Source organism: Streptomyces sp. 4N124, from assembly GCF_052245395.1.
Taxonomy (GTDB): domain Bacteria; phylum Actinomycetota; class Actinomycetes; order Streptomycetales; family Streptomycetaceae; genus Streptomyces.
Map to the genome: position 1 here is coordinate 170,247 of NZ_JBQQBS010000011.1, position 57,467 is coordinate 227,713.

The following is a 57,467-nucleotide window of genomic DNA, read 5'->3' on the forward strand; positions in this document are numbered from 1 at the left end:
GCGCCGGACGCGGCGGCCGCTCCACCCGCAGCCGTCAGGCTCGCGCCCAGCAGCACGGCGGAGACCAGCGCCCCGCCGGCAGACCGGTGCACTCCCACGCGCCGCAGCGGTCGTCGCATCATCCTCTTGTTCTCCTGTCCCGGACGTCGCATGCGCCGGCCGTGTCCCGACCGTGCCGTGACGAGTCCCGCTCGTCGTACCCCTAAGACGACGCAGTGGGCACGTCGGTTGGTCAACTGGCCGTGTTTTCCGATCAGTTCGGACTCCAGCAGCCCGTCGGCGCCAAGTTGTATTGATCACGAGCGTTGTTGACACCGGCCTGGCTTGATCACGACGACGGCCTCCGTGTGTGGTGGAGGTGTCGAATCTTCCGGCCGGCCCGTCGCGCACGTCGCTGCGGAGATGGGCATCTCCCGTACCACGGCCCACAAGTGGATCCGGCGCCGGCGGTCCGAGGGTGCCGGCGGACTCTCTTCGACCGCTCCAGCCGCCCCACGCACGGCACCACACCAAACCCCTGCCGCGACCGAAGCCGATGTCTGCCGGCTGCGGCAGGAGCGCAAGCTGGGGCCGGCCCGCCTTCATGGGCCGCCTCACCGGTCAGGTCATCCGCCGCTACGAGCGCCACCGCCCCGGGGATCTCGTCCAGGTGGACGTCAAGAAGCTCGACACCGGCCTGGTGCGTCCGAGACCGCCGCTCGGCTGAAGAGCGCCGCTGCAGGTGGACCCCAGGGGTGCAGTAGCGGATCCTCCTCCGGAGTGACGCGGTCTCGCGCCCCGGCCAGGGAGGCTCTGGGCAGGACCAAAGGAAGAGGAAAGGCCGTATGGAAGCGATCAAGTCGCCCGACTGGAACGTCGTGGGAATCCTGGGGGCCGCTCGGGGTGCGCGGGGGGACGCCGAGGGAGCCATCGGCACCGAGCATCTACTGGCCGGCATCACCACGGCCAAGGGGCCGGCGCGCGAAGCACTCGTGGATGAAGGGGCGACCAAGACCGCGCTGTTGGCGGTGTTGCGGGACAGGATGCAGAGGGACGGCGCGTGGAGCGCCGGCGACGACGCGGAGGGAAGCGTCGCCTCGAAGGACGTCCTGGGGGACGACGGTGACCGACGCACCCACTTCACGGGCGCTGCGGCCAGAGCACTGACCGCCGCCATGGGGCACGCGCAGCGGGAAGACGCGACGAATTTCGGCGCCGAGCATCTGCTGAGGGGACTGCTGGAAGAGGACAACCGCGCTGTGGAGCTGCTGGGCGCATGCGGCATCTCAGCGCACGCCGTACGCACCCGCCTCGACGGTGGCTCCGGGAGTCATGGAGATGACCTCAACCCTCTGCTGCACGCCACTCGCGACGTTCTCCTCGGCCGTCGCCACTATCGTCTGAGGCCCTTCTGGATGCGGTGGCTGACCAGACTCAGTGGAATCAACTGGGCGTCGTTGCCCGCCGGTTGGGTCAGACAGGAGACCTACGAGCAGGCACGTCGTCTCGGCAATGGCGTGGTGGGCACCGAGCATGTACTGCTCGCGATCCTGGCCACCCACGAGGTCGCGCTCCGGTACCCGCACCTGTTGGGGGCGGGCGCCCCTGACCAGGACACCCGGTACGCGGGCGGCGAGCGACTGGCACGCCTGGGCATCGACTACGCCTCGGTACACAGTGCGCTGACCGCCGGTGATCGCGTTCGCCTGACAGCCGACGCCCACCCCGTCGAGCAGTACCTCGGCGAGGCCGCGGGCCTGAACCTGGAGAGCACGGCCGATCCGGGCACAGGGCCCCTGGTCGAGGCCCTCCTGAGAGAGGAGACCCGCGCCCGGCAGCTGGTCGACGGGCTGACCAGCACTTCCGGCAACTGAGGGTCGACACGCGACTCCGCTGACCTGCACGGTCTGTGTCAGTTGGGGACAACGCGAAGCTCGGATCCTCGTCTTGGCCGATCGCGCCCAGCAAGGCGCGGGCGCCACCGTCCGCACCCCCTCCTACGACCACTGCGGCCAACTGTCTCGTACCTGCCCCGCGCCCAGATCCGACGGAGCACCCTGATCACCACGATGACGGTGCTCACGTTCACCTGACTGTCGATCACTTCGGCCCGGCTCACCACCGCGTCGACGCGTGGTACCACCGCTCGCGGCGCGCGGTCGCGCCCGCAGCCGGGCCGTTCACGTCGACGCCAGTGCCTCCGTAGGAGGAAGGCGTGCCGCGCGGACCGAGGGATAGACGCCGGCCGCCATGCCGATCAGTACGGCGCCGAGGCAGCCGCCCGTGATCGAGAGCAGGGGGATCACCGTTGGCCAGCCTTGGTAGGACGCGTATCCGATGTTGGCGAGGACGCCGAACAGGGTCCCGGCGATGGCGCCGAGCAGCGACAGTCCTATGGACTCGGTGAGGAACTGGATGCGTATATGACCGCGGGTCGCGCCCAGCGCCCGGCGGAGCCCGATGTCCCTTCGGCGCTCCAGGACCGAGATGACCATGGTGTTGGCCACGCCGATTCCGCCGACCAGCAGGGCGACTCCAGCCAGACCGAGGAAGAGGGAGGAGAAGGTGTTCTGCGTGGCGCGCTTGGCCGCCAGGGCGTCGGAGGGGCGGCTGACCTGGACCTGTCCGGGCTGTTCCGGGAACACGGTGGCGGGGAGTACGTTTCGTACGTCTTCCAGGTGGGCCTCTCGTGCCTTGACGTAGATCACGGTGGGGTTCCCCCCGAAGCGCAGGGTCTTCTTGGCGGCCGGCCATCCCGTCAGGACGGTGTTGTCCAGGTCGTCGGCCAGCGGTATGGAGTGCAGGATGCCGATGACGGTGAACCACGACTTGTTGATCTGTATCTGTGGTGCCGGGTCGTTTTCGGCGATTTCCCCGATGCCGAGCCGGCTGGCGGCCTGGTAGCCCAGTACGGCCGTGGGGAACTGTTCGTCGGCGGCGCTGAAGAATCTTCCCGAGAAGACCTTTGCGCCCACCACGTTCAGCAGGTCGCGTCGGGCCGCGAGCACGCTGAGTCCGGTACCGGAGAAGTCGTCATCACCGATGAGGTCGGAACGCTGGACCACGGCATGGGTGTTGGCCACCGCGCTTGCCTCGGTGACCGGTTCGATGCGGCGCACCATGTCGACCGACTCCTCGGGCAGTTTGACCGGCACGGCCTGTCCCGAAAACGGCTGCACCCGCAGCATGTTGGAGCCCAGCGCCGAGATCTCGTCCATCAGCGCCCGCTGGCTGGAGGCCGGGATCCCGGTCACCACCACCATCGTGGCGACGCCGATCGAGATGCCCAGTGCCGACAGCGCGGCGCGCAGCTTGCGGGTGCGCAGGCCGAGGAGCCCGAGGCCCAACAGGTCGAGAAGGGCGAGACGTACCGGCTTGATCTTTTCTTCGGCACGCCGTGGAGAGCGCCGCAGCTTGGCGCTGGACGGCTTGGCGGGGGCGGTCATGACAGGCTTTCGGTCAGTGCGGTGTCCGCGACCAGGCGACCGTCACGCAGGTGAACCCTGCGTGGCAACTGGTCGGCGATGTCACGGTCGTGAGTGATGAGCGCGATCGTGGTGCCCGCCGCGTTGAGTTCGGTCAGCAGGGCGAGCGCCGCGGCGCCGTTGGCGGTGTCGAGTGCGCCGGTCGGCTCGTCGGCGAGGACCAGAGCCGGCTCATGGACGACCGCGCGGGCTATGGCGACCCGTTGGCGCTCCCCTCCGGAGAGCTGCCCCGGCAGGTGGCCGGCCCGGTGGGCGAGTCCGACCCGGGCCAGGGCCTCTTCGGCCAGTTTCCTCCGGTGTTTCCTGGGCACACCGGCGTACAGCAGGCCGGTCGCCACGTTCTCCGCCGCGGTGAGTCCGTCCGTCAGGTGGAAGTGCTGGAAGACGAAACCCAGGCGCCGCCCGCGCAGGGCGGACAGTTGGCGGTCGGACAACTCCGCCACGTCCTGCCCCTCGATGACCACGCTGCCGCTGGTGGGCGGGGCCAGCGTGCCCATGATGTGGAGCAGCGTGGACTTGCCGGAGCCGGAAGGGCCGAGGATGGCCAGCAGTTCGCCCTGCGCGACGGACAGGGAGACACCGTCGAGGGCTCTCACCTCGGGGGGATAGGTCACGCTCGCCTCGTGCACGCTGATCACCTGGGTCATGCGGTGGTTTCCACCTTCATGCCCTCGCTGATGCCCTGGCCGCTGATCTCGACCAGTCCCTTGGCGAACATGCCCGTGTCGACCGGGACGAGCCGGCCGCCGGAGAGCCGGACCGCGTACCCTCCCTCGCGCAGGGCGAGCAGGGCGCCGACCGGGACGGCGAGTACGTCCTTCTTGGACTCCCCCTGGAACTGGGCCTGTACGGGAGCGGAGTCGATGCCCTTGACGGCCTGTGGGTCGTCCAGCGACACCGTGACGTTGGTCTTGGTCTGCCCGGTGCTGCCCGACTCGTCCTGCTCTCCCTGCACGATGGTGCTGATCGCGGTGACCCGGCCCGCAGCGGTGGACTGGTCGGGCAGCACCACGGTGACCCGCCCGCCCGACTTGATGGACCCGATCTCCAGCGACTCCACCGGCACGGTCACCGACTTGGTGGTGGCGGTCACCGTCATCAGGTCTCCCGACGCCTCGTCCCCGGGCTGGGCGAGAACGTCCGAGACCCGCACCGCCGACTTCGTCACGACCACGTCGGAGAAGTCGAGGATGCCGGTCGGATCGATGCCCACGGCCTTCTGCCAGCGCCCGACCGCGGACATCAGGGACCGGGTGAGCACACCGTCGCCCTGTCTGACCGTGGACTGCGAAGGACTCGGGCTCGCCGCCTGCTCCTGTGACGCATCGGTTCCCTGGCCCGCTCCGCCGTCCGGTGCAGAGGACGAGGACGGGTCGGCCGCAGGCGTGGTCTCCTCCTGGCCAGGGCCCGTTGTCGCGGGCGGGGGGTCGTCCGCGGGGGCCTGCTGCCGGACGACCGTGCCCGGCGCGGGCTGTGCACCGATGTCGTAGCCGAGAGCCCTGAGGTTGTCGGCGACGACCCGTATGTCACGGCCGACGGTGCCGGGGGTGTCGAGCCTGCGGTACAGCGGTGTGCTGCCGTAGAAGACCACGGTGGAACGCTCGTCGACGCGGTACAGCTGCTGGCCGCGTTTGACCGTCGCCCCCCGGCTCGCAAGCCACGTCACCCGTCCTTCGCCGGCACCGCGGATCGTGCGCGCGGAGTCGTAGTCGAGCGTCCCCTCCATCTCCTTGGTGCCCGACAGATCCGTTCTGACCACGGCGATCTGTTTGATCTTCGGGCCGGACTCGGGTTCGGAGCCGTTCCCGCCCCGGCCGGCCCACAGCAGCCCGGCACCCGTTCCTCCTGCGAGCAGCACGGCGACGATGGCGAGATACAGGCCCTTCCTCTTCCGGCGGCCCGCCATCGGCCTGCGGGGGTCTGCCTCTTCCTGGACCGTCACCCGCAGGGCCAAGGTGTCCCCGGCGTCGCGCTCACTCACCACTGAACGCCTCAATCATGCATTCCTGGTCGATCTGGTCGGCATTCCCGGGCGGAGTGACACCCGGCTTGTAGTTCCATCCACCCCCGTCAGGAAGGGGGTTCACCTTGAGCCCTCTGCGATTGTCGCAGGCGATCCATTTGTTGTAATCATCCATGTAGTCGGGGTTTTTCTTCGGGTCCAGCTCCGGGGGCGGCAGCGGCCTCTTTCCGAGACATGCCTTTTCCACTTCCGGACGCTCTTTGGCCACATCCATACCGGGGAACCACAGTGATCCGGGATCGGCTTCCGGCATTTTATTCCCCGGCGACGGCATGGGCACTCCGTGATCCTTGAGGCAGCGCAGATAGCCCTGGTACATGCGCAGCTCCTCGATGTCCGTAGTGTCCAGCCGAATCTGGGGGCGACCGGACTCGGAATCGTCGGCCGCCGGACTCTTCGTAGCCCGGCCTTTTCCGCCTCCACCGGAGTCCGTGACGGAGACGACTCCGTCGTCCTTGCTCTCGGCGTCTGTCCCGGAGGAGCAGCCGGTGACCAGCGTCACCGCCAGCACGGCGCACGAGAGGAAGAGGTTCTGCTTGTTCGACATGTCTGGGAGCGTGACAAGGCTTTGTCAGAAAGGTGTCAACGCTTCCCCCCGCCGGACAACAGCACGTGTTTGTCAGGAAGTTGTCATGGAATGGAACCGGATAAGCCGGGGTTCACCACGCGCTCCGCAGGCCTATCATCGGGCCATGTCCGCATACGTACTTGTGGCCGAAGACGACGAAAAGCAGGCAGAACTGATCCGTCGTTACCTGGTGCACGACGGCCATGCCGTAACCGTGGTGCACGACGGCCCGACAGCCCTCGAGGAAGCCACCCAGCGGCCACCCGACCTGCTCGTCCTCGACTGGATGCTGCCGGGTCTGGACGGGCTGGAGATATGCCGCCGGATACGCGCCACGGGCGATATGCCCATTCTGATGCTCACCGCCCGCTCCACCGAGGATGATCTGCTGCTTGGCCTGGACATCGGGGCGGACGACTACATGACCAAGCCGTTCAGGCCGCGTGAACTGGTGGCCCGCATCCGGACCCTGCTGCGGCGCACCCGGCATCCGGAGGACACGGAGGAAGTGCTCCTCAGGGCCGGCCCGCTGACCGTGGCCCCGGACCGGCACGAGGTGTCCCTCCACGGCCGCCCGGTGAACTGCACTCCCGGCGAGTTCCGCCTGCTCAGCACGTTGGCAGCCGCACCTGACCGGGTCTTCACCAGGGCTCAGCTGCTGGGCTGCATCACCGACCACGGCCGCGCCGTCACCGAACGCACCGTGGACATGCACATAGTGAACCTGCGGAGGAAGATCGAGACCTCGCCGCACAGACCGGAGTTGCTGCTGACCGTCCACGGCGTCGGTTACAAGCTGTCCCGAGGCCGCCGTGGCATCTGAAGTCCCGCTCCGCAACAGCCTGTTGCTCCGGCTGCTGATCACCTCCGTGCTGATTTCCCTGGTGTCCATCGGGGCCACGGCGTGGCTGACGGTACGCGGCACCACCGTCGCCATCGAGCAGGAGCAGGGCCAGGCCCTCGTGGACGACGCCACCATCCAGGACACGCTGGAGGGCTTCGCCGCGACGCACCGGAACTGGAACGGTGTCCAGCGCACCGTCCTTGATCTCTCCCGGTCGACAGGGCGCACCATCATCCTCACCACTCGGGCGCGCCAGGTCATCGCCACGTCGCATCGGCCGGCCGCGGAACAACTGCCCCTCAACGAAAGCGCCGTGATCGATCCGCTGCACGTCGCTCCCTCCACGGATCAGGGTGTCGGCCAGGCGGAGCAGGCCTCCCGCATCGACCCACGCGCCGTCGGCCCCTACCGCCTGCCCGCCGAGGAGCGGGCGAAGCTGCGACAGATCGCCCGCGACGAGGTCAGCTGCCTCTACAGCCGGACGGGCGTACGCGCGCACATCGTCGAGGAGGTCAGTGGCAGACCCGCACTGCGCGCGCTCAGGGCCTCGGAGGACTTCATCCCGGCCTGCGCGACCAAGCTCATGCTCGAACCCACCCCGACCGAGGCCGCGGCCCTCGCCGAACTCACCGGACTCGTCCGCGGCTGCGCCGAGCGCAAGCACGTACGCCTGCCCGAACCGCTGACCATCACGGTGGACTTCCGGGTGGTCGGCGACGACTCCGCGCAGGGTTCCGACGCTGTGGACGACTGTGTGGAGGAAGGCCGACGGGAGCAGTTGGCGGCGCACGTCGCCCCGGCGGCCCTCCTGTTCGTCACCAGCCCGCCCCGCACGGCCACCGCCGTCCTGGACCTGTCACCGGCCGGCACCCTCCGGGTCCTGGCCACCACCGGACTGGTCCTGGCCGCGGCCATCGCCGTCACCGCCGTCATCGCGATCAGGCTGGTACGTCCGCTGCGCGCGCTGACCAACGCCGCCCGCGCCCCCTCCGGCCGGCACCTCCGTATCCCCGTCACCACCAAGGACGAGACCGGCTATCTGGCCGCCGCCCTCAACGATCTGTCGGAACGCCGCGAACGCACCGACGAGCAGCGCCGGGTCATGGTCAGCGACATCGCCCACGAATTGCGCACGCCCCTGACCAATATCCGCGGCTGGCTGGACGCGGCGCAGGACGGCCTGGCCGAGCCCGACACGGCGCTCCTCACCTCACTCCAGGAAGAGGCGGACCTCCTCCAGCACATCGTGGACGACCTCCAGGTGCTCGCCGCCGCCGACGCCGGCACCCTGCGCCTGCGCCCACAGGAGCTCGACCTCCGCGAGCTGATCGAGCAGACCATGAGCGCGCACCAGGCGACCGTACACGCCGGCGGTGTCGAGACCGTCGTCCATGCCCCGGACAGCCTCTCGATCCACGCCGACCCGGTCCGCCTCCGCCAGGTCCTGGGCAACCTTCTGTCCAACGCGATACGCCACACCCCGCCGGACGGCCGCGTCACCCTCAGCGCCCGCCGCGTGGCAGGCGCCGTCGTCATCGAGGTGAAGGACACGGGCAGCGGCATCCGCCAAGAGGACCTGCCCCGGGTGTTCGACCGCTTCTGGCGGGCCGAACAGTCCCGCAGCAGGCGGACGGGAGGCAGCGGGCTGGGGCTGTCCATCGTCAGACAGCTGGTGCGGGCACACGGCGGAGATGTCTCCGTGGCGAGTCGGCCGCACGTGGAGACGGTGTTCCTGGTGCGGTTGCCGTGCTGATCCAGGTATCCAGCGTTGACCATGTTGCGCACCAGTCGCAGAAACGGCCGCGCTGGACGAGTTGCCGGAGAGGCAGCGCCTTGGTCCGTCGTCTCAGCGACAGGAGCCCGAGAGGTTCCCTGTCGCACACTGAGCACTTCAGTTGGCGAGTTGCCAGTTGATCTGGCGGGTTGAGAACGATGGGCGGCCGAGCTCAGGCGTCGGTCAGTCTTCGGGTGTCCCGGCGTTCGCCCACTGGGGTGCGTGGTCCTGGACGAACTCGGCGAATGTGCGAGGCGGGCGACCGGTCAGGTCCAGCACCGCGGTGCTGACCTGGTCGTCCCGTCCGGTTTGGATGCCGGCGTCGACGGCGGCGAGGGCGGTCGCGAAGGCGTCCGGCATGCCGGACGCACGGTAGGCGTCTGCCTGCTCGGCGACCCCGACGGGTACGACCCGGATCGGCCGGCCGGTGTGGATGGTGATGATCTGTGCCGCGTCCTGGTAATTCAGCGCCTTCGGCCCGGTGAGCAGGTAGTCACGCCGGTCGTCGGGGTGGCCGTCGGGTTCGGTCAGTAGTACGGCGGCCACCGCAGCGATGTCTCGAGCGTCGATCCAGCCCACCCGGCCGGTTCCGGCGGCAGTGCGGATCTCGCCGTGTCGCCGGATCCGCTCACCCAGCGGGTGGGGGGCCAGGAAGTTCTGCATGAACCCGGAGGGGCGCAGCACCACCCATCGGCGCCGGGCACGCACGTGCGCGGCCAGTTCCAGCGCACTGGGAGCATCGGGCAGCACGATGGCGGAGCCGAGCAGCACCACCCGGCGCACGCCGAGGCGTTCGGCCTCGGCCAAGAACGGTTCGACCAGTGGCATCGGGTCCGTGGTGTCTACTGGAGGCACCAGGAAGACCCGGTCCATCCCGTGCAGTGCGGCCGGATGGGCGGCCGGGTCGCTCCAGTCGAACCGAACCGCGTCCGGGGCGTCGGCCGGTGGGTTGCGGCTGGCCACCCGGACCGGCACACCGCTTTTGCGGAGCAGTTCGGCCAGGGCGCTTCCCGTCTTCCCGGTGCCGCCGGTGATCAGCACGCCGGTCATCGAGTGGCCTGCGAGCGCAGCGAACCGAGCAGTTCGGGCAGCGTGCCGGCCGCTGAGGCGGCGGCCAGCGGGTTCCAGTAGTCCCGGTAACGGGTGATCAGGCCCTGGTGGGTGGTGAGCACTGTGATGTAGTCCAACTCGTACGGCTCGTCGGTGGCCACCGTGCGACCGTGCGCCGTGAACTCCACCACGATGGTGTCCGGCTGGTCCGTGTGGCGCACGGTGAGGGCCGGGATCGCCTGCACGTCCATCAGGTCCGGGTAGCCGGCCAGATAGTCCCGGACGGCCTCACGTCCGGTCAGCCGTCTCGGCGACGCCCCTTCGGCGAAGGGGAACTCGGCGGTGCCGTACTCCGCCCACAGATCGGCGATGGCATCCATGTCTTTGGCCAGCAGCAGCTCCAGCAGCCGGCGAAAGATCTCTTCGGAAGTGCGTGGTGACACGGTGATTCTCCAGCGTTCAGCAGGACGTGTGACCGCACCAGAGTGGGCGCACGGGGCGGTGCCGTGGAACGCACCAGTGAGCCCCGGACCACTGGTCCGTGGCTAAGCCGAGTGCCGTTGTGCCAACCTGGCCGGGTGAGCAGAGGAGAACTGGCCGACTTCCTGCGCCGTCGGCGGGAGGCGCTGCGCCCGGCCCAGATGCCGGCCACGGCTGTCCACCCACCCGGCCTGCGTGCCCGGCGCACCCCCGGGCTGCGCCGGGAAGAGGTGGCCGCCCTGGCCGGCGTGTCCACGAGCTACTACGAGCGACTGGAGCAGGCCCGCGCGCCGCGTCCGTCGCCGCAGGTGCTGACCGCGCTGGGCACGGTACTGCGCCTCACCGCCACCGAGCGTGAGTACTTGGCACGGCTGGCCGGGCAGCTCCCGCCCGGTACGGACGCCGATCGCGTGCCGGTGCCTGCCGACGCACGCCAACTGCTGCACCGGCTCGGCTCTATACCCGCCTATCTGGTGAACGACCTGGAGAACATCGTGGCCTGGAACGCTGCGGCGGCCGCGTTGATCACCGACTTCGCGCAGCTGTCCGTCCAAGAGCGCAACACCGTGCGCCTCGCCATCCGGCTGGACGGCACCCTCTGTTCGGCCCCTGTCGGCGCAGAAGGCGACTTCGCCCGGCAGTCCGCCGCCCATCTGCGCGCGGCCGGCGCCCGCCACCCGGCGGACCGTGCGCTGGGCGAGCTGGTCAACGAATATGCCGCGCACAACCCGGACTTCGTCGCCGGCTGGCGCAGCCACGACGTGCGCCCCCGGCCGACGCTGCGCAAACGCCTGCATCATCCCGAACTCGGCGAGCTGGAACTGGACCGCCAAACCCTGCTCATGCCCGGCACCAGCCTGCGGCTGGTGCTCTACACCGCAGATCCCGGCAGCCCGAGCGCCACCGCACTGGCCCAGCTGGGCGACGACGAGCAGGGCCTGCTTGAAGCAACCTAGCTTCCACCGCGGTGAGTTCGGTTCACGCCTCAAGCGTAGATGAGCCAGGTGGACGCCTCTCGGAGAGGTCACGGTTCGAGTACTCACTCCGGTCGTCTCCATCTGAGTAGCGCAACCGATGCCGCGCCCTCAGCCTCTTCGGCATCGTGATGAACGGCTCATCCGGCACACCGCGTGGAAAGGGCCCTGACTCGACCAACACATCGGAGAACACCGTGAGTTACTCTCGCCGCAGCCGTGCCATGCTCGCTCTGGCCGTGAACAGCTGGCTGTCCCGCTGCTACCTGGCCGCAGTGGTACTCACGGCCGGATTCGCGCTCTACGAAGACTTGTTCGTGAGCCGCGTCGACGCCTCCATGGCCTACGTCGTGCCCATGTTGCTGACCGCCCCGCTGAACCTGCTGTTCATGGTCGCGCTCGGCTGGATACCCACCGATGCCTCCTTCTATCTGGGAATCTCGGCCGGCGCACTCGTGAACGCCGTCGCCGTGGGCGCGGTCGTCCGCGCAGTCCGCAGGCGCGCGTCGTCATCCGTGCGTCCCGCCCCCACCACGTGACACTCACTGGTCCCCGTCGTTCCGTCGTTGAGGGCGGTCCGTCCCCTACAACTCGGGGACCACGCACGACTGTTGTGTCATTCCCGGGGTGGAAGGGAGGTGCAGCCCGGCGGGGGATCCGCATGCGTGGCCGGTCCTGAAAGATCCTTCCCGTCCGAACATGTGACCGGAAGGATCGATATCGTGCGCAGACGACCGCAGCTAGGGGTCCGGCTGAACGCAGGCCGGACCCCAAGGTTGCACCGTTCCTCGGACTGATCTGTGGGGGGACTCAGCAGTCGTAGTCGACCAGGTCGAAGGACTCGTAGTGGTCAGCCGTGTAGTAGTCCTCCTGGTTCTCCTCACCGGTGACGATGCGGCGCGCGCCGCGCGTAGAGGAGCCCGGCGTGATCACGGTGTACTCGTGATAGTAGCCAGTGGACTGGCTGGGCAGGATGCCCTCGCGGTTCTGGAAGACGGTGCCGTCCTGCTCGTACGGGAACGGGCCGCCCTGCTCGATCAGGTCGAGCGTGTCGTGTGCCTGGGAGGGCAGGTCGCTGTAACAGATACTGCCGACCGCGGCGGCCGCCGGGGTGGCAGTGACGGTGCCGCCGATGAGAAGGGCGGACAACACCGCGGCTGCGGCGCCGATACGGGTGATTCGTGGGGGGAATCTCATGCCCTCATGATGACGCGCGTAGATGGTGGCATGTCAATGACAACTCCGGAGAATTTCCCGTCACGTCCGATGAGTTTTCGGGGAATTAACCTGGCGCGCGACAGCTCCATAAGGCCTGCACGAACAGGTCCGGCCCGCCGTATCAGCATCAGCACCGCGCCGTAGTGCACGTGAATGCCTAATCCCAGGAGGACTGCTACAGCGCGGACCACTACGAGTCGTTCGACCTGGTCGACTACGGCTGCTGAGTCCGGCGACCAGGTCGACCACCGAGGAAGGGTGCGACCGGCCGGAAGCCCGGTCCGCGCTCAGCCGGACTTCCGGCTCTCGGCGGCGGCGAACAACGCGAACCCCAGCACCAGGAACGCGATGCTCGCGTAGATCCCGTAGCCGTCGAGAGAGTCGATCCGCTGCACGAGGCCGATCTTCCACTCGGTGAACTCGTGCACGAGACCCATCGCGCCCTGCGCCAGGGCGATGAATCCGAACAGCTCCAGCAATTCCTTCATGGTGAGAACACTCGCCCCGCGGACCCCCCACAGTCATCGGCCGCGGGGCGAGGCCAGTTCGACGGAAGTCCTTGATCCGTCCGCGGCCTGGCGCCGAAAGTCTGCGGCGGTGCGACTTTGGTCGTCGATCATGCGTGCGGGGAGGTGGAGCGGGCCCGCACTGCGTAGATTTGTCGACCGTGAGTGGTGACAAGGCGGAGCAAGCTGTGTCGGCGTTCCAGGGACGCCGGTGGCTGTTCCCGTCCGCCGTGGTCCATGAGCTCGACCCCGATGCCGGAGCGAACGGGCGGCGACCGCGGCGCACCGCCCGGGACTGGGTCGTCGACTTCTCCTGCTTCGTGCTGGCCGTCCTGATCGGCCTGACGGCCGCGGAGACGGTGAACGGGGACCCGAACACTTCGCGCTCACTCGCCGCCGTCGACCAGTTGCTGGGTGCCCTCGCCTGCGCCCTGGTCTGGCTGCGCCGCCGCTGGCCGCTCGGACTCGCCGTCCTGATGGTTCCCCTCGGCTTCGTCTCGAGCACCGCGGGCGGCGCAGGCATGATCATCTTCTTCACGCTCGCCGTGCACCGGCCCTTCAAGTACGTGGCCTTGCTCGGCGGCATCTCTCTGGTGGGGATCCCGCTCTACTTCTGGTGGCGCCCGGAGCCCGGCCTGCCGTTCGTGCCGGCGGTCCTGCTCGCCTCGCTGCTCACCGTCTCGACCATCGCCTGCGGCCTGCTCGTACGGTCGAAGCGGCAGCTCATGCTGAGCCTGCGCGACCGCGCCCTGCGCGCCGAGACGGAGGCGAAGCTGCGCGCCGAGCAGGCGCAGCGGCTGGCCCGCGAGGCCATCGCCCGGGAGATGCACGACGTGCTGGCGCACCGGCTGACGCTGCTGAGCGTGCACGCGGGCGCACTGGAGTTCCGGCCGGACGCACCGCAGGCGGAGGTCGCGCGGGCCGCGGGCGTCATCCGGGAGAGCGCGCACGAGGCGCTGCAGGACCTGCGGGAGATCATCGGCGTGCTGCGGGCCGGCGACCCCGACGAGGCCGGCCGTCCGCAGCCGACGCTCGGCGCGCTGGACGCGCTGGTCGCCGAGTCCCGCGAGGCCGGCATGAAGGTCACCCTCGACAACCGCGTCACCGACCCCGCCGCCGTCCCGGCCTCCGTCGGCCGCACCGCCTACCGCATCGCCCAGGAGGGCCTGACCAACGCCCGCAAGCACGCCCCCGGCACCGAGGTCACCGTGTCCGTCACAGGCGGCCCGGGGGAGGGCCTGACCGTGGGCGTACGGAACCCGGCACCCGACGGCGAGGTTCCCCCCGTGCCCGGTTCCGGACAGGGCCTGATCGGACTGACGGAACGGGCCACGCTGGCCGGGGGGCGGCTCGCGTACGGGCCGGAGGGGGACGGGGGATTCGGGGTGCGGGGCTGGCTGCCGTGGGGGTGAGCGGCTCCGGCCAACTCACCGGCCGCGACCGTGATTACGTAGGGCCCATGACTGCGATCAGAGTGCTCCTCGTCGACGACGATCCTCTCGTACGGGCCGGGCTGTCCTTCATGATGGGCGGGGCCGACGACATCGAGATCGTCGGGGAGGCGGCCGACGGCCGTGAGGTCGAGGCGCTCGTCGACCGCACCAGCCCGGACGTCGTCCTGATGGACATCCGGATGCCGTCGATGGACGGTCTGACGGCCACCGAGCTGCTGCGCGGCCGCAAGGACGCCCCGCAGGTCGTGGTCCTGACCACCTTCCACGCCGACGAGCAGGTGCTGCGGGCGCTGCGCGCCGGTGCCGCCGGATTCGTCCTGAAGGACACCCCGCCCGCCGAGATCGTCGACGCGGTGCGCCGGGTCGCGGCCGGCGACCCCGTCCTGTCGCCCTCCGTCACCCGCCGGCTGATGGAACACGCGGCCGGTGCCGCGGCCGACACCCGGCGGGCACGCGCGCGTGCCCGCATCGAGGCCCTCAACGACCGTGAACGCGAGGTCGCCGTCGCGGTCGGCCGGGGTCTGTCCAACGCCGAGATCGCCGCGACCCTCTTCATGAGCGTGGCCACCGTCAAGACCCATGTCTCCCGCATCCTGGCCAAGCTCGACCTCAACAACCGTGTGCAGATCGCCCTGTTGGCATACGACGCGGGACTTCTGGAGGAATCCGAGGAGGACGGGCACTGATCGCGGACTTCGGGCGTTCTCTGTGTGTCGAGGCTGTTGCGCGGGGGACGTTGTGCGGGGGATGTTGTGCGAGGGGGAGGGCCATGACGGACGTCATCGACATGGGGGAGTTCGGCGAGGGGTTCCGCGTGAACCCGCATCCGGCGTACGCACGCCTGCGCGCCCAAGGCCCCGTCCACCGGGTCCGGCTGCCCGAGTGGCACTCCGAGGTGTGGCTCGTAGTCGGTCATGAGGAGGCGCGTGCGGCACTCGCCGAGCCACGGCTGTCCAAGGACGGCGCGAAGATCGGCCTGAAGTCCCTCGACGAGGAGCTGATCGGGAAGAACCTGCTGGTCACCGACCCGCCCCAGCACACCCGGCTGCGCGGCCTGATCTCCCGCGCCTTCACCATGCGCCGCGTGGAGGCACTGCGCCCGAGGATCCAGCAGATCACGGACGAACTGCTCGACGCGATGCTGCCGCGGGGCCGCGCCGACCTGGTGGAGTGCCTGTCCTATCCGCTGCCGATCACCGTCATCTGCGAACTGCTCGGCGTACCCGAGATGGACCGCGCGGAGTTCCGCAAGATGTCCACGGAGGCGGTCGCACCGACCAGCCCGGGCAGCGAGCACGACGCCTACGTCCGCCTCGGCGGGTACTTCACCGACCTGATCGAGGACAAGCGCTCCGCCGGGCCGAGCGACGACCTCCTGAGCGACCTGATCCGCACCACCGCCGAGGACGGTGACCGGCTCTCCCCGGACGAACTGCGGGGCATGGCCTTCATCCTGCTCATCGCGGGCCACGAGACCACGGTCAACCTCATCACCAGCGGCGTCCACTCCCTGCTCACCCACCCCGACCAACTCGCCGCGCTGCGCGTCGACATGAGCCTCCTGGACGGCGCTGTCGAGGAGATGCTGCGCCATGAGGGCCCGGTGGAGACGGCGACGTTCCGCTATGCCGCGGAGCCGCTGGAGCTGGGCGGCGTCCGGATCGACAAGGGCGAGCCGGTGATGATCGGCCTCACCGCCGCCAACCGCGACGCGAGCCGCTACGCCGCTCCCGACACCTTCGACATCCGCCGTGACGCCCGCGGCCACGTCGCCTTCGGCCACGGCATCCACTTCTGCCTGGGCGCCCCGCTGGCCCGCCTCGAAGCACGCACGGCGATACGGTCGCTGCTCGACCGCGCGCCCGGACTCGCCCTCGACGGCCCGCCCGGCGAGTGGCTCCCGGGCATGCTGATGCGCGGGATGCGCAGCCTGCCGGTGCGCTGGTGAGCGGCAGAGCGCGGGGCGCTTCAGCCGACGGGGCCTTGGGCGCCGTAGCCGAGGGAACCTTGGCCGTCGTGGCTGACGGCGCGCTGAGAGCCGTGGCCGACGGCGCCCCGCAAGCCGTGGATGACGCTGCGCTGAAGGCCGTAGATGCTGCGGACCGCTGAGGTGACGCGGCGCGGCTGCCGTCCCGTCGAAGCCCTTCCCGTCAGCGTCCGATTACACCGTCGCGGACGCGGAGCCACCCGGGATCTCCGCGAGCCGTACCGGTCTTCGCTCGCGCCGGGACACGTCGCAGGCCTCGGCGATCCGCAGCGACTGCAGGGCCTCGCGGCCGTCGCACGGGTTGGCGCGCTCGCCCCGCACCACCTCGATGAACGCGGCCAGTTCGGCCTCGTAGGCGGGCCCGAAGCGTTCCAGGAAGCCGGTCCACGGCTTGTCGGCGGCCGGTGGCCCGGTCGGTTCGGTGGACGCGATGGGCGTGCGGTCGTCCAGGCCGACCACGACCTGGTCCAGCTCCCCGGCGAGCTCCATGCGGACGTCGTACCCCGCCCCGTTCAGCCGCGTCGCCGTGGCCGTGGCGAGCGTGCCGTCGTCGAGGGTGAGGACGGCCGCGGCCGTGTCGATGTCACCGGCCTGCCGGAACATCGCGGGACCGGCGTCGGACCCGGCCGCGTAGACGTCGACGACCTCATGCCCGGTCACCCAGCGCAGCATGTCGAAGTCGTGGATCAGGGTGTCCCGGTACAGCCCGCCGGACACCGGCAGATAGGCGGCCGGCGGCGGCGCCTGGTCCGACGTCAGTGCCCGCACGGTGTGCAGCCGCCCCAGCCGTCCGGAACGCACCGCCTCCCGCGCCCCCGCGTAGCCGGCGTCGAAGCGGCGCTGGAACCCCATCTGGAGAACTGTCCCCGCGGTCTCGACCTCGGTGATCGCCTGCAGGGTGCCCGGCAGGTCGAGGGCGATCGGCTTCTCGCAGAACACCGGCAGGCCCGAGCGTGCCGCCCGGCCGATCAGTTCGGCGTGGGCCGATGTCGCCGTCGTGATCACCACGGCGTCCACGCCCCACCGGAAGATCTCGTCCACCCCGGGTGCGGCCGTCTCCCCCAGCCGCTGCGCCAGCTCCTGTGCCCTGTCCCGGTTCGCGTCCGTGAGGATGAGGGACCCGACTTCCCGATGGCGACTGAGCGTGTTCGCGTGGATCGTGCCGATCCGCCCCGTACCGATGACCCCGATGCGCATGAGAACAAACCTGCGGCCCAGGCCCGTACCCTGTCAATGCGTATGTCCGGACAATCGAACTACACAACTTCCCGTCAACCGCCCACGGAGCTACGCTCGGCCCGTGCCGAAACCAGAAATGGACCCGACCGTGCAGCTCGACCTCAGTGTGGACCGAAGCAGTCCGGTGCCGTTGTACTTCCAGCTGTCCCAGCAGCTCGAAGCGGCGATCGAGCACGGCACGCTCACCCCCGGCAGCCTGCTGGGCAATGAGATCGAACTCGCCGCACGTCTCGGACTCTCCCGGCCCACCGTCCGCCAGGCCATCCAGTCCCTGGTCGACAAGGGCCTGCTGGTCCGCCGCCGGGGCGTCGGCACCCAGGTCGTGCACAGCCAGGTCAAACGCCCGCTGGAACTCAGCAGCCTCTACGACGACCTGGAGGCGGCCGGCCAGCGCCCCGCGACCCGGGTCCTCGTCAACACGGTCGTCCCCGCGTCCGCCGAGGTCGCGGCGGCCCTCGCCGTCGGCGAGGACAGCGAGGTCCACCGCGTCGAACGGCTGCGGCTGGCGCACGGCGAGCCGATGGCGTACCTCTGCAACTTCCTGCCGCCCGGGCTGCTCGACCTGGACACCGCGCAACTGGAGGCCACCGGCCTGTACCGGCTGATGCGGGCCGCCGGCATCACCCTGCACAGCGCCCGTCAGTCGATCGGCGCCCGCGCCGCCGGCGCCGCCGAGGCCGAACGGCTCGGCGAGCCCGAAGGCGCCCCGCTGCTCACCATGCAGCGCACCACCTTCGACGACACCGGCCGCGCCGTCGAGTTCGGCACCCACACCTACCGGCCGACGCGCTACTCCTTCGAGTTCCAGCTCCTCGTACGACCGTAGAGGCTCTATTCGTCTCAATGTCAGGACAAAGAGGGCCGTGCGACCAGCCCTCAGGCACCCGCACCCGGCATCGCACCGACAGCCCCCTTTGCGGCCCCGTACAGCACCTGTGGTCACCGTGAGGCAGAATCGGCGGTGATGAGCAACTACCGCGACCTACCGTTCCCGAGAGCACTGAGCAACGTCGGTGTGCCAGGCGCCCCCATCGGTTCCCGCCGCGCACCCACGCTCCGCACAGTCGGTACCAGGGAACGCCGCTCCCACCTCACCGCCCCCCGCGTGCCAACCGTCGGCATCGACATCGGCGGCACCAAGGTGATGGCGGGCGTCGTGGACGCCGACGGCAACATCCTGGAGAAGCTCCGCACGGAGACCCCGGACAAGTCCAAGAGCCCGAAGGTCGTCGAGGACACCATCGTCGAGCTGGTCCTGGACCTGTCCGACCGGCACGACGTGCACGCCGTCGGCATCGGCGCGGCCGGCTGGGTCGACGCCGACCGCAACCGCGTACTGTTCGCGCCCCATCTGTCCTGGCGCAACGAACCGCTGCGCGACCGCATCGCCGGCCGCCTCGCGGTCCCGGTCCTGGTGGACAACGACGCCAACACCGCCGCCTGGGCGGAGTGGCGCTTCGGCGCCGGCCGCGGCGAGGACCACCTCGTCATGATCACGCTCGGCACCGGCATCGGCGGCGCGATCCTGGAGGACGGGCAGGTCAAGCGCGGGAAGTACGGCGTCGCCGGCGAGTTCGGCCATATGCAGGTCGTCCCCGGCGGCCACCGCTGCCCCTGCGGCAACCGCGGCTGCTGGGAGCAGTACAGCTCCGGAAACGCGCTGGTCAGAGAGGCACGTGAGCTCGCGGCGGCCGACTCGCCGGTGGCGTACGGGATCATCGAGCACGTCAAGGGGAACATCGCCGACATCAGCGGCCCGATGATCACCGAGCTGGCCCGTGAGGGCGACGCCATGTGCATCGAGCTGCTCCAGGACATCGGCCAGTGGCTCGGCGTCGGCATCGCCAACCTCGCGGCGGCGCTCGACCCCTCCTGCTTCGTGATCGGCGGCGGTGTTTCCGCGGCCGACGACCTGCTGATCGGCCCCGCGCGGGACGCCTTCAAGCGGCAGCTCACCGGCCGCGGCTACCGTCCGGAGGCCCGCATCGCCCGCGCCCAGCTGGGCCCCGAGGCCGGCATGGTCGGCGCCGCCGACCTCGCCCGCCTGGTCGCCCGCCGCTTCCGCCGCGCCAAACGCCGCAGGGTCGAGCGGTACGAACGCTACGAGCGGTACGCAGAGGCCCGCCGCGAGGCCCGGGAGGCGCTGTGACGGCCCAACTGCCCCATCAGGCCCCGCCCGCGGACGAGCAGCCCGGTCCGTCCGAGGACCGCGGCCGGGTGATCCGCCGCCGGGCGCTCACCCTGCTCATCATCGTGCTGCTCATCGGCGTACCGGCCGGCTATCTGGTCATCTCCGCCGCGCAGAGCCGGGACAGCGGCCGCGACAAGGAGGAGAAGTACTCGGCGCGGGGCCTCACCCGCGCCTGGCCGTCGAAGGTCCAGCGCCGCCTCTACCAGGTGCCGATGCCCCACCCGTCGGGCAAGGTCGCCTACTACGAGACGAACAACTGGAAGACCAGCCGGCTCTACGTCCAGTTCCAGACCCCCAACGCGAACCTGGACGTCTTCCTCAAGGACCTGGGGGCCAGCCGGGCCGAGCTGAAGCGGAACGAGATCACCATCGGGAAGCGCGACCAGAAGGTCACCGGCTGGAACTTCTCGAGCCCCGGCCCCTGGTACGGCCTGGTTCACGAGCAGCGGGACCCGCGGCCCACGCAGCAGGTCATGGTGAGCCTGGGCGATCCGAACAACCCGTTCATCTACGTCGTCTCGCGCGTCATCCCCTGAGGCTCCGCGCCCGCCCGGGCCGGTGACCGGGGCCGATTGTCAGACCCCGCCCGTAGAGTCGAAGACATCTGATCCGACACACGGGCGGGAGGTGACAGGACGTATGACCGAGGCGACCGCGGTGGCCGACCGGGCGGAGGAGTCCGTACCCCTCCGTCTCGCGGCCGTCTTCCTGCCCGCGCCCGTCCCGCGTGAGGGCCGGATCGCGTTCTGGGATCCCGAGGGCGACATCGGCGGTGACGTCTCGAACGGCATCGGGCATACGGAGCTGACAGTCGTACGACGTCATGGCACCGGAGTGCGGCGCAGGCCCGCCCGCGCGCTGTCGCTGCCGGTCGGCGAGGCACTGCCGCTGCTGGTGCGGGCACGGCGCGACCCCGCCGCACACCCGGCCACCGCGTGCTGGGGGGCCGCCGCTCTGCACGCGCTGCGGCTCGCGGCCCGTGGACGCCTGCTACCCGGACTGACCCCGTCCGGGCACGACGCCTGGCGGGCCGGACCCCTCGAACCGGACGACATCGCGCACCTGCGCGCGGTCGCGGCGGCACTTCCGCCCGAGGGACATGCCGTGCCCCTGCCCGGTCCCGGACCGCTTCGGCTGCCCGAACCGGAAGCGCTGATGCGTGCCTTCCTCGACGCGGTCGCGGACACCCTGCCCCGCACCCCCGCCGCGCCGTACGTCTCCGGCAGACCCTTCGCGGATACCCGTCCGCAGCATCTGCCGGATGCCCACGACTGGGCCGCGGAGGTCGCCGCCGGCATGGACGCGGGCGTGCGGATCTCGCTCCGGCTGGATCTGTCGGCGTGCGACCTGTTCGACGGGGGCGAGTGGATCCGCAGCGCCGGTGCGGCGATCGTCCAGGTGCACAGCCTCGCCGACCCCACGCTCGTCGTCGACGCGGCGGCCCTGTGGGCGGGTGAGGCGGACGCGGCGTTCGGTCCACGCGCGCACGTGGACGCCGCCCTCGCCGTGCGCCGCGCGGCCCGCGTCTGGCCGCCACTGGACCGGCTCGCCGAACAGGACGTGCCCGACGTACTGGCCCTGACCGAGGGAGAACTGGGCGAGCTGCTCGGTGCCGCGGCCACCCGGCTCGCCGCGGCCGGGGTCGCCGTGCACTGGCCCCGCGACCTGGCGCAGGACCTCACCGCGGCAGCGGTCGTACGGCTCGCGCCGGGCTCGGCGACCGACGGCACCGGCTTCTTCGAGAGCGAGGAACTCCTCCAGTTCCGCTGGCAGTTGGCGCTCGGCGGCGACCCGCTCACCGAGGCCGAGATGGACGCGCTCGCCGAGGCGCACCGACCCGTCGTACGCCTCAGGGACCAGTGGGTCCTCGTCGATCCGGCGCTCGTCCGCAAGGCCCGCAAGCGTGAACTGGGGCTGCTCGACCCGGTGGACGCGCTGTCCGTCGCGCTGACCGGCAGCGCGGAGGTCGACGGCGAGACCGTCGACGCGGTGCCGACCGGCGCGCTGGCCGCCCTGCGCGACCGGCTGACGGCGGGGGTGCGGCCCGTCGAGCCGCCGCCGGGGCTGCGCGCCCGGCTGCGGGACTACCAACTCCGGGGCCTGGCCTGGCTCGACCTCATGACCTCGCTCGGCCTCGGCGGCTGTCTCGCCGACGACATGGGCCTCGGCAAGACGATCACGCTGATCGCGCTGCATCTGAAGCGCGCCCGTAGCGAGCCGACCCTGGTGATCTGCCCGGCCTCCCTGCTCGGCAACTGGCAGCGGGAGATCACCCGTTTCGCGCCCGGCGTCCCCGTCCGCCGCTTCCACGGCCCCGACCGCACCCTGGACGGCCTGGACGGCGGCTTCGTCCTCACGACGTACGGCACGATGCGCTCGGCGGCGCCGACACTGGCCCAGCAGGCATGGGGCATGGTCGTCGCGGACGAGGCCCAGCACGTCAAGAACCCGTACTCGGCGACCGCGAAGGCGCTGCGCACGATCCCGACACCCGCGCGGGTGGCCCTGACCGGCACGCCGGTGGAGAACAACCTCTCCGAGCTGTGGGCGCTGCTCGACTGGACGACACCCGGACTGCTCGGCCCGCTGAAGTCCTTCCGGTCCCGGCACGCGCGCGCCGTGGAGAACGGCGAGGACGAGGAGGCGGTGGAGCGGCTGGCCCGCCTGGTCCGCCCCTTCCTGCTGCGCCGCAAGAAGTCCGACCCCGGCATCGTTCCCGAGTTGCCGCCCAAGACGGAGACGGACCACCCCGTTCCGCTCACCCGGGAGCAGGCCTCGCTCTACGAGGCGGTGGTGCGCGAGTCGATGCTGGCCATCGAGACCGCGCAGGGGATCGCCCGCCGTGGCCTGGTACTGAAGCTGCTGACCTCGCTGAAGCAGATCTGCAACCACCCCGCGCTGTACCTCAAGGAGGAGGTCCGGGGCGACGGGCTCGCCGCCCGCTCCGGCAAACTGGCCCTGCTGGACGAGCTGTTGGACACCCTGCTCGCCGAGGACGGCTCGGCGCTGGTCTTCACGCAGTACGTCGGGATGGCCCGCCTCATCACCTCCCACCTGGCCACCCGGGCGGTCCCCATGGACCTGCTGCACGGTGGCACTCCCGTACCCGAGCGAGAGCGGATGGTGGACCGCTTCCAGAGCGGCGCGACCCCGGTCCTGGTGCTGTCGTTGAAGGCGGCCGGCACCGGACTGAACCTCACCCGCGCGGGCCATGTCGTCCACTTCGACCGCTGGTGGAACCCGGCCGTCGAGGAACAGGCCACCGACCGCGCCTATCGCATCGGCCAGACCCAGCCCGTCCAGGTCCACCGCCTCATCACCGAGGGCACCGTCGAGGACCGCATCGCCGAGATGCTCGAATCCAAGCGCGCCCTCGCCGACGCGATCCTCGGCTCCGGCGAATCCGCCCTCACGGAACTGACGGACCGCGACCTGTCCGACCTCGTCTCGCTACGGAGGGAGCCATGACCTCCCGCCCCGCCGACGAGGCACGCCGAGCCCTCAGGGCGGCCCGGAAGCGTGTGAGCCAGCCTGAGGCTGGTTCCGGTGGACAGCGGCCGGGGGCGGACGCGGAGCGCGGCGCGGACGTAACGGCTCCCGAGGAGACGGTGACCACCGGCCGGCCCGCGACTGGCGCGACGCGAGCGGGGGATGACGAGGCTGTGGGCGCGGCGGCGCGAGCTGGGGACGACGAGGCTGCGGGCGACGACGTACGGCGGACCACCGGGGACCCGTCACGAGGTGCACCCCGGCCGAGTGACGCGGCTCGGGCGGCGCTGCGCGACGCCGTCACTGGCAGGCGTGCCGCGACCGCGGACAAGGCTGTGGGTGCCTCGGCCGCCGACGCGCCGGCCGGTGCCGCCGTCGGGGAGACCTCCGCCGAGGACGGGAGCGGGGTTGGCGACGAGGGGTCCGAGGGCGTTGCCCGCGACCGGGCCGTGACCGGGCAGGGAGGGGGCCGCGGTGCGGCGACGCACGCCCCTAAGGCTCCGGAGGGCTCAGCCGAGGCTCGGGCGGCGCGTCCCGCGGATGTCGCACGCCAGGCGTTGCGTGCCGCTCGTGGTGAGGGGCGGGAAGAGGGGTCGGACCGTGCGGACGGGGGAGTCGAGCCGTCGCCCAGGCCGAGTTCCCGGGTTCGGACCGCGCCTGCGGACGAGCGTGGCGGGCACGCCCCCGCCGCCCAGGGCAGAGCTCGTGCCCTGTCGGACCTCGTCGCGGACGCCTTCCGGATGCCAGCCTCGGACGACCTGCCTGAGGGGGAGCCTGCCGAGACCCCCATCTCCACCCGCCACCCAGGCTCGCCGAACGCCCTCGCCCGCCCCGACACTCGGGTACCCACCCACTCCCGACCTCGCGCGAGCGCGGGAACCTCGCGCGCCGGGACCGCCCTCACCGAACTGCGCCGCACCTTCCCCGCGTTCGCCCCGCGCCCCGCGGACGGTGGTGGATTCGCGGCGACCTGGTGGGGAAACGCATGGGTCGCGGCGCTGGAAGAAGGGGCGCTGGATGCCAAGCGGTTGGCTCGGGGACGTGGATATGCGCAGCAGGGGAATGTGGAGGCCATCACCGTCACGCCCGGTCTCGTCCTCGCGTATGTGCAGGGCAGCCGGCCCCGGCCCTACCGCGTGCAGCTGCGGTTGCGCACGTTGGAGGACGCCGACTGGGAGCGGTTCCTGGACACCGCCGCCGAGCGGCCCGGGCATATCGCCGCGCTGCTGGACAAGGAGCTGCCGCAGTCCCTGGCGGATTGCGGAGTCCCGTTGCTCCCCGGCCCCGGTGACCTTGCCCCGCAGTGCAGTTGCCCCGACCGCGGCCACCCCTGCAAGCACGCCGCCGCGCTCTGCTACCAGACGGCACGGCTGCTCGACGCCGACCCGTTCGTCCTGCTTCTGCTGCGCGGTCGCGGAGAGCGGGAACTGCTCGATGCCCTCTCCCGTCGCAACGCCGCGCGCGCGGCCCGCGCCGCACAGGAGCGGGAACCGGCGCCGCTCCCGGGGGTACGGGCCACCGACGCGCTCGCGCAGCGTCAACTCCCGCCCCTCCCCGCTCCGTCGCCCGCACCCCCGCACCCCGGGCAACCCCCGGTCTACCCGGCCGCGCCGGGCGGCCCGGACCCCTTCGCGCTGGACCAGTTGGCGACCGACGCGGCCCTCCGCGCCCACACGCTGCTCGCCACCGGCCGTGACCCGGTCGCCGAACTGACGCTGTGGCAGGATGCGGTGCGGCTCGCCGCGGCCCGCCCGGGTTCCGGACTCACCGCCGGTAGCCGCGCCCTGTACTCCTCGCTCGCCTCCGCCGCCGGCCGCACCCCTGCCGAGCTGGCACGTGCGGTCGCGGCCTGGCGCCAGGGCGGCCTGGAGGGTCTCGCCGTCCTCGAAGATCCCTGGGACCCACCCGCCGGCCGCTTCGACCGGGCGCGCCCCCTCCTCCTCGCCGCCGACCTCCCCGCCTTCCGCCCGTGGCGCAACCGCCTCACCCACCCCCGCGGCCACGTCCAGCTCCGGCTGGGCCGAGACGGCATCTGGTACCCGTACGAATCGGAACCCGGCCACGACGACTGGTGGCCCCGCGGCACCCCCGACCTGGACCCGGTCGGCGCACTGACCGGCCTGGGCACGTCACCGGAAGACTGAGGCCGGATCCGGTCTCCGCCCGGAGCCGACAGCCATCCGGTGAAGGCTGTGTGAGAGTTCCCCGCTGATCTGCGGGAGCCAGGTGTGAGGACTTGGGGTCCAGGGGCCCGGTGCTCAGAAACGGCGGTTAGCGTGGAGCGGTGAGTGAGACGAAGACCCCCGCCCTCCAGTACCGGTTCGACGGCCCGGAAGACGCCCCGGTCCTCATCCTCGGCCCCTCGCTCGGCACGACCTGGCACATGTGGGACAGGCAGGTCCCCGAGCTGACGAAGCAGTGGCGCGTGTTCCGGTTCGATCTGCCGGGACACGGCGGCGCGCCGGCGTACCCGGCGGGCTCGGTCGCCGAGGTGGCCGCCCGGCTGCTCGCCACGCTCGACGGGCTCGGCGTCCAGCGCTTCGGCTACGCGGGCTGCGCGCTCGGCGGCGCCGTCGGTGTGGAGCTGGCCCTGCGGCACCCGGAGCGCCTCGCCTCGCTCGCGCTGATCGCCGCCTCGCCCCGCTTCGGCACGGCCGACGAGTTCCGGCAGCGCGGGGTGATCGTGCGCACGAACGGGCTCGACCCCATCGCCCGTAGCTCCCCGGACCGCTGGTTCACCGGAGGGTTCGCCGCCGCGCAGCCCGCGATCACCGAGTGGGCGGTGCAGATGGTGCGCACCACCGACCCCGGCTGCTACATAGCCGCCTGCGAGGCGCTCGCCTCCTTCGACGTCCGGCCGGAACTCGGCCGGGTCGGCGTCCCCACCCTCGTGCTCGTCGGCTCGGACGACCAGGTCACCGGCCCCGCCGAGGCCCGCACCCTGGTCGCCGGAATACCGGACGCGCGGCTCGCGGTGGTCCCCGGCGCCTCCCACCTGGTGCCCGTCGAACAGCCCGCCGCCGTCACCGACCTGCTCGTCCGGCACTTCTCCACCGCCTGGCAGCCCGCCTACGACTCCTCCACCGGCCAGGTCGCCATCCCGGCGGCCCCGGTCAAGCCGGTCCTGGCCGCACCGCCCCAGCCCTCGCCCATCGCCGAGATCGCCGCGGCCGTCGTACCGCCGCAGTCCGCGGGGCGGCCGGATCCGTACGAGGCCGGGCTCAAGGTGCGCCGCGAGGTGCTCGGCGACGCCCATGTCGACCGGGCGCTGGCGCAGGCCGACGAATTCTCCGGGGACTTCCAGGAGTTCATCACCCGGTATGCGTGGGGCGAGATCTGGGACCGGCCAGGACTCGACAGACGAGCCCGCAGCTGTGTCACCCTCACCGCCCTCGTCGCGGGCGGCCACCTGGACGAACTCGCCTTCCACACCCGGGCCGCCCTGCGCAACGGCCTCACCCCCGCCGAGATCAAGGAAGTGCTGCTGCAGGCGGCCGTCTACTGCGGCGTACCGGCGGCGAACAGCGCGTTCAAGGTGGCCCAGGGGGTCATCCGCGAGGAGACCACGCCCACGGAGTGAGCTCGCGGCGCCCCGGAGGCAGGATGGTGCCATGAAGCTCACGAAGAAGTCGCACGCCTGTATCCGTCTCGAGAAGGACGGGCGGACGCTCGTCCTCGACCCCGGGGGATTCAGCGAGGAGGACGCCGCGGTCGGCGCGGACGCGATCCTCGTCACACACGAGCATCCCGACCACTTCAACGAGGAGCGGCTGCGGTCGGCCATGGAGGCCAACCCGGCCGCCGAGATCTGGACCCTCAAGTCCGTCGCGGACAAGATCTCGACCGCCTTCCCCGGCCGCGTGCACGCCGTCGGCCACGGCGACACCTTCACCGCCGCGGGCTTCGACATCCAGGTCCACGGCGAACTGCACGCCGTGATCCACCCGGACATCCCCCGCATCACCAACGTCGGCTACCTCGTCGACGGCGGCCGCGTCTTCCACCCCGGCGACGCGCTCACCGTCCCCGACCGTGCCGTGGAGACGCTGATGCTCCCGGTCATGGCCCCCTGGAGCAAGATCTCCGAGGTCATCGACTACGTCCGCGAGCTCAAGCCGCAGCGCGCGTACGACATCCACGACGCGCTGCTCACCGACCTGGCCCGCCCGATCTATGACAACCAGATCGGCTCCCTCGGCGGTGCGGAGCACCTGCGGCTGACGCCGGGAGCGTCGGCGGAGGTCTGAGCACCCCGGGCCGCGTTGTCAGACCCGCCCGGTAGGTTGTGGGACATGCGCATCGCGACCTGGAACGTGAACTCGATCACCGCCCGCCTGCCGAGGCTCCTGGCCTGGCTGGAGAGCAGCGGCACCGACGTGCTCTGCCTTCAGGAGGCCAAGGTCGCCGAGGACCAGTTCCCGTCCGCCCAACTGCGCGAGCTCGGCTACGAGTCGGCGGTCCACGCGACCGGCCGGTGGAACGGAGTGGCGGTGCTCTCCCGCATAGGCCTCGAGGATGTCGTCAAGGGCCTGCCCGGCGATCCCGGCTTCGACGGCGTGGTCGAGCCCCGCGCCATCTCCGCCACCTGCGGCCCGGTCCGCGTCTGGTCGGTGTACGTGCCGAACGGCCGTGAGGTGGATCACCCTCACTACGCCTACAAGCTCCAGTGGTTCGAGGCCCTCAAGGCGACCGTCGCGGGCGACGCGTCCGGCAGCCGCCCGTTCGCGGTGATGGGCGACTACAACGTGGCCCCGACGGACGACGACGTCTACGACGTGGCCGCCTTCGAGGGCTCCACCCATGTCACCCCCGCCGAGCGCGCGGCCCTGGCCTCCCTGCGCGAAGCAGGCCTGTCGGACGTCGTACCCCGCCCCCTCAAGTACGACCACCCGTTCACCTACTGGGACTACCGCCAGCTCTGCTTCCCCAAGAACCGCGGCATGCGCATCGACCTGGTCTACGGCAACGAGCCGTTCACCAAGGCGGTCAAGGACTCCTACGTGGACCGAGAAGAACGCAAGGGCAAGGGCGCGTCGGACCACGCACCGGTGGTAGTGGACCTCGACGTGTAACCGGCCTGCCTGCGGCGCCCCGCAATCCGGGGTGTGCGCGCCTGTGGTGCGCACGGCGGTGCGAATGACAGGCTGGGGGTATGAAGATCCCTTTTCTGGGCGACCGGAGCAAGAAGCCCGGGTTCCCCGACGCCGAGGGCATCGCCGAACTCCTCTCCGAGTGTGAACTGCTGCGCTCCCAGGCGTCCGAGGAGGGCGTCCAACTGGACGACTCCGCCGCCTCGTTGGAGGAACTCGACCAGTTGGTCCCGCGGTGGCGGGACGACGAGGAGATCCTGCCCTGGCTGGGCAACGACGCCGGGCTGTATCTGGGCACCGTCATCGTGCACACCGTGCCAGGTGCCGCGTGGGAGATCTGGCCCAACGGCCAGCCGGTGATCCGGCTCGCTTCGGGCCGCGAGTTCGATGTCGTCGCCTCCGGCCAGGAATGGGCCTCCAGCGGGGTGCCCGAGCTGTCGCAGCTGTACGCGGAGGTCGCGGAGGCGTGACGTTCTGGCCGCCCTGATCGCCGGTTCGCGTTAAATACGGCTAATGCCCGAAAGGTGCGTGTCGTGTACTTACGCCCCTCTTATCCGGATAGTTTGCGGCAACCACGACACAGTTGAGAGCGGGGTAGGGGGCAGCAGTCACAGAGCCAGGCCCGCCCGGCGGCAGCCGGAGATCACTGCTCGCACCGCGGAGGCGAGGAGAAGGTCAGCTGCACGCCGGACGGGTTTCCGCCCCTTTGCCGGAGCGCCCGTGGCCGTGCCCGGTGGGACTCAGGAGGCGCGGTGGGAGTTGCGCGGAGCCGCCGGGGCAGGCAGAGGCGTCTGCGCGGTCCGGGTGACATCTCCGACGAGTTCGACCACGTCCGGTCCGTAGGCCTGCGAGTTGACGACCTTCAGCAGCAGTACGAAGGAGTTGTTGCCGTGCTTGCGGGACAGCCGTTCGTGGTTGCGGGCGAGATAGCGGGTCGCGGCCTGGTTGGTGATCGCGCGCTGGCCGCAGAACAGGAACACTGGCCGCGCCTCCCTGCGCTGACCGGCGGTGAGCCGGGCGAGGAGCACATACTCGCCCTTGCCCGGCTCCAGGCGGTAGCGCTCACTGCCGATCTGGAAGGCGCCCCGGTCGGGGCCGGGTTCGGCGTCGACATTGACGCGTATGCCCGGCAGCAGCGAGTGCAGATGGGCGGCCATACGGCGATTGGACGCCGGTCCGCCCACGCAGAACTCGGTGCGCTCACCGAAGCCCTGCTGCGCCGCGTCGTGCGCGACGACCTGGGCGTGGGCTTTGCAGTCCTTGATGAGTGCGGCCAGTTCGAGCAGGGCGAACACGTCGTGCCGCATCACCGTGAGCTCCGGCCCGCCCGCCTCGCGGTTCACCACCAGAAGTGACTCGGAATTTTCGGGCAGCCCGAAGAAGGCCTGCTTCCGGCGGAGCCTGCGATTCCACAGGTAGGTGCGGGCCAGCCAGCCGATCGCGGCACTGAGGCCGGCCGCGATCACGCCTAGGACGATGTTGCGCACGTCGTCATTCATGGGCGCGCATGGTAGCGGGTGCTCCTGACGGGGGCATGTCGATCCATTAGGCTGCGCGAACGGTCCCTGACTGGAGGTGCGGATGCGTCGTTCCGTCGCACGCAAGCTGTCGGTCCTGGCGGTCTCGGCCGCCATGGTGTCGGTGGGGGCGGCGACGCCTCCCACCGCTTCCCGTCCGGCCGTCGAGAAGGTCCCCGTCGCCGTCGGCTACGGCGGTGCCGTCGCCAGTGTCGACGCGGACGCCTCCGCCGCCGGTATCGAGGTGCTGAGGAAGGGCGGCAACGCCGTCGACGCGGCCGTGGCCACGGCCGCCGCGCTCGGTGTCACCGAGCCCTATTCCTCCGGCATTGGCGGAGGCGGCTACTTCGTCTACTACGACGCCAAGTCCCGTACGGTGCACACGATCGACGGCCGTGAGACCGCGCCCCTGACCGCCGACTCGCAGCTCTTCGTGGAGAACGGCACGGCGATCCCCTTCGCCGAGGCCGTCAGCAGCGGCCTGAGTGTCGGAACCCCGGGCACGCCTGCCACCTGGCAGAAGGCGCTGGAAAAGTGGGGGAGCAGGGGGCTGGGCACCCTGTTGAAGCCGGCGGAGCGACTCGCGCGTGACGGCTTCGTCGTCGACAACACCTTCCGCGCGCAGACCGCCGCCAACGAGACCCGGTTCCGCTACTTCCCGGACACCGCCGAGCTGTTCCTGCCGAACGGCACGCTTCCTGTCGTCGGCTCCACCTTCAAGAACCCCGATCTCGCCCGCACCTACGCGGAGTTGGCGAAGAAGGGTGTCGGCGCGCTCTACCGGGGCGACATGGCCGAGGACATCGTCGACACGGTCAACAACCCGCCCGTGGAGCCGAGTTCCGGCTGGAACGCCCGCCCCGGCGACCTGTCCGCCAAGGATCTCACCGCCTATCGCACCAAGCTCCAGGCCCCGACCAGGTCCTCGTACCGCGGCCTCGGCGTCTACTCCATGGCGCCGTCGTCCTCCGGCGGCACGACGGTCGGTGAGGCCCTCAACATCCTGGAGAACACGGACCTGTCGAAGGCGAGCGAGGTGCAGTACCTGCACCGCTACATCGAGGCGAGCCGGATCGCGTTCGCCGACCGCGGGCGCTGGGTCGGCGACCCCGCCTTCGAAGACGTACCGACGAAGGAGCTGCTGTCGCAGCGGTACGCCGACTCGCGGGAGTGCCTCATCAAGGACGACGCGGTGCTGACGAGCCCGGTCGCGCCGGGCGACCCGCGCAATCCGGCGGCCTGCGACACGGGAGGCACGGCGGCCCCGACCACGTACGAGGGCGACAGCACGACCCACCTCACGGTGGCCGACAAGTGGGGCAACGTCGTCTCGTACACGCTCACCATCGAGCAGACCGGCGGCAGCGGCATCACGGTCCCGGGCCGTGGCTTCATCCTCAACAACGAGCTGACGGACTTCTCCTTCACCCCGGCCAATCCGGCAGTCCACGACCCGAACCTGCCAGGCCCGGGCAAGCGCCCGCGCTCCTCCATGTCCCCGACGATCGTCCTCGACCGGCACGGCAAGCCCGTCGTGGCGCTCGGGTCGCCCGGTGGCGCCACCATCATCACGACCGTGCTGCAGACGCTGACCGGGCTCCTCGACCGAGGCCTGCCGCTGGTCGACGCCATCGCCGCGCCGCGCGCCAGTCAGCGCAACCAGACGACCACCGAGCTCGAACCGGGCCTGTGGAGCAGTCCGTTGAAGGCGCAGCTGGAAGCGATGGGGCACGGCTTCCGGCAGAACGCCGAGATCGGCGCGGCCACCGGTGTGCAGCGGCTGCCGAACGGGAAGTGGCTGGCCGCCGCCGAGACCGTACGGCGGGGCGGCGGCTCGGCGATGGTGGTGCACCCGGCGCCGTAGGCGGGTGCCCTACAACTCGGCGGCGGGCGGCAGCTCTTCCGAACGGAAGGCGAGCCGTCCGTCCTCCACGTCCACCGTCACCCGGCCGCCCTCGCCGATCCGGCCGTCCAGCAGGAGCCGGGAGAGCTGGTTGTCGACCTCCTTCTGGATGGTGCGACGGAGTGGACGGGCGCCGTACTCGGGCTGGTAGCCACGTTCGGAGAGCCAGTCGACGGCCCCGTCGGTGAAGTCGACCGAGACGCCCTGGGCCTGGAGCAGGCGACGGGTCTTGTCCAGGAGCAGGTTGGTGATCTTCTCCAGCTGGTCGTGGGTCAGCTGGCGGAAGACGACGATCTCGTCGATGCGGTTGAGGAACTCCGGCCGGAAGTGCTCGCGCAACGGCCGCAGGATCCGCTCGCGCCGCGCCTCCTCGTCGGCCTCCGCATCCCCCGCGCCGAACCCGATCCCGGTACCGCTCCGGCTGATCGCCTCGGAGCCGAGGTTGCTGGTCATCACGATGACCGTGTTGGTGAAGTCCACGGTGCGGCCCTGGGCGTCGGTCAGCCGTCCGTCGTCCAGGACCTGGAGGAGGATGTTGAAGACGTCCGGGTGCGCCTTCTCCACCTCGTCGAGGAGGAGGAGGGAGTACGGGTGGCGGCGGACCATCTCGGTGAGCTGGCCGGCCTCCTCGTGGCCGACGTAACCGGGCGGGGCGCCGACCAGGCGGCTGACGGTGTGCCGTTCCTGGTACTCGCTCATGTCGAGGCGGACCATCCGCTCCTCGCTGCTGAACAGGGCCTCGGCCAGCGCCCGGGCCAGTTCGGTCTTGCCGACGCCGGTCGGGCCGAGGAAGAGGAAGCTGCCGATCGGCCGGTCCGGACTGGCGAGTCCGGCGCGGGAGCGCAGTACCGCGTCGGAGACCACGCGGACCGCCTCGTCCTGGCCGACGACCCGCTGGTGCAGATGCTCCTCCAGGCCGAGCAGCCGGTCCTTCTCCTCCTCGGTGAGGCTGCTCACCGGGATGCCGGTCTGCCGGGACACCACCTCGGCGATCGCCTCCGCGGTGACCTCCAGGTCCTGTCCCTCGTCGGCCTTTCCGTCCCCGGTGTCGGTGATCCGCCGCTTCAGTTCGCCGATCCGGTCGCGCAGCTGCGTGGCCGTCTCGTACTGCTCGTCCGCGACCGCCTGGTCCTTGTCCCGGGTGAGCTGCTCGACCTCGCGCTCCAGGGCTCGCACGTCCGTGCCCTTCGTCCGGGCGCGCAATCGCACCCGCGCGCCCGCCTGGTCGATCAGGTCGATCGCCTTGTCCGGCAGCCGTCGGTCGGTGAGATAGCGGTCGGACAGCTTCACGGCGGCCACCAGGGCCTCGTCGGCGTAGCGGACCTGGTGGTGGGCCTCGTAGCGGTCGCGCAGGCCGCGCAGGATCTCGATGGCGTCCGCGGCGGTCGGCTCGGGCACCAGGATCGGCTGGAAGCGGCGGGAGAGCGCCGCGTCCTTCTCGATCCTGCGGTACTCCTCCAGCGTCGTCGCGCCCACGATGTGCAGCTCGCCGCGGGCCAGCGCGGGCTTGAGGATGTTGCCCGCGTCCATGGACCCGCCGCCCTCGCCGCCTCCGCCGGCGCCGACCACGGTGTGCAACTCGTCGATGAAGACGATCAGTTGGTCGGAGTGGGAGCCGATCTCACCCACGATGGTGTGCATCCGCTCCTCGAAGTCGCCCCGGTAGCGGGTACCCGCGACCACGCCCGTCAGGTCCAGCGCCACGACCCGGCGCCCGCTGAGTACGTCCGGCACGTCACCGTCGGCGATGCGCTGGGCGAGGCCCTCGACCACCGCCGTCTTGCCGACGCCCGCGTCACCGATGAGCACGGGGTTGTTCTTGCCGCGCCGGGAGAGGACCTCGATGGTCTGCTCGATCTCCTCCTCCCGTCCGATCACCGGGTCGATCCGGCCCTGGCGGGCCAGGTCGGTGAGATCACGGCCGTACTTGTCCAGGGTCGGTGTCCCGGTGACGCGCGGCCGTTCGGCGCGGGGCGGGGTGGCGTCCGGGGTCTCCTGCGGCAGGCCGCCGGGGGCGAAGCGGGCCGCGTTGAGGATGTGCCCGGCGGCCGAGTCCGGGTTCGCCGCCAGCGCGCTGAGCACATGCTCCGGGCCGATGTAGCCGGTGCCGCGCGTCCGGGCCAGTTCGTGCGCGTCCAGCAGGGCACGCTTGACCGCGGGGGTCAGGGACAGCGCGGTGGGCGGCGGAGCCTCCTCCGGTGCGTGCTGGACCGGGCCCGAGCGCTCGTCGATCTCCGAGGCGAGGGAGTCGGGATCCGCCCCGGCCCTGGCGAGCAGGGTCCGCGTGGGCTCGGTCGCGAGTGCGGCACGCAGCAGGTGCTGGGTGTCCAGATCGCGGCTGCCGTGCTCGGCGGCGTACTGGGCGGCGCCGCGGACCAGTTCGCGGGCGGGTTGACTGAGCAGGCGGCCGATGTCGATCTGACGCGGGGCGGGGCGGGGGCCGCTGAAGAAGCGGGCGAGGAATTCGCTGAGGGGGTCGGAGTCGAAGCCGCTGGTCATCGCATGTCCGTTCCGCTGATCTACGTGCCGGTGCGGACGAGTGCCCAATGCGGGGACCCGCACACCCGGGCTTCTACAACACCTTGGCACGGTCGATAGGTGGCGGCATGTTGGGCGCCTACGGTTCGGGGGGCGATCTTGGCTTGCGGCTGCGGGTTCGTTCTGGCTGGTCGCGCAGTTCCCCGCGCCCCTTACAGGGCGCTCACCCTTACCGTTCAGTGAGAATGCGGGGGCCCGTCTCCGTGATCGCCACCGTGTGCTCTGCGTGGGCTGCTCTTGAACCGTCGTTCGTCCTCAGGGTCCAGCCGTCTCCTGCTGCGTGGTAGCCGTCCTTGCCGCCGGCCAGGAGCATGGGTTCGATGGCGATGGCCATGCCGTGGCGGAGGGGGAGGCCGCGGCCGGGGCGGCCCTCGTTCGGGATGGAGGGGTCCTCGTGCATGTGGCGGCCGATGCCGTGGCCGCCGAAGCCCTGGGGGATGCCGTAGCCGCCGGCGCGGCAGACGGTGCCGATGGCGTGCGCGATGTCGCCGATCCGGTTGCCGACCACGGCTGCCTCGATGCCGGCGGCGAGGGCGCGCTCGGCGGTCTCGATCAGGCGGAGGTCGGCCGGGCGTGGCTTGCCGACGACGAAGCTGATGGCCGAGTCGCCGACCCAGCCGTCGAGTTCGGCGCCGCAGTCGATGGAGACGAGGTCGCCGTCGCGCAGCCGGTAGCGGGTCGGGATGCCGTGCACGATCGCGTCGTTGACGGAGGTGCAGATGACGGCGGGGAAGGGGACGGGGGCGAAGGAGGGGCGATAGCCGAGGAACGGTGATGTCGCGCCCGCCCCGCGCAGCACCTCACGCGCCACCTCGTCCAGCTCCAGCAGGGAAACGCCCACGTCAGCGGCTTTGCGTGCGGCTGTCAGGGCCTGGCCGACGACCTGGCCGGCCGTGTACATCGCATCGATCGAAGTGTCCGTCTTCAGTTCCACCATGCCAATTACTATACCGGTATTAGAATGGTGGCATGGTACGCACCCCACTGACTCCACAAGAGCGTGAACGCGGCGAGCGGCTCGGGCGGCTGCTGCGTGAGGCGCGCGGCGGTCGCAGCATGGCCGACGTCGCGGCGAGCGCCGGGATCTCCGCTGAGACGCTGCGCAAGATCGAGACCGGACGGGCCCCGACGCCGGCCTTCTTCACCGTGGCGGCGCTGACCGGGGCGCTCGGTCTGTCGATGGACGAGCTGGCGGGGGGCTGCGTGCTCGCGGCGGCGGCGTGATCAGCCGCGTTCGCATGGCGGTGATCGGATTCGGTCACCGCCACCACTCCTGCACAGGGAGACTCCTGCTCACCCGTGGAAAACACCCTGTAGCGTTCCCGTAACACGGCTGGTGTTGCCTACGGACCGGAGTGTTCCGGTCTGGCAGGAGTTGAGCGATGACTGTGGATCAACTCCCGGGGCGGATGCGGGAGTTCGCGAACTACCTGGACGGTCTGCTGGCGCGCCTGGATCACGGCGCCGGCTGGTGCGCGGTGTTCTGGCAACGCGACCCCGACGGCATGCAGGCCTGTCTCGACGGACGCGAAATCCCGCCCTGGGACGTGATGGAGGCGCTCCTGCAGGACCTCGCCGCCGACTACGGTCCCGATGTCGCCGCTCCCGAGAAGGACCGGGCCCGCTCCCTGCACGCCGCCGCGCTCAACGCCCACGACGCCCGTCCCGGCGCCCGCGACGCCCTCGGGGACCGTCTGGACGTGATGCTCCGCGAGCAGCGCTACGCCGCCGAACGGCAGGCCGAGCTGGGCCATTTGCTCGCCTCCGCCACCACCCGCGAACAGGCCGACGGCCTCCGCCTCGACCTCGCCTGGGCCCGCGACGACCATGACCGCGCCACCGCCCGATGCGCCGAACTCCGGTCCCGCATCGCGGAGTTGGACCGCAGATCGGTCGGCGGACAGGCGGCGGCGATCCGCCGGGGCGGCGGGCAGGAGACGTACAGGGACGGTGCGGGGGCCGGTGGGCAGGGGGCGTACGGCGACGCCACGGAGGCGCGGCGCCGTGGTTCGTACGACGGCGGCGGCAGCGGTGCTTACGACGACGTGTTCCCGCAGCCCGGCGATTCCCGCGGCGCCGCGCAGCACGCGGGAGCGCACCGGATGCCGCAGCAGCGCACCGCGCAGTCCCCGGGCCCCGCGTACGGTCCGCAGAACCCCGAGGGCCGGCACGCCGCCGGCCCCGGACACGCGTCGGGCCCGGTCCAGCACGTGAATCCGATGCGCGGCGAAGCCCAGGGCGCTGGAGGTCCCGCGCCGCAGGAAGCCGAGGACGCGGGACGCGGTCGGGGCCGGACCGCGAGTCCCGATCCGGCCCCGGAACAGCCCGCACAGCCCGCCCCCAAGCAACGCAAGCGGCGCCGGGGCGGTGCGCGGTACGCCGGGATGGTCGAGGAAGAGGCCGCCCCCGTCGTCGTACCCCCGGACGTCGCTGTACCGGTGCTGCCCGAGCCGCCCGCCGCGGCCGGGCGCAATCCGCGCGGGGCCCGGTTCGCCGGGGCCGCCGCGGCGGAGAAGGCGCCGGCGCCGGAACCGCAGGCCGAGCCGGTGGGCTCGGAGGCGCGGCGGCAGGTCGCCGGGACGGTCGAGACGCTGGCGCGGCTGCGGGCCGAGGGCCGAAGCGGCGAGGCGCATGTGCTGCTCGTCGAGGCCGCCTACTGGCCCGCCGACCACTTTCCGCTGCTCGCCGCCGAGATGCAGCGGGCCGGGTTCGGTGCCGACTGGGCGACGCTGCTGTGGGAGGCGGCCTCGCTGCCCGCCGACCGGCTGGTCGCCGCGGCCGATGCGCTGGCCGCGGCGGGGCGCACGGCGGACGGGGAGCAGATCCTGCGGCAAGGTGTGGCGCGGCCCGCCACCGAGATCGGGCAGGCCGTGCTCGGGCTGGCCCGCGAGGGGCGGGAGCGCGAGGTCCGGGCGCTGCTGGACGCCTACGTCCGGGTCCGCACCCCGGAGGAGGCCGCCCGCAGCGCCGAGCCCGACCCGGGGACCCTCGTACCGCTGCTCCTGGAGGCCGCCCGGGGCGTCTCGGAGGAGCGCCACTGGGATCTGGTCCACGCCCTCCGGGTGGCCGGATTCGCCGCCTGACATGTACACCAGTACGGACCGGGAGGTCATCTGACTCACCCGCGGGAGTGTGAAACGTGATCGACTCAGCGGGTTAACGACGATGGTCTTGGCAAGGCTGTCCGCGAGGCTTACTTTCGACCCTCTACGGCAGTGTCTACGTGCGTAGAGGCTCTGACGTCCCGTCGAAGGAGCAGCTCATGGCCAACGTCGTTCGTGCCGCTCTGGTCCAGGCCACCTGGACCGGCGACACCGAGTCCATGGTGGCGAAACACGAGGAGTACGCCCGGGAGGCGGCTCGCCGGGGCGCCAAGATCATCGGCTTCCAGGAAGTCTTCAACGCGCCCTACTTCTGCCAGGTCCAGGAGCCCGAGCACTACCGCTGGGCCGAGCCGGTGCCCGACGGGCCGACCGTGCGTCGTATGCGGGATCTCGCGCGCGAGACCGGCATGGTGATCGTCGTCCCGGTCTTCGAGGTCGAGCAGTCCGGTTTCTACTACAACACCGCGGCCGTGATCGACGCCGACGGCACCTTCCTCGGCAAGTACCGCAAGCATCACATCCCGCAGGTCAAGGGCTTCTGGGAGAAGTACTACTTCAAGCCCGGCAACGTCGGCTGGCCCGTCTTCGACACCGCCGTCGGGAAGGTGGGCGTCTATATCTGCTACGACCGCCACTTCCCGGAGGGCTGGCGGCAACTCGGTCTGAACGGCGCCCAGCTGGTGTACAACCCGTCGGCCACCTCGCGCGGTCTGTCCGCCCATCTGTGGCAGCTGGAGCAGCCCGCGGCGGCCGTCGCCAACGAGTACTTCGTCGCCGCGATCAACCGGGTCGGGCAGGAGGAGTACGGCGACAACGATTTCTACGGGACGTCGTACTTCGTCGACCCGCGCGGGCAGTTCGTGGGGGAGACCGCGAGCGACAAGGGCGAGGAACTGGTCGTCCGGGACCTCGACTTCGACCTCATCGAAGAGGTACGGCAGCAGTGGGCCTTCTACCGCGACCGACGGCCCGACGCGTACGAGGGGCTGGTGCAGCCGTGACCAAGGACCTGCTGGGACGCCACCGCGCCGTCCTGCCCGACTGGCTCGCCCTCTACTACGAGGACCCGCTGGAGCTCACCCACGGCGAGGGGCGCTACGTCTGGGACTCCCAGGGCACCAAGTACCTCGACTTCTTCGGCGGCATCCTCACGACGATGACCGCGCACGCGCTGCCCGAGGTGACGAAGGCGGTGAGCGAACAGGCCGGGCGGATCATCCATTCGTCCACGCTCTACCTCAACCGGCCGATGGTCGAACTGGCCGAGCGGATCGCCCAGTTGTCCGGCATCCCGGACGCCCGCGTCTTCTTCACCACCTCCGGCACGGAGGCCAACGACACCGCCCTGCTGCTCGCGACGACATACCGCCGCAGCAACACGATCCTGGCCATGCGCAACAGCTACCACGGCCGCTCCTTCAGCGCCGTCGGCATCACCGGCAACCGCGGCTGGTCCCCGACCTCGCTGTCCCCCCTGCAGACGCTGTACGTCCATGGCGGCGTCCGCACCCGCGGCCCGTACGCCTCCCTGAGCGACGCCGACTTCATCGCGGCCTGCGTCGAGGACCTGACGGACCTCCTCGGCCACACCCGCCCGCCCGCCGCGCTGATCGCCGAGCCGATCCAGGGCGTCGGCGGCTTCACCTCCCCGCCGGACGGGTTGTACGCCGCCTTCCGCGAGGTGCTCAGCGAGCGCGGCATCCTGTGGATCGCCGACGAGGTGCAGACCGGCTGGGGCCGCACCGGCGAGCACTTCTGGGGCTGGCAGGCGCATGGCCAGAGCGGCCCGCCCGACATCCTCACCTTCGCCAAGGGGATCGGCAACGGCATGTCCATCGGTGGGGTCGTCGCCCGCGGCGAGATCATGAACTGCCTGGACGCCAACTCCATTTCGACGTTCGGCGGCACCCAGATCACCATGGCGGCGGGGCTCGCGAACCTGACGTATCTGCTGGAGCACGACCTCCAGGGCAACGCCCGGCGCGTCGGCGGACTGCTCATCGAGCGGCTGCGGGCCGTCACGGCGCAGATTCCCGGCGTACGGGAGGTGCGTGGACGCGGGCTGATGATCGGCGTCGAGCTGGTCAAGCCCGGCACGGACCAGGCCGACCCGGAGGCCGCCAGTGCCGTGCTGGAGGAAGCCCGCGCGGGCGGGCTGCTGCTCGGCAAGGGCGGCGGCCACAACACCAGCGGCCTGCGGATCGCCCCGCCGCTGTCCCTGACCGTCGCGGAAGCCGAGGAGGGCGCCGCGATCCTCGAACACGCTCTGAGGAGCACCCAGTAGCAGAACCTGAGCAAGGGATCACGCCATGACCACCACCGCCTTCGAGACCTTGGCGACCCTGGAACCCGCTCTGTCGGTGCGCCAGGTGCTCACCCTGGAACGGGTGCTCGCCGGGGAGCCCGAGGTGGTGGCCGGCGCGAGCCAGCTCGACCGGCCGGTGCGCTGGGTGCATGTCGCCGAGGCCGCCGACGTGGGCGTGATGCTCAGCGGCGGCGAGATGGTGCTGACGACGGGCGTGCTGCTGGCCGGGGACGAGGACAAGCAGGTCGAGTACATCCGGTCCCTGCACCGCGCGGAGGCCGCGGCCGTGGTCCTCGGACTCGGCCGCGCCTTCCCGGCCCCGCCGGACGTGATGCGCCGGGCGGCCGAGCGGTGCGGGCTGCCCATGGTCGTGCTCCATCGCCCGTTCCCCTTCGCCGAGTTGACCGAGGAGGTCCAGTCCCGGCTGGTGCGGCGGAAGTTCGCCGCTGTCAGCCTCTCCGAGGCCGTACGGACCGCGCTCACCGGACTCATCACCGCGGGCGCCCCGCTGCAACGCCTGCTCGACGAGGTCGCCCACCACAGCGCCTGCCCCGTCGTCGTCACCAACCTCGCCCACCGCGTCCTCGCCACGGCGGGGGAGCGGCCCGCGGTGGACGACGTGCTGCGGGACTGGGAGCGGATCGCCCGGCAGGCGGGCGGGAGCGAGGGGGACGGCTGGATCCGCGCCGAGCTGGGCGGGCGCGGGGAGCGGTGGGGGCAGATCATGCTCTGCGGGTACCGCGGCGACACGGCCGCCGGACGGCTGCTCGCCGACCGTGCCGCCGAGGCGCTCGTGCTGCACCGCATGCTCGGCGGCGGCACCGCGCACTCCTGGGAGGAGGAGTCGGCGCAGGGCCTGCTCACCGACCTGGTGAGCGGTGTCGTACCGGCCAGGCAACTACTGCCCCGGGCACGCGCGGCCGGGCTCCCGGTCAACCGGCGGACCTTCGTTCCGCTCGTCGTCCGTGACGGCGATCCGGCCCAACTGGACCGTATGCTCCGCCTGTTGGGGCTGTCCGGCCTGGTCGCCGAACTCGCCGACGGCGCCACCGCCGTCCTGCTCAGCCTCGCCCGGGACCAGGACGCGGAGGGGATGACGGCGCACTTCGCGGCGCGGCTGCGGACCGAGTCGGGGTCGGGGGAGTCCGTGGTCGCCGCGGCCGGTCCACGGATCGCCTGGGACGACGTACCGGCCGGACTGCGCGAGGCGCAGCACGTCGCCGACGCCGTGGCGGACTCCTCGGCGGTCCTCGACCTCCCGGCCGTCGTGCGCCTGAAGGACGTACATCTGCGGGGCCTGATCCGGCTGCTGCGCGACGACCCGCATGTGCAGTCCTTCGCGGAGCGGGAGCTGGACGGGCTGCTGTGCGAGCCGGAGGAGGATCTGCTGGCCGTCCTGCGGACGTACCTCGCCTCCGGCCGCAACAAGTCCCGCACCGCACAGCTCCACCACGTCTCACGGCCCGCGCTGTATCGCCGGCTGGAGGCGATACAGGGGCGGCTCGGTGTCGACCTCGACGACTTCGAGCAGGCCGCCTCGGTGCACATCGCGCTCCTCGCGCACGACGCGCAACAGGGCTGAAACATGCGACGACCTGGGAAAACGGCGGTGAAACATGGGCCCACGACAGGGTGACACCGTGGCACGCCGCACCCCCGCAGACGTGACACCGTGCAACTCAAACCGGCTCTTTGGACTTCCTAGGCTCCTCGCACACCGAGCGACCGGAGGTCCCGATGAGCAGAGTGATTCGCGCCGCCCTCTTCCAGACCGCGTGGACGGGCGACAAGGAGTCGATGATCCAGGTACACGAGCAGGCGGTCCGCGACGCGGCCGCGCAGGGTGCTCAAGTCCTGTGCTTCCAGGAGCTGTTCTACGGGCCCTACTTCTGCCAGGTCCAGGACAAGGCCTTCTACGAGTACGCGGAGGCGGTCCCGGAAGGCCCGATCGTCCGGCGCTTCCAGGCCCTCGCCGAGGAACACGGCATCGTGCTCATCCTGCCGATGTACGAGGAGGAGCAGCCCGGCGTCCTCTACAACACGGCCGCCGTGATCGACGCGGACGGCTCGTACCTCGGCAAGTACCGCAAGCATCACATTCCTCAAGTACCGGGATTCTGGGAGAAGTTCTACTTCCGCCCGGGCAACGTGGGCTGGCCGGTCTTCGAGACGGCCGTAGGGAAGATCGGTGTGTACATCTGCTACGACCGGCACTTCCCGGAGGGCTGGCGCGCACTGGGTCTCGCCGGCGCCGAGATCGTCTTCAACCCGTCGGCCACCTCGCGCGGACTGTCCGCCTATCTGTGGCAGCTGGAGCAGCCCGCGGCGGCCGTCGCCAACGAGTACTTCGTCGGTGCGATCAACCGGGTCGGCGTCGAGGAGTACGGCGACAACGACTTCTACGGCACGACGTACTTCGTCGACCCGGAAGCCCAGTTCGTCGGCGAGGTGGCCTCCGACAAGGAGACCGAACTCGTCGTCCGCGACCTCGACATGGCCAAGCTGCGCGAGGTCCGCGACCGCTGGCAGTTCTACCGCGACCGCCGCCCGGAGGCATACGGCCCACTGACGGCACCGTGATCAGAAGCGGTACCCGCGCCCCACAGGGGCGCGGGGAACTGCGCGACCAGCCACAACCGACCCGCACCTTTAACACAACCCAGCGGAGTCACGCATGAACACCCGTACCGTCATCCGCGGCGGCCTCGTCATCACCGCATCCGACGAGATCCACGCCGACGTCCTGATCGAGGACGGCCGTATCGCCGCCCTCGCCACCTCCGGCACACCCGCCGCCGAGGCCTGGACGGCCGAGCGGGTCATCGACGCCACCGGGAAGTATGTGATCCCGGGCGGGGTCGACGCCCACACCCACATGGAGCTGCCGTTCGGCGGCACCTTCGCCTCCGACACGTTCGAGACCGGCACCCGGGCCGCCGCCTGGGGCGGTACGACGACGATCGTCGACTTCGCGGTGCAGAGCGTGGGCCACAGCCTCCGTGAAGGCCTCGACACCTGGCACGCCAAGGCCGAGGGCAACTGCGCGATCGACTACGCCTTCCACATGATCGTCTCCGATGTGAACGAGGAGACGCTGAAGGAGATGGACCTGCTGGTGGAGGAGGGGGTGACCTCCTTCAAGCAGTTCATGGCGTATCCGGGCGTCTTCTACTCCGACGACGGCAAGATCCTGCGCGCCATGCAGCGCTCCGCCGAGAACGGCGGCCTGATCATGATGCACGCCGAGAACGGCATCGCGATCGATGTGCTGGTCCAGCAGGCGCTGGCCCGGGGCGAGACCGACCCCCGGTACCACGGTGAGGTGCGCAAGGCCCTGCTGGAGGCCGAGGCCACCCACCGTGCCATCAAGCTCGCGCAGGTCGCCGGTGCGCCCCTGTATGTCGTACACGTCTCGGCGATGGAGGCAGTCGCCGAGCTGGCCCGGGCGCGTGACGAGGGGCTGCCCGTCTTCGGGGAGACCTGCCCGCAGTATCTGTTCCTGTCGACCGACAACCTCGCCGAGCCCGACTTCGAGGGCTCGAAGTACGTGTGCTCCACACCCCTGCGGCCCAAGGAGCACCAGGCCCACCTGTGGAAGGGCCTGCGCACGAACGACCTCCAGGTGGTCTCCACCGACCACTGCCCCTTCTGCTTCGTGGGCCAGAAGGAGCTGGGCCGGGGCGACTTCTCCAAGATCCCCAACGGTCTGCCGGGCGTCGAGAACCGGATGGACCTGCTCCACCAGGCCGTCGTCGACGGGCACATCTCCCGTCGGCGCTGGATCGAGATCGCCTGCGCCACCCCGGCCCGGATGTTCGGCATGTACCCGAAGAAGGGCACCATCGCGCCGGGCGCCGACGCCGACGTGGTCATCTACGACCCGCACGCCGAGCAGGTCATGTCCGCCGAGACGCACCACATGAACGTCGACTACTCGGCGTACGAGGGCAAGCGCACCACCGGCCGCGTCGAGACGGTCCTGTCGCGGGGCGACGTCGTCATCAACGAGCGGGAGTACACCGGACGCGCGGGTCACGGCGTCTACACCCCGCGCTCCACCTGTCAGTACCTCAACTAGGAGTGGCGCCCATGGACTTCGGACTCGTCCTGCAGACCGATCCGCCGGCCTCGAAGGTCATCAGCCTGATGAAGCGGGCCGAACGCAACGGCTTCACGTACGGCTGGACCTTCGACTCCGCCGTGCTCTGGCAGGAGCCGTTCGTGATCTACAGCCAGATCCTCGCGAACACCACGAAGCTGACGGTCGGCCCGATGGTCACCAACCCGGGCACCCGCACCTGGGAGGTCACCGCCTCCACCTTCGCCACCCTCAACGACATGTTTGGCAACCGCACCGTGTGCGGCATCGGCCGCGGCGACTCAGCGATGCGCGTCGCGGGCCGTACGCCGAACACGCTGGCCCGGATCAGCGAGGCCATGAAGGTCATCAGGGCGCTCGGCTCCGGTCAGGAGGCGGACCTCGGGGGCACGGTCATCAAGTTCCCCTGGATCAAGGAGGATGCCCATCTCCCGGTCTGGATGGCCGCGTACGGGCCGAAGGCCCTGAAGATGACCGGCGAGGAGGCCGACGGGTTCATCCTCCAGCTCGCCGACCTGTATCTGACCGAGTACATGGTGAAGGCGGTCAAGGCCGCGGCGGTCGCGGCCGGACGTGATCCGTCCGACGTGAAGATCTGCGTCGCCGCCCCCGCCTACGTCACCGAGGACGACTCACCCGAAGCGCTCGCCCACGCCCGCGAGCAGTGCCGCTGGTTCGGCGGGATGGTCGGCAACCACGTCGCCGACCTGGTGTCCAAGTACGGCGAGCACTCCGCCGCCGTACCCGACGAACTCACCGACTACATCAAGGCGCGCGAGGGGTACGACTACTCCCACCACGGACGCGCCGACAACCCCGACACCGCGTTCGTGCCCGACGAGATCGTCGACCGGTTCTGCCTCATCGGACCGGTCGAGAAGCACATCGAGAAGCTGAACGCGCTGCGCGAGCTGGGCGTCGACCAGTTCGCCGTGTACGACATGCACGACGCCCAGGAAGCCACGATCGACGCGTACGGGTCGCAGGTGATCCCGGCCGTCAACAGCTAGCAGTTCACGGGCAGTTGATGCCCGTCCCCATGTACGTCCCCTTCCCGCCGTTCCCGGGAAGGGGACCCAGGCCGCCCCGCGTCTCAACGGCTTCGGGGCGCACCCCCCTCGGCGCCACCCGCACGGCCTTTCCCCGTCCCAACCTCCCCTGATTGGCCTGCCCATGACCGACACCGCTCCCACGGCCATACCGCCGTCCACTCAAGTCACCCTCGCCGACGGCCGGGTGGAGATCGCCCCCGACGCCCCCGCTCCGGGCGGTCCCTACGCCAACGAGGACCTGCTGCCGGTTCCCGTCGAGAAGCGCACCTGGACCACGTACAACTTCTCCGCACTGTGGGTCGGCATGGCCCACAACACGGCCTCCTGGACCCTGGCCTCCGGCCTGATCGCCGTCGGCATGGACTGGAAGCAGGCGGTGCTCACCATCGCCCTGGCCAATGTGATCGTGCTGGTCCCGATGCTGCTCACCGGGCACGCGGGACCGAAGTACGGCATCCCCTTCCCGGTGTTCGCGCGCGCCTCCTTCGGGATACGCGGCGCCAACCTCCCCGCTGTCGTGCGGGCGTTGGTGGCGTGCGGCTGGTTCGGTATCCAGACCTGGATCGGCGGTGAGGCGATCTACTTCCTGGCCGGGAAGCTGATCGGCAACGGCTGGAGCGACACCGCGAAGATCGGCGGCTACGCCTGGACCATGTGGCTGTCGTTCGCGATCTTCTGGGCGATCCAGGTCGCGATCATCTACCGGGGCATGGAGACGATCCGCCGTTTCGAGAACTGGGCGGCGCCGTTCGTGATCGTCGGCGCGCTCGTGATGCTCGTGTGGATGAGCAACAAGGCCGGCGGCTTCGGCCCGCTGCTCGACCAGCCGTCCAAGCTGGGCTGGGGCGGCGACTTCTGGAAGCTGTTCTGGCCCTCCCTCATGGGCATGATCGGCTTCTGGTCCACCCTGTCGCTGAACATCCCGGACTTCACCCGCTACGGCAAGAGCCAGAAGGCGCAGATGTGGGGCCAGGCGCTGGGCCTGCCCACCACCATGACGCTGTTCGCGTTCCTGTCGGTGATGGTCACCTCCGGCTCGCAGGCGGTGTACGGCGAGCCGATCTGGGACCCGGTACAGCTGGCCGCCAAGACGGACAACGTGGTCGGCCTGCTGTTCGCGCTGGTGACCGTGCTGGTGGCGACGCTGTCCGTGAACGTCGCGGCCAACCTGGTCTCCCCGGCCTTCGACTTCTCCAACATCGCGCCCCGCAAGATCACCTTCCGGGCCGGTGCGCTCGCGACCTGTGTCATCGGCGTGCTGATCTTCCCGTGGAAGCTGTACTCCGACCCGCAGGGCTACATCTTCACCTGGCTCGGCCTGGTCGGCGGGCTGCTCGGCACGGTCGCCGGCATCCTCATCGCCGACTACTGGATCCTGCGCCGGGGCAAGCTCGACCTCCTCGACCTATACCGCACGGGCGGCCGCTACTGGTACGAGGGCGGCTGGAACTGGCGGGCGGTCGTCGCCTTCGTGGCCGGCGGCGTGCTGGCCATCGGCGGCGCCAGCTTCGACCCGCTGATCGACGGCCGGCCCATCCCGGCGCTGTCGTCGCTGGCCGACTACGGCTGGGCGGTGGGCCTGGGCACCTCGATGGTGCTGTACCTGGGCCTGATGCTGCTGCGCGGCCGGGGGAAGACCACGGTCTGACCGGAGCGGGAGGACGGTCAGCCCTTTTTCTGGCCGTCCTCCAGCGTCGCCACCGCGTCCTTGGCGGCCTTGATGGCGCCCTTGTTGATCTCGTCCGTGCTGGGCGCCTTCTTGGACTCGAAGTCGCTGCCGTTGTAGGTGATGACCACCAGCGCGTTGGACGAGCGGACCACCACCACGCCCTCGCGGGTCTGCTGTTTGTCCTGCGTGGTGAGGTTCACCACCGAGTAGCCCGCGTCGCCCAGGCCGGGGACGTCACCGCCGCCGCTGTCGTCGGAGAGGCGCTGCTTGTACGACTTCTCCGCCGCCTCCTCCGAGTCCATCACCTCGAAGGACACGTCGAGCCAGCGGTAGTCGTAGCCCTTGAGCGCGTTCCAGGAGCAGGTGCGGCGCACCTTCGAGTCCGTGGACGCGATCTCCTTGCCGGCCGTCTTGGCGCCGGGGACCAGCGACTTGACCGTCTTCACGGGAACGCTCGTGCATGGGGCGGGGGCGGCGTCGTACGCCTTCGACGCCGCCGCGGTGGCGGGGGCGGTAGGCGACTGGGACCCGTTGTCCTGGCCGGCCTTGTTCTCGGCGGCCGGCGTCGAGGGTCCGGACGACAGGGCCCAGCCCGAGACGGCGAGCACGGCGACCGGGGCCAGACGCGCGGAGAGGGTGAGCGGCAGGGGTAGCGAACGCACGGCGCACTTCTCGTGGGGGACGGTGCGGACGGGGTCCGCACTGCGGACGGGACGCCAGTGTCACACGAGTCCCTGTGGGTTGAAAGTGCAACTTCGCTCTGTGCTTGTGCCGTGACTGCACCCCGTGCGGTTGAGGCAACTATGGGCGATTTACTGCGCTTTGGTTTACGGCGCTTGGTCACGGCGTCTTGGTTACGGCACTTGGTTACGCCACTTGGTTACGGCACTCTGGCCGTCCACTCCGGGGAGCCGAACTTCGCGCGGGCCAGCTCCTCGGCATGGGCCAGCTCCTCCGGTGTCACCTTGCCGTCGGTCAGTCCGTACCGGCCGCGGAAGGAGTCGATCATCCGCTCGATGACGGCCTCGCGCGGCAGACCGGTCTGGCGGCGCAGGGGGTCCACCCGCTTCTTCGCGCTCTTCGTGCCCTTGTCGGAGAGCTTCTCCCGGCCGATGCGCAGCACGTCCAGCATCTTGTCGGCGTCGATGTCGTACGCCATCGTCACGTGGTGCAGTACGGCACCGGGCCCGCCGTCCGGTCCCACCATCCGCTTCTGGGCCGCGCCCGCGACCTTCCCCTGCTCGGTCGCGATGTCGTTCAGCGGCTGGTACCAGGCCTTGATGCCGAGGCCGCCGAGCGCGCCCAGCACCCAGTCGTCGAGGTAGGCGTAGCTGTCCGGGAAGGACAGTCCCTGCACGAGAGCCTCGGGGACGGACAGCGAGTAGGTGATGGTGTTGCCGGGCTCCACGAACATCGCGCCGCCGCCGGAGATCCGCCGCACCACGTCGACGCCGTGCCGTGCGGCGGCCTCCAGGTCGACCTCGTTGCGCAGCGACTGGAAGCTGCCGATGATCACGGAAGGGGCGGCCCACTCCCACACACGCAGCGTCGGCGGACGCAGGCCCGCGGCGACCTGCGCGGTCAGCACCTCGTCGAGCGCCATGTGCATCACCGGGGACTGCGGACCCTCGTGGATCAGCTGCCAGTCGTAGTCGGTCCAGTCGGTGGCCTGCGCGAGGGCACGGCGCACGGCGATCCCGATGCCCTCCGAGGTCAGGCCGTACATGACGGTGTTCTCGGGCAGTACGGCGTCGATCCGGGCGGCGAGGCCCGCGGCGTCCGTGTCGGCGGGGGCGCCGTCGAGCGCCCGGTTCACGGCGTCCAGCGCCTCGTCGGGTTCGAGGAAGAAATCGCCCGCCACGCGCGCGTGCCGCAGCACACCCTCCTCGACGTCCAGGTCCACGACGACGAGCTTGCCGCCGGGAATCTTGTACTCGCCGTGCACCGATCCGCCTCCCTCATGTCCCTGATGGGCTTTCAACGTGTGGACCTGGGAAAACATTCCAACGCCGGGCAACTGTGCGCCTCGGCCGGTGAGTACCATCGCCGCACGTTCGCCCCGAAGGACGGAGTCCCCCGTGTTCACCACCCGCCCCACCCTCCAGGGCACCTTCGGCATGGTGTCCTCCACGCACTGGCTCGCCTCGCAGTCCGCGATGGCCGTGCTGGAGGACGGCGGCAACGCATACGACGCCGCCGTCGCGGGCGCCTTCGTGCTGCACGTCGTGGAGCCGCATCTCAACGGGCCCGCCGGCGAGGTGCCGATCCTGCTCGCGCCCGCGGACGGTGAGGTGCGGGTGCTGTGCGGGCAGGGCGTCGCCCCCGCCGGCGCGACGGTCGCGCACTACAAGGGGCTCGGTCTGGACCTCGTACCCGGCACGGGACCGCTGGCCGCCGCGGTGCCGGGCGCCTTCGACGCCTGGATGCTGCTGCTGCGCGACCACGGCACCAAGTCCCTGGACGACGTCCTGAAGTACGCCATCGGGTACGCCGAACACGGGCACGCGCCCGTGGAGAACGTCGGCGCCACCGTCGAGACCGTACGGCAGCTCTTTGAGACGGAGTGGACCTCGTCGGCGGAGCTGTACCTACCGGGCGGGAAGGCTCCCCGGCCCGGCGCGCTGCTGCGCAATCCTGCTCTCGCGGCCACCTGGAAGCGGCTGCTCGCCGAGGTCGCGGGGGCCGGGGACCGGGACGCGCGGATCGAGGCGGCGCGGGAGGTGTGGCGCGGTGGCTTCATCGCCGAGGCGCTGGTACGGCAGTCCGCGCGCCCCACCATGGACACCAGCGGCGAGCGGCACTCCGGCACGCTCGCCGCCGCCGACCTCGCCGGGTGGTCCGCGACATACGAGGCGCCGGCGACGTACGACTGGAACGGCTGGACCGTGTGCAAGGCCGGACCCTGGAGCCAAGGGCCCGTCCTGCTCCAGCAGTTGGCGCTGCTCCCGCACGAACTGCCGCCCTACGGATCCGCCGACTACGTCCATCTGCTCATCGAGGGCTGCAAGCTCGCCATGGCCGACCGGGAGGCCTGGTACGGCGACGCGGCCGACGTGCCGCTCGGCGAGCTGTTGTCGGCGGACTACAACGCGGCCCGGCGTGCGCTCGTCGGGGACAAGGCCTCGCACGAGCTGCGGCCCGGCAGCCCGGGTCGGCGCACTCCGCGACTCGGTGCGCACGCGCGCGTGGTCGCCCCCGATGTTCCGGGCTTCGACCCGATGGGCGCCGGTGAGCCGACCGTCCAGAAGCTCGCGGGCCTGCCCGACGTCGCCTCCGACGGCCACACGCGCGGCGACACCTGTCACCTCGACGTCGTCGACCGCTGGGGCAACATGGCCGCCGCCACGCCCAGCGGCGGCTGGCTGCAGTCCAACCCCGTCGTGCCCGAACTGGGCTTCCCGCTCGGCACCCGGCTGCAGATGACCTGGCTCGATGAGGGCCTGCCCGGCTCGCTCACCCCGGGGCGCCGGCCGCGCACCACTCTCACGCCGTCGATCGCGCTGCGCGACGGGGTGCCGGTCATGGCGTTCGGCACACCCGGCGGGGACCAGCAGGACCAGTGGCAGCTGCACTTCTTCCTCGCGGTCGCCCTGCGTGCCCGGGTACGCGGCGGCCTCGACCTCCAGGGCGCGATCGACGCCCCGAACTGGCACAACGACAGCTTCCCGAGTTCCTTCTACCCGCGCGGCATGCGCCCGGGCAGCGTCACCGTGGAGTCCCGGACGGACGCGGAGGTCGTCGAGGAGCTGCGGCGGCGCGGGCACGACGTGACCGTGGGCGAGCCGTGGTCGGAGGGGAGGCTGTGCGCGGTCGCACGGGATCCGGAGAGCGGAATTCTGTCGGCGGCCGCGAATCCGCGGGGGATGCAGGGGTACGCGGTGGGGCGCTGAACACCCGAAGAGGGGCGAAGAGGGGTGTTCATCCCGATTCCACCCGCGGTACATGGGGCGGGCGGGGATTGTCAGTGGTGCGTGCTCTCATGGAGGCATGATCGAGCACACCGAAACCATCGACGAGTTTCTCACGCGTCACTCCGCCGACGTGGAAGACGCGGTCCGCGAGGCGGCCGCCGCCGAGATCATGCCCCGCTTCCGCCGGCTGGCCGCGCACGAGGTCGACCAGAAGAGCGGCCCGCACGACCTGGTCACGGACGCCGACCGCAAGGCCGAGCAGTACCTCACCGAGGCACTCGGCAAGCTGCTGCCCGGCTCCGTGGTGGTCGGCGAGGAAGCGGTGCACGCCAACCCGGCGACCTATGAGGCGATACAGGACGACGCCCCGGTCTGGATCGTCGACCCCGTCGACGGAACACGGCAGTTCGTGCACGGCGACTCCGGCTTCTGCACCCTGGTCGCACTCGCCCGGCGCGGAGTGGTGCTCGCCTCCTGGACGTACGCACCGGCCCGCGACCAACTGGCCACGGCCGTACGGGGCGGTGGCGCCTTCCTCGACGGCGAGCGGCTGCACGCCGGTCCTCCCGCCCCCGGCCGCGACCTCCGCATCGCCACCTCCCACCCGGACTACACGACCGACGAGCAGAAGCGCGCGCTGCTCAGCCTGTGGACGGACGGCGTCGCACCGCGCGCCTGCGGCTCGGCGGGACTGGAGTATCTCGCCGTCGCCCGCGGCGAGTCGGACGCTGTCGCCTTCTCCTGGGAGGCCGCTTGGGATCACGCGGCGGGCCTGCTGCTGGTCGAGGAGGCGGGCGGCGCCCACCTGACGCTCTCGGGGGAGCCGTTCCGCGTCACGGGCGGGAACGCACTGCCGTTCACCGCGGCGCGCGACGAGGCCACGGCTCGCCGGGTCGTGGAGCTGCTGTCCGAGCCGTACCCGTGGATCCGATGACGGCGCCCTGACCGGGCTCCGCTCCCCCCGACGCCCGCCCGGCCCCACCGCGGCGCGAGGACTGTCAGCGCCCCGGCATATCCTGATCCTTCAGTGGCCATCGGCTGACAAAGGAGTCCGAAGGTGCCGTCGATGCTCGATGCCGTCGTGGTGGGTGCGGGGCCGAACGGACTGACGGCCGCCGTGGAGCTGGCCCGGCGCGGCTTCTCCGTGGCCGTCTTCGAGGCCCGTGACACCGTGGGCGGGGGAGCCCGCACCGAGGAGCTGACCCTCCCCGGCTTCCGCCACGACCCGTGCTCCGCCGCGCACCCCCTCGGCATCAACTCACCGGCGTTCCGGGCCATGCCCCTGGAGCGGCACGGCCTGGAGTGGCTGCACGCCGACCTGCCCATGGCGCACCCCTTCACCGACGGCACCGCCGCCGTGCTGTCCCGGTCGGTCGCCGAGACGGCCGCATCGTTCGGGCCACGCGACGCGGGCACCTACCGCAGGCTGGTCGAGCCCTTCCTGCCCAGGTGGGACACGCTCGCCCACGACTTCATGTCCCTGCCGCTCACCTCGCTGCCCCGGGACCCGGTGACCCTCGCCCGCTTCGGCCTCGTCGGCCTGCCCCCGTCGACCTGGCTGACCCGCCGCTTCCGCGACGAGCGCGCGAAGACGCTCTTCGCCGGACTCGTGGCCCACGTCATGGCCCCGCTGAACGGCATTCTGACCGGCGGCATCGGTCTGGTCTTCGCCCTGGCCGCGCACGCCCGCGGCTGGCCGGTGGCCCGCGGCGGCTCCCAGTCGATCTCGGACGCGCTCACCTCGTATCTGAAGGACCTCGGCGGCACCGTCCACACCGACTACGAGGTCAAGCGCCTCGACGACCTGCCGCCCGCGCGCGCCTACGTCTTCGACACCTCACCCACCGCCCTGGCCCGTATCGCCGGCTTCGGGCGGTACTACGAGGGCTTTCGCTACGGCCCCGGAGTCTTCAAGGTCGACTACGCGCTGGACGGCCCGGTGCCGTGGACCGCGCCGGAGGCCCGGGCCGCCGGGACCGTGCAGATCGGCGCGGACAGCGCGGAGATCGGCGCCGCCCTGCGCGCCGCGTCCCGGGAGGGCCGGGCCCCCGACAAACCGTTCATGATCACGGTCCAGCCCAGTGTCGTCGACCCCACCCGGGCTCCGGCCGGGAAGCAGGTCTTCTGGGCGTACGGCCATGTCCCCAGCGGCTGGACCGGCGACCTCACCGACGCCATCGAGCGCCAACTGGAGCGCTTCGCCCCGGGATTCCGCGACCGGGTCCTCGCCCGCGCGACCGCCGGCCCGCCCGAACTGGCCGCCCGCAACGCCAACTATGTCGGTGGAGACATCGCCTCCGGCGCCGTCTCCGGACTCCAGACCCTGCTGCGGCCCAAGCTGTCCCTGTTCCCGTACAGCACCCCCCACCCGGCCGTCTTCATCTGCTCCTCGGCCACCCCGCCCGGACCCGGAGTGCACGGCATGTCGGGGCACAACGCGGCGAAGGCGGTCTGGCGGAAGCTGAGGCAGCCATGACCACCATCACCCTCGTCCAGGGCGACATCACCCGGCAGACCGCCGACGCCATCGTCAACGCGGCGAACTCCTCCCTGCTCGGCGGAGGCGGCGTGGACGGCGCCATCCACCGGCGCGGCGGCCCCGCGATCCTCGAGGAGTGCCGGGCGCTGCGCGCGGCCCAGTACGGCAAGGGTCTGCCCACCGGGCAGGCGGTCGCCACGACGGCGGGCGAACTGGACGCACGCTGGGTGATCCACACCGTTGGTCCCGTCTTCAGCCCCACCGAGGACCGTTCCGCCCTCCTCGCGTCCTGCTACCGGGAAGCGCTACGAGTGGCCGACGACCTGGGCGCCCGGACCGTAGCATTCCCCGCCATCTCCACGGGCGTGTACCGCTGGCCGATGGAGGACGCGGCCCGGATCGCGGTGGAGACGGTGAGGGCCACCGAAACGTCGGTAGAGGAGGTCAGGTTCGTCCTGTTCGACGACCGCGCATACCAGGCATTCGCAGCACAGGTCGCCTGAACGCGCCCTATAGGGGCGCGGGGAACTGCGCGACCAGCCCCCACCGGCCCGCAGAGCACTACCTTCCGAAGGCCTTAAGAATCCGCTCCGCCGCCAGCGTCGCAGTCAACTCCCCATCCCGCACCTGCTGTTCAAGCCCGGGCGCAACCGAACGCACCGCCGGATCCGCATGCAGCCGACCCAGCAGCTCATCGCGGACCATGCTCCACGTCCAGTCGACCTGCTGGTCACGGCGCTTGGCGGTGAGACGGCCGCTGGAATCCAGCAGCGCACGGTGCTGTTCGAGGCGCTCCCAGACCGTGTCCAGGCCGGTCGACTCACGGGCGCTGCAGTGCAGGACGGGCGGCGTCCAGGCGACGTCCTTCCCATGCATCAGCCGCAACGCACCCGACAGTTCACGCGCCGCCGCACGGGCGTCGCGTTCGTGCGGTCCGTCCGCCTTGTTCACGGCGATGACGTCGGCCAGCTCCAGCACACCCTTCTTGATGCCCTGCAGCTGGTCGCCGGTGCGGGCCAGCGTGAGCAGGAGGAAGGAGTCGACCATGCCCGCAACCGCGGTCTCCGACTGGCCGACGCCGACCGTCTCGACGAGCACGACGTCGTAGCCCGCGGCCTCCATCACCACCATCGACTCGCGCGTGGCCTTGGCGACCCCGCCGAGCGTGCCCGCGCTGGGCGAGGGACGGACGAAGGCCGCGGGGTCCACGGCCAGGCGTTCCATCCGGGTCTTGTCGCCGAGGATCGAGCCGCCCGTACGCGTGGACGACGGGTCGACGGCGAGCACCGCGACCCGGTGACCGAGCGACGTCAGCATCGTGCCGAACGCGTCGATGAACGTCGACTTCCCCACGCCCGGCACCCCGCTGATCCCGATCCGCCGGGCCCGGCCGCTGTGCGGGAGCAGCTCGGTCAGCAACTCCTGTGCCAGCGCGCGGTGTTGAGGTCGGGTCGACTCGACGAGCGTGATGGCGCGTGCGACGAGTGCCCGCTTCCCGTCGAGCACGCCCTTCACATACGTGTCGAGATCGATCACTGCGGGTGTCCGAGGTCGGCCGACAGTCGCTTCACGAGGTCGTAGGCCGCGTCCGGGATCACCGTCCCGGGCGGGAACACGGCCGTCGCGCCCATCTCCAGCAGGGTCGGCACGTCCTGCGGCGGGATCACCCCACCGACGACGATCATGATGTCCTCCCGGCCCTCCGCCGCCAGCTCCTCGCGCAGCGCCGGTACGAGGGTGAGGTGCCCGGCGGCCAGCGACGAGACGCCCACGATGTGCACGTCCGCCTCCACCGCCTGGCGGGCCACCTCGCCGGGCGTCTGGAACAGCGGGCCGACGTCGACGTCGAAGCCGAGGTCGGCGAAGGCGGTCGCGATCACTTTCTGGCCGCGGTCGTGGCCGTCCTGGCCCATCTTGGCGACCAGGATGCGCGGGCGGCGGCCCTCGGCCTCCTCGAAGGAGGCGACGAGGGTGCGGGTGCGGTCGACGGACGGGGAGGAGCCGGCTTCGTTGCGGTACACGCCGGAGATCGTACGGATCTGGCTCGCGTGCCGCCCGTACACCTTCTCCAGGGCGTCGGAGATCTCCCCGACGGTGGCCTTCGCGCGGGCCGCGTTCACCGCCAGCTCCAGCAGGTTGCCCTCTCCTGCCGCCGCCCGGGTCAGCGCGTCCAGCGCGTCCTGGCAGGCGACGCTGTCGCGCTCCTCGCGCAGTCGCCGCAGCTTCTCGATCTGCTGGGTGCGCACGGAGGAGTTGTCCACCTTGAGCACGTCGATCTGCTCGTCGGAGTCCACCCGGTACTTGTTCACGCCGATGACCGGCTGCCGCCCCGAGTCGATGCGGGCCTGCGTCCGTGCCGCCGCCTCCTCCACGCGCAGCTTGGGGATGCCCGCGTCGATGGCCTGCGCCATGCCGCCCGCCTGCTCGACCTCCTGGATGTGCTGCCAGGCACGGCGGGCCAGGTCGTACGTCAGCTTCTCGACGTAGGCGCTGCCGCCCCAGGGGTCGATCACCCGCGTCGTGCCGGACTCCTGCTGGATCAACAGCTGCGTGTTGCGGGCGATGCGCGCCGAGAAGTCGGTGGGCAGCGCGAGCGCCTCGTCGAGGGCGTTGGTGTGCAGCGACTGGGTGTGGCCCTGCGTCGCGGCCATCGCCTCGACGCACGTACGCGTGACGTTGTTGAACACGTCCTGCGCCGTCAGTGACCAGCCCGAGGTCTGCGAATGGGTGCGCAGGGAAAGGGACTTGGAGTTCTTCGGCTCGAACTGGGACACCAGCTTCGCCCACAGCAGCCGCGCCGCGCGCAGCTTGGCGACCTCCATGAAGAAGTTCATGCCGATCGCCCAGAAGAAGGAGAGCCGCGGCGCGAACGCGTCCACGTCCAGGCCCGCTTCACGCCCGGCCCGGATGTACTCCACACCGTCGGCGAGCGTGTACGCCAGCTCCAGGTCGGCCGTCGCGCCGGCCTCCTGGATGTGATAGCCGGAGATGGAGATCGAGTTGTAGCGGGGCATCCGCTGCGAGGTGAAGGCGAAGATGTCGGAGATGATCCGCATCGACGGCTTCGGCGGATAGATGTAGGTGTTGCGGACCATGAACTCCTTGAGGATGTCGTTCTGGATGGTCCCGGCCAACTTCTCGGGCGGTACGCCCTGTTCCTCCGCCGCCACGATGTACAGCGCGAGGATGGGCAGCACGGCGCCGTTCATCGTCATCGATACGGTCATCTTGTCCAGCGGGATGCCGTCGAAGAGCTGCCGCATGTCGTAGATGGAGTCGATGGCCACGCCCGCCATGCCGACGTCGCCGGTCACCCGCGGGTGGTCGCTGTCGTAGCCGCGGTGCGTCGGCAGGTCGAAGGCGACCGACAGGCCCTTCTGCCCGGCGGCGAGGTTGCGCCGGTAGAAGGCGTTGGACTCCTCGGCGGTGGAGAAGCCCGCGTACTGGCGGATCGTCCAGGGCTGGTTGACGTACATCGTCGGGTACGGGCCGCGCAGATACGGCGCCATGCCCGGGTACGTCTGAAGGAAGTCGAGGCCCTCCAGGTCATGGCCGGTGTAGAGCGGCTTGACCGCGATGCCCTCCGGGGTCTCCCAGAACGCGTCGTCGCTCCCCGCGGCCTTGCGCCACTCGTCGGCGCCGACGTCGGTCCTCGGCTCCCCGAGTTCGATCCCGGTGAAGTCGGGGATTCCCATCAGGACACTCCCATGCGGTCGAGGGTGGCGGAGAGTACGGCTACGGCGTCGCAGCCCGCGAAGACGTAGTCGTCGACGGGGTACTGCCCGGGCTTGCCCGCGAGGAACACATGTGTGGCGCCCGCTGTCCTCAGGGCCTGTGCGGTGTCCGCCGCCTGCTCCTCGTACAGCGTGTCGCTGGAGCAGAGGCAGGCCTCGGTGGCGCCGCTCTCCTCGAACGTGCCCTCCGTGACGGGTTCGATGCCGCCCGCCTGGAAGAGGTTCGCGGCGAAGGTGAGCCGTGCGGTGTGGGCGGCGGCGGGGCCGAGCGCGGCGAGGAAGATCCGCGGCCGGGTGCCGGTCGCGGCGAGGTGGGCGTCGGAGCGGGCGCGCAGCGCCTCGTACGCCTCGTCGCGGTGGACACGGGGCAGGCCGCCGGACGGCGCCGCGGGCGCGGACGCGCGCTCCACCGGCTTCTCGGCGAGGTGCGGGAACTCGCTGACACCGGTGATGGGTTCGCGCCGCTTGGCGAGCTTCGCGCTGCGCGCCTCCCAGGTCTCCGCCAGCTTCTCTCCCAGCCGGCCCGAGCGCAGCGCGGCCGCCTGGCCGCCGATCTGCTCCAGCCACTGGAAGAACTCCCAGCCCGCGTGGGCGAGTTCGTCGGTGAGCCGCTCCACGTACCAGGAGCCGCCCGCCGGGTCGATCACCCGGGCCAGGTGCGACTCCTCGATGAGGATCGTCGAGGTGTTGCGGGCGATGCGCCGGGCGAACGCGTCCGGCAGGCCGAGCGCGTGGTCGAAGGGCAGCACGGTGACGGAGTCGGCGCCGCCGACCCCGGCGGCCAGCGTGGCGACCGTGGTGCGCA

The 57,467-nt window shown here is 70.8% G+C and carries 49 protein-coding genes and 1 pseudogene (2 of these 50 cut by a window edge); 32 read left to right on the forward strand and 18 right to left on the reverse strand.

The genetic code is table 11. The features are described 5' to 3' along the window. Positions 1–122 carry the 5' end (the start) of an alpha/beta hydrolase family protein gene (locus ACTWQO_RS14445; RefSeq protein ID WP_443237689.1) on the reverse strand. Its footprint begins 1,006 nt before the window's first position, so the window shows 122 of its 1,128 coding nt (coding positions 1–122); its start codon is at positions 120–122; its stop codon lies beyond the left edge, outside the window. Between the two features lie 202 nt (positions 123–324). On the opposite strand from ACTWQO_RS14445, the pseudogene ACTWQO_RS14450 reads away from it, so the two are divergent. Further along, positions 325–667: pseudogene (locus ACTWQO_RS14450) on the forward strand (helix-turn-helix domain-containing protein); the annotation flags it as partial. A gap of 157 nt (positions 668–824) precedes the next feature. Then, complete coding sequence (locus tag ACTWQO_RS14455; protein ID WP_443237690.1) at positions 825–1,853, forward strand: Clp protease N-terminal domain-containing protein; 1,029 nt, start codon at positions 825–827, stop codon at positions 1,851–1,853. Between the two features lie 306 nt (positions 1,854–2,159). Here the strand turns inward: ACTWQO_RS14455 and ACTWQO_RS14460 are convergent, their stop codons facing one another. Genes ACTWQO_RS14460 through ACTWQO_RS14475 form a run of 4 tightly spaced genes read right to left on the reverse strand, consistent with a single transcriptional unit; the run spans position 2,160 to position 6,034 of the window. Next, positions 2,160–3,425 carry an ABC transporter permease gene (locus tag ACTWQO_RS14460; protein ID WP_443237691.1) on the reverse strand — a complete coding sequence of 422 codons (1,266 nt, stop codon included), beginning with the start codon at positions 3,423–3,425 and terminating at the stop codon, positions 2,160–2,162. Then, a complete protein-coding gene (locus ACTWQO_RS14465; RefSeq protein WP_443237692.1) occupies positions 3,422–4,111 on the reverse strand; it encodes an ABC transporter ATP-binding protein in 690 nt (229 codons plus the stop codon). The genes ACTWQO_RS14460 and ACTWQO_RS14465 overlap by 4 nt, the downstream gene beginning before the upstream one ends. Beyond that, positions 4,108–5,445, reverse strand: a complete 1,338-nt coding sequence (locus ACTWQO_RS14470; RefSeq protein ID WP_443237693.1) for a peptidoglycan-binding protein — start codon at positions 5,443–5,445, stop codon at positions 4,108–4,110. Before ACTWQO_RS14470 ends, ACTWQO_RS14465 begins: the two co-directional genes overlap by 4 nt. Further along, on the reverse strand, positions 5,438–6,034 hold the full coding sequence (locus ACTWQO_RS14475; RefSeq protein ID WP_443237694.1) for a hypothetical protein: 597 nt from the start codon (positions 6,032–6,034) through the stop codon (positions 5,438–5,440). Before ACTWQO_RS14475 ends, ACTWQO_RS14470 begins: the two co-directional genes overlap by 8 nt. A 145-nt stretch (positions 6,035–6,179) precedes the next feature. On the opposite strand from ACTWQO_RS14475, the gene ACTWQO_RS14480 reads away from it, so the two are divergent. Continuing rightward, entirely contained in the window at positions 6,180–6,878 is a 699-nt protein-coding gene (locus ACTWQO_RS14480; RefSeq protein WP_443237695.1) for a response regulator transcription factor, read from the forward strand. Further along, positions 6,868–8,652 carry a sensor histidine kinase gene (locus tag ACTWQO_RS14485; protein ID WP_443237696.1) on the forward strand — a complete coding sequence of 595 codons (1,785 nt, stop codon included), beginning with the start codon at positions 6,868–6,870 and terminating at the stop codon, positions 8,650–8,652. Before ACTWQO_RS14480 ends, ACTWQO_RS14485 begins: the two co-directional genes overlap by 11 nt. 204 nt (positions 8,653–8,856) lie before the next feature. Here ACTWQO_RS14485 and ACTWQO_RS14490 read toward each other — a convergent pair whose 3' ends face one another. Next, complete coding sequence (locus tag ACTWQO_RS14490; RefSeq protein WP_443237697.1) at positions 8,857–9,723, reverse strand: NAD(P)H-binding protein; 867 nt, start codon at positions 9,721–9,723, stop codon at positions 8,857–8,859. Further along, positions 9,720–10,166: a nuclear transport factor 2 family protein gene (locus ACTWQO_RS14495; protein WP_443237698.1), complete on the reverse strand. Its 447-nt coding sequence runs from the start codon at positions 10,164–10,166 to the stop codon at positions 9,720–9,722. Before ACTWQO_RS14495 ends, ACTWQO_RS14490 begins: the two co-directional genes overlap by 4 nt. A gap of 135 nt (positions 10,167–10,301) precedes the next feature. Here ACTWQO_RS14495 and ACTWQO_RS14500 point away from each other — a divergent pair, with 135 nt between their 5' ends. Together ACTWQO_RS14500 and ACTWQO_RS14505 are read left to right on the forward strand one after the other, a co-directional pair. Next, complete coding sequence (locus tag ACTWQO_RS14500; protein WP_443237699.1) at positions 10,302–11,159, forward strand: helix-turn-helix transcriptional regulator; 858 nt, start codon at positions 10,302–10,304, stop codon at positions 11,157–11,159. A 215-nt stretch (positions 11,160–11,374) separates the two neighbouring features. Then, positions 11,375–11,716, forward strand: a complete 342-nt coding sequence (locus ACTWQO_RS14505; RefSeq protein WP_443237700.1) for an SCO4225 family membrane protein — start codon at positions 11,375–11,377, stop codon at positions 11,714–11,716. A gap of 271 nt (positions 11,717–11,987) precedes the next feature. On the opposite strand, the gene ACTWQO_RS14510 is transcribed toward ACTWQO_RS14505, so the two are convergent. Beyond that, on the reverse strand, positions 11,988–12,374 hold the full coding sequence (locus tag ACTWQO_RS14510; RefSeq protein WP_443237701.1) for a ribonuclease domain-containing protein: 387 nt from the start codon (positions 12,372–12,374) through the stop codon (positions 11,988–11,990). 308 nt (positions 12,375–12,682) lie between these two features. Then, the gene (locus ACTWQO_RS14515) at positions 12,683–12,883 is read right to left on the reverse strand and encodes a hypothetical protein (RefSeq protein WP_443237702.1); all 201 of its coding nucleotides are present in this window, start codon (positions 12,881–12,883) and stop codon (positions 12,683–12,685) included. A 179-nt stretch (positions 12,884–13,062) separates the two neighbouring features. Between ACTWQO_RS14515 and ACTWQO_RS14520 the strand changes: the two genes are divergently transcribed. From ACTWQO_RS14520 to ACTWQO_RS14530, 3 genes are all read left to right on the forward strand, one after another. Continuing rightward, positions 13,063–14,313 carry a sensor histidine kinase gene (locus ACTWQO_RS14520; RefSeq protein WP_443237703.1) on the forward strand — a complete coding sequence of 417 codons (1,251 nt, stop codon included), beginning with the start codon at positions 13,063–13,065 and terminating at the stop codon, positions 14,311–14,313. A gap of 47 nt (positions 14,314–14,360) precedes the next feature. Continuing rightward, a complete protein-coding gene (locus tag ACTWQO_RS14525) occupies positions 14,361–15,041 on the forward strand; it encodes a response regulator transcription factor (RefSeq protein ID WP_443237704.1) in 681 nt (226 codons plus the stop codon). Between the two features lie 83 nt (positions 15,042–15,124). Continuing rightward, positions 15,125–16,303, forward strand: coding sequence for a cytochrome P450 family protein (locus tag ACTWQO_RS14530; protein WP_443237705.1), 1,179 nt, complete (start codon positions 15,125–15,127; stop codon positions 16,301–16,303). Positions 16,304–16,516: 213 nt separating this feature from the next. Here the strand turns inward: ACTWQO_RS14530 and ACTWQO_RS14535 are convergent, their stop codons facing one another. Continuing rightward, complete coding sequence (locus ACTWQO_RS14535; protein ID WP_443237706.1) at positions 16,517–17,539, reverse strand: Gfo/Idh/MocA family protein; 1,023 nt, start codon at positions 17,537–17,539, stop codon at positions 16,517–16,519. 130 nt (positions 17,540–17,669) lie between these two features. Between ACTWQO_RS14535 and ACTWQO_RS14540 the strand changes: the two genes are divergently transcribed. The 9 genes from ACTWQO_RS14540 to ACTWQO_RS14580 all read left to right on the forward strand — a co-directional run bounded on the left by ACTWQO_RS14540 (position 17,670) and on the right by ACTWQO_RS14580 (position 28,821). Then, complete coding sequence (locus ACTWQO_RS14540; RefSeq protein ID WP_210572238.1) at positions 17,670–18,407, forward strand: GntR family transcriptional regulator; 738 nt, start codon at positions 17,670–17,672, stop codon at positions 18,405–18,407. Between the two features lie 138 nt (positions 18,408–18,545). Beyond that, positions 18,546–19,730, forward strand: a complete 1,185-nt coding sequence (locus tag ACTWQO_RS14545) for an ROK family glucokinase (RefSeq protein WP_443237707.1) — start codon at positions 18,546–18,548, stop codon at positions 19,728–19,730. Beyond that, on the forward strand, positions 19,727–20,308 hold the full coding sequence (locus tag ACTWQO_RS14550; protein WP_443237708.1) for a sugar kinase: 582 nt from the start codon (positions 19,727–19,729) through the stop codon (positions 20,306–20,308). The genes ACTWQO_RS14545 and ACTWQO_RS14550 overlap by 4 nt, the downstream gene beginning before the upstream one ends. A 103-nt stretch (positions 20,309–20,411) precedes the next feature. After that, positions 20,412–23,240 carry a DEAD/DEAH box helicase gene (locus tag ACTWQO_RS14555; RefSeq protein ID WP_443237709.1) on the forward strand — a complete coding sequence of 943 codons (2,829 nt, stop codon included), beginning with the start codon at positions 20,412–20,414 and terminating at the stop codon, positions 23,238–23,240. Beyond that, entirely contained in the window at positions 23,237–25,405 is a 2,169-nt protein-coding gene (locus tag ACTWQO_RS14560; protein ID WP_443237710.1) for an SWIM zinc finger family protein, read from the forward strand. The genes ACTWQO_RS14555 and ACTWQO_RS14560 overlap by 4 nt, the downstream gene beginning before the upstream one ends. A gap of 140 nt (positions 25,406–25,545) precedes the next feature. Then, complete coding sequence (gene pcaDC, locus ACTWQO_RS14565) at positions 25,546–26,841, forward strand: bifunctional 3-oxoadipate enol-lactonase/4-carboxymuconolactone decarboxylase PcaDC (RefSeq protein WP_443237711.1); 1,296 nt, start codon at positions 25,546–25,548, stop codon at positions 26,839–26,841. Between the two features lie 31 nt (positions 26,842–26,872). Further along, the gene (locus ACTWQO_RS14570) at positions 26,873–27,508 is read left to right on the forward strand and encodes an MBL fold metallo-hydrolase (RefSeq protein WP_443237712.1); all 636 of its coding nucleotides are present in this window, start codon (positions 26,873–26,875) and stop codon (positions 27,506–27,508) included. Between the two features lie 45 nt (positions 27,509–27,553). Further along, on the forward strand, positions 27,554–28,333 hold the full coding sequence (locus ACTWQO_RS14575; protein ID WP_443237713.1) for an exodeoxyribonuclease III: 780 nt from the start codon (positions 27,554–27,556) through the stop codon (positions 28,331–28,333). An 80-nt stretch (positions 28,334–28,413) separates the two neighbouring features. Further along, complete coding sequence (locus tag ACTWQO_RS14580; protein WP_443237714.1) at positions 28,414–28,821, forward strand: DUF6278 family protein; 408 nt, start codon at positions 28,414–28,416, stop codon at positions 28,819–28,821. A gap of 270 nt (positions 28,822–29,091) precedes the next feature. Here ACTWQO_RS14580 and ACTWQO_RS14585 read toward each other — a convergent pair whose 3' ends face one another. Then, positions 29,092–29,850, reverse strand: coding sequence for a hypothetical protein (locus ACTWQO_RS14585; RefSeq protein WP_443237715.1), 759 nt, complete (start codon positions 29,848–29,850; stop codon positions 29,092–29,094). Between the two features lie 82 nt (positions 29,851–29,932). Here ACTWQO_RS14585 and ggt point away from each other — a divergent pair, with 82 nt between their 5' ends. Then, the gene (gene ggt, locus ACTWQO_RS14590; protein ID WP_443237716.1) at positions 29,933–31,732 is read left to right on the forward strand and encodes a gamma-glutamyltransferase; all 1,800 of its coding nucleotides are present in this window, start codon (positions 29,933–29,935) and stop codon (positions 31,730–31,732) included. Between the two features lie 9 nt (positions 31,733–31,741). Here the strand turns inward: ggt and ACTWQO_RS14595 are convergent, their stop codons facing one another. Beyond that, complete coding sequence (locus ACTWQO_RS14595; RefSeq protein ID WP_443237717.1) at positions 31,742–34,270, reverse strand: ATP-dependent Clp protease ATP-binding subunit; 2,529 nt, start codon at positions 34,268–34,270, stop codon at positions 31,742–31,744. A 208-nt stretch (positions 34,271–34,478) separates the two neighbouring features. Then, the gene (map, locus tag ACTWQO_RS14600) at positions 34,479–35,246 is read right to left on the reverse strand and encodes a type I methionyl aminopeptidase (protein ID WP_443237718.1); all 768 of its coding nucleotides are present in this window, start codon (positions 35,244–35,246) and stop codon (positions 34,479–34,481) included. A 32-nt stretch (positions 35,247–35,278) separates the two neighbouring features. Here map and ACTWQO_RS14605 point away from each other — a divergent pair, with 32 nt between their 5' ends. The 9 genes from ACTWQO_RS14605 to ACTWQO_RS14645 all read left to right on the forward strand — a co-directional run bounded on the left by ACTWQO_RS14605 (position 35,279) and on the right by ACTWQO_RS14645 (position 46,517). Next, positions 35,279–35,533, forward strand: a complete 255-nt coding sequence (locus ACTWQO_RS14605) for a helix-turn-helix domain-containing protein (RefSeq protein ID WP_443237719.1) — start codon at positions 35,279–35,281, stop codon at positions 35,531–35,533. Between the two features lie 158 nt (positions 35,534–35,691). Then, positions 35,692–37,392, forward strand: coding sequence for a hypothetical protein (locus ACTWQO_RS14610; protein ID WP_443237720.1), 1,701 nt, complete (start codon positions 35,692–35,694; stop codon positions 37,390–37,392). A 179-nt stretch (positions 37,393–37,571) separates the two neighbouring features. Continuing rightward, entirely contained in the window at positions 37,572–38,414 is an 843-nt protein-coding gene (locus ACTWQO_RS14615) for a nitrilase-related carbon-nitrogen hydrolase (RefSeq protein ID WP_210571877.1), read from the forward strand. After that, on the forward strand, positions 38,411–39,697 hold the full coding sequence (locus tag ACTWQO_RS14620; RefSeq protein ID WP_443237721.1) for an aspartate aminotransferase family protein: 1,287 nt from the start codon (positions 38,411–38,413) through the stop codon (positions 39,695–39,697). Before ACTWQO_RS14615 ends, ACTWQO_RS14620 begins: the two co-directional genes overlap by 4 nt. Positions 39,698–39,722: 25 nt before the next feature. Further along, complete coding sequence (locus tag ACTWQO_RS14625; RefSeq protein WP_443237722.1) at positions 39,723–41,300, forward strand: PucR family transcriptional regulator; 1,578 nt, start codon at positions 39,723–39,725, stop codon at positions 41,298–41,300. 155 nt (positions 41,301–41,455) lie between these two features. Beyond that, entirely contained in the window at positions 41,456–42,298 is an 843-nt protein-coding gene (locus ACTWQO_RS14630; RefSeq protein WP_328353156.1) for a nitrilase-related carbon-nitrogen hydrolase, read from the forward strand. Positions 42,299–42,392: 94 nt separating this feature from the next. Continuing rightward, positions 42,393–43,796: a dihydropyrimidinase gene (hydA, locus tag ACTWQO_RS14635; protein ID WP_443237723.1), complete on the forward strand. Its 1,404-nt coding sequence runs from the start codon at positions 42,393–42,395 to the stop codon at positions 43,794–43,796. Positions 43,797–43,807: 11 nt separating this feature from the next. Next, positions 43,808–44,827: a TIGR03842 family LLM class F420-dependent oxidoreductase gene (locus ACTWQO_RS14640; protein WP_443237724.1), complete on the forward strand. Its 1,020-nt coding sequence runs from the start codon at positions 43,808–43,810 to the stop codon at positions 44,825–44,827. A gap of 163 nt (positions 44,828–44,990) precedes the next feature. After that, positions 44,991–46,517, forward strand: a complete 1,527-nt coding sequence (locus ACTWQO_RS14645) for an NCS1 family nucleobase:cation symporter-1 (protein ID WP_443237725.1) — start codon at positions 44,991–44,993, stop codon at positions 46,515–46,517. A gap of 17 nt (positions 46,518–46,534) precedes the next feature. Here ACTWQO_RS14645 and ACTWQO_RS14650 read toward each other — a convergent pair whose 3' ends face one another. Next, a complete protein-coding gene (locus tag ACTWQO_RS14650) occupies positions 46,535–47,200 on the reverse strand; it encodes a hypothetical protein (RefSeq protein WP_443237726.1) in 666 nt (221 codons plus the stop codon). Between the two features lie 218 nt (positions 47,201–47,418). Then, on the reverse strand, positions 47,419–48,483 hold the full coding sequence (locus ACTWQO_RS14655; RefSeq protein WP_443237727.1) for a lipoate--protein ligase family protein: 1,065 nt from the start codon (positions 48,481–48,483) through the stop codon (positions 47,419–47,421). A gap of 133 nt (positions 48,484–48,616) precedes the next feature. Here ACTWQO_RS14655 and ACTWQO_RS14660 point away from each other — a divergent pair, with 133 nt between their 5' ends. The 4 genes from ACTWQO_RS14660 (at position 48,617) to ACTWQO_RS14675 (ending at position 53,431) form a co-directional block, all read left to right on the forward strand. Continuing rightward, positions 48,617–50,428 (forward strand): gamma-glutamyltransferase family protein, encoded by a 1,812-nt coding sequence (locus ACTWQO_RS14660; RefSeq protein ID WP_443237728.1) that lies wholly within the window; start codon positions 48,617–48,619, stop codon positions 50,426–50,428. A gap of 97 nt (positions 50,429–50,525) precedes the next feature. Then, the gene (locus tag ACTWQO_RS14665) at positions 50,526–51,383 is read left to right on the forward strand and encodes an inositol monophosphatase family protein (protein WP_443237729.1); all 858 of its coding nucleotides are present in this window, start codon (positions 50,526–50,528) and stop codon (positions 51,381–51,383) included. A gap of 132 nt (positions 51,384–51,515) precedes the next feature. After that, complete coding sequence (locus tag ACTWQO_RS14670) at positions 51,516–52,925, forward strand: phytoene desaturase family protein (RefSeq protein WP_443237730.1); 1,410 nt, start codon at positions 51,516–51,518, stop codon at positions 52,923–52,925. Continuing rightward, complete coding sequence (locus tag ACTWQO_RS14675; protein WP_443237731.1) at positions 52,922–53,431, forward strand: O-acetyl-ADP-ribose deacetylase; 510 nt, start codon at positions 52,922–52,924, stop codon at positions 53,429–53,431. Before ACTWQO_RS14670 ends, ACTWQO_RS14675 begins: the two co-directional genes overlap by 4 nt. 58 nt (positions 53,432–53,489) lie before the next feature. Here ACTWQO_RS14675 and meaB read toward each other — a convergent pair whose 3' ends face one another. The 3 genes in view from meaB to ACTWQO_RS14690 are tightly spaced (each overlapping or abutting the next) and all read right to left on the reverse strand, a layout consistent with a single transcriptional unit that may run on beyond the window. Next, positions 53,490–54,464: a methylmalonyl Co-A mutase-associated GTPase MeaB gene (gene meaB / locus ACTWQO_RS14680; RefSeq protein ID WP_443237732.1), complete on the reverse strand. Its 975-nt coding sequence runs from the start codon at positions 54,462–54,464 to the stop codon at positions 53,490–53,492. Continuing rightward, positions 54,461–56,623 (reverse strand): methylmalonyl-CoA mutase, encoded by a 2,163-nt coding sequence (scpA, locus tag ACTWQO_RS14685; RefSeq protein ID WP_443237733.1) that lies wholly within the window; start codon positions 56,621–56,623, stop codon positions 54,461–54,463. The genes meaB and scpA overlap by 4 nt, the downstream gene beginning before the upstream one ends. After that, positions 56,623–57,467, reverse strand: partial view of a methylmalonyl-CoA mutase family protein gene (locus ACTWQO_RS14690; protein ID WP_443237734.1) — the end only. The gene runs 955 nt beyond the window's last position; 845 of the gene's 1,800 nt are visible here — the last part of the coding sequence; the start codon falls outside the window, past its right edge; its stop codon occupies positions 56,623–56,625. The genes scpA and ACTWQO_RS14690 overlap by 1 nt, the downstream gene beginning before the upstream one ends.

Coding starts and splice junctions, on each gene's coding strand:
- ACTWQO_RS14455 (WP_443237690.1), top strand. CDS start 825: ATGGAAGCGATCAAGTCGCCCGACTGGAACGTCGTGGGAATCCTGGGG.
- ACTWQO_RS14460 (WP_443237691.1), bottom strand. CDS start 3,425: ATGACCGCCCCCGCCAAGCCGTCCAGCGCCAAGCTGCGGCGCTCTCCA.
- ACTWQO_RS14465 (WP_443237692.1), bottom strand. CDS start 4,111: ATGACCCAGGTGATCAGCGTGCACGAGGCGAGCGTGACCTATCCCCCC.
- ACTWQO_RS14475 (WP_443237694.1), bottom strand. CDS start 6,034: ATGTCGAACAAGCAGAACCTCTTCCTCTCGTGCGCCGTGCTGGCGGTG.
- ACTWQO_RS14480 (WP_443237695.1), top strand. CDS start 6,180: ATGTCCGCATACGTACTTGTGGCCGAAGACGACGAAAAGCAGGCAGAA.
- ACTWQO_RS14490 (WP_443237697.1), bottom strand. CDS start 9,723: ATGACCGGCGTGCTGATCACCGGCGGCACCGGGAAGACGGGAAGCGCC.
- ACTWQO_RS14510 (WP_443237701.1), bottom strand. CDS start 12,374: ATGAGATTCCCCCCACGAATCACCCGTATCGGCGCCGCAGCCGCGGTG.
- ACTWQO_RS14515 (WP_443237702.1), bottom strand. CDS start 12,883: ATGAAGGAATTGCTGGAGCTGTTCGGATTCATCGCCCTGGCGCAGGGC.
- ACTWQO_RS14525 (WP_443237704.1), top strand. CDS start 14,361: ATGACTGCGATCAGAGTGCTCCTCGTCGACGACGATCCTCTCGTACGG.
- ACTWQO_RS14530 (WP_443237705.1), top strand. CDS start 15,125: ATGACGGACGTCATCGACATGGGGGAGTTCGGCGAGGGGTTCCGCGTG.
- ACTWQO_RS14535 (WP_443237706.1), bottom strand. CDS start 17,539: ATGCGCATCGGGGTCATCGGTACGGGGCGGATCGGCACGATCCACGCG.
- ACTWQO_RS14545 (WP_443237707.1), top strand. CDS start 18,546: ATGAGCAACTACCGCGACCTACCGTTCCCGAGAGCACTGAGCAACGTC.
- ACTWQO_RS14555 (WP_443237709.1), top strand. CDS start 20,412: ATGACCGAGGCGACCGCGGTGGCCGACCGGGCGGAGGAGTCCGTACCC.
- ACTWQO_RS14560 (WP_443237710.1), top strand. CDS start 23,237: ATGACCTCCCGCCCCGCCGACGAGGCACGCCGAGCCCTCAGGGCGGCC.
- ACTWQO_RS14570 (WP_443237712.1), top strand. CDS start 26,873: ATGAAGCTCACGAAGAAGTCGCACGCCTGTATCCGTCTCGAGAAGGAC.
- ACTWQO_RS14575 (WP_443237713.1), top strand. CDS start 27,554: ATGCGCATCGCGACCTGGAACGTGAACTCGATCACCGCCCGCCTGCCG.
- ACTWQO_RS14580 (WP_443237714.1), top strand. CDS start 28,414: ATGAAGATCCCTTTTCTGGGCGACCGGAGCAAGAAGCCCGGGTTCCCC.
- ACTWQO_RS14585 (WP_443237715.1), bottom strand. CDS start 29,850: ATGAATGACGACGTGCGCAACATCGTCCTAGGCGTGATCGCGGCCGGC.
- ggt (WP_443237716.1), top strand. CDS start 29,933: ATGCGTCGTTCCGTCGCACGCAAGCTGTCGGTCCTGGCGGTCTCGGCC.
- ACTWQO_RS14595 (WP_443237717.1), bottom strand. CDS start 34,270: ATGACCAGCGGCTTCGACTCCGACCCCCTCAGCGAATTCCTCGCCCGC.
- map (WP_443237718.1), bottom strand. CDS start 35,246: ATGGTGGAACTGAAGACGGACACTTCGATCGATGCGATGTACACGGCC.
- ACTWQO_RS14605 (WP_443237719.1), top strand. CDS start 35,279: ATGGTACGCACCCCACTGACTCCACAAGAGCGTGAACGCGGCGAGCGG.
- ACTWQO_RS14610 (WP_443237720.1), top strand. CDS start 35,692: ATGACTGTGGATCAACTCCCGGGGCGGATGCGGGAGTTCGCGAACTAC.
- ACTWQO_RS14615 (WP_210571877.1), top strand. CDS start 37,572: ATGGCCAACGTCGTTCGTGCCGCTCTGGTCCAGGCCACCTGGACCGGC.
- ACTWQO_RS14625 (WP_443237722.1), top strand. CDS start 39,723: ATGACCACCACCGCCTTCGAGACCTTGGCGACCCTGGAACCCGCTCTG.
- ACTWQO_RS14630 (WP_328353156.1), top strand. CDS start 41,456: ATGAGCAGAGTGATTCGCGCCGCCCTCTTCCAGACCGCGTGGACGGGC.
- hydA (WP_443237723.1), top strand. CDS start 42,393: ATGAACACCCGTACCGTCATCCGCGGCGGCCTCGTCATCACCGCATCC.
- ACTWQO_RS14640 (WP_443237724.1), top strand. CDS start 43,808: ATGGACTTCGGACTCGTCCTGCAGACCGATCCGCCGGCCTCGAAGGTC.
- ACTWQO_RS14645 (WP_443237725.1), top strand. CDS start 44,991: ATGACCGACACCGCTCCCACGGCCATACCGCCGTCCACTCAAGTCACC.
- ACTWQO_RS14665 (WP_443237729.1), top strand. CDS start 50,526: ATGATCGAGCACACCGAAACCATCGACGAGTTTCTCACGCGTCACTCC.
- ACTWQO_RS14670 (WP_443237730.1), top strand. CDS start 51,516: ATGCTCGATGCCGTCGTGGTGGGTGCGGGGCCGAACGGACTGACGGCC.
- ACTWQO_RS14675 (WP_443237731.1), top strand. CDS start 52,922: ATGACCACCATCACCCTCGTCCAGGGCGACATCACCCGGCAGACCGCC.
- scpA (WP_443237733.1), bottom strand. CDS start 56,623: ATGGGAATCCCCGACTTCACCGGGATCGAACTCGGGGAGCCGAGGACC.